Here is a 57,671-nt window from a genome sequence, read left to right as displayed (position 1 = left end):
AATTAAACATCGTCTGCTACATTTTTCATCATATCTTCTGAATATTTTTATTACGACGGCATTAGCTCAATGCTTGATAAGCGACACAATGGCGGTTATTATGCCCGCAATTTCAGCCACCTTACTTTTGGTGGCTTTTTCGTTATTAAGCGTATTCATTCAACAATGACAACGCTAATATTACATAGCAAACAGGTTATCCCATGTCTAAATTTTTCTTTAAAGGCCGCATCGAAAAAAAACCAAAACACAGCAGCTGTGGCTATAACACAAAGCGTGAAAATAAGCTTGGCACGGAAACCAACCCACTCACACTGATTGTGAACACAGAAGCACGCCAACAAGAACTAGAAGTAGAACTTGCAGAACAACAGCTTTTTGCATCATTTACAATCAATGCTGACGTTGAAGAAGATATTACAGAATTAACGGCAACATTAAACAAACCAATAACGACAATGTTTGACAAAACACCTAACCGTAATGACCTTTGTTCATGTGGCAGCGGCAAGAAATACAAAAAATGTTGCGGTAAGTAAAACCTCACATAAAAACAGGAGCCTCAGTTCCTGTTTTATTCTCCCCTAAATAATGGTACCTACTGCAAAAATATCGCATTTAGGTATACAATCCCGCCACAATTTCTAAAGTAGATGTACATATGAGCAAAAAAAGTCAGGGTTACTCTTGTGTAGGCCTTTTTAATCCCAAAACGCCTGAAAATGTCGGCTCTGTTATGCGAGCAGCGGGCTGTTATGGTGTCAACTCTGTCTTTTATACTGGCACTCGTTATGATCATGCAGCGCAATTTTGTACTGATACCAAAAATGCTGCGCTTGATATCCCTTTAATTGGTGTTGAAGATCTAAAAGCTATTATTCCTGTCGGCTGTGTACCGGTTGCCGTAGATTTAATTGATGATGCGAAGCCATTACCTGAATATAAACACCCAAAACGTGCGTTTTATATTTTTGGTCCTGAAGATGGCACATTAAAAAAAGAAATCACTGATTTTTGTCGTGAAACAATTTATGTTCCAACAAAAGGTTCAATGAATTTAGCAGCGGCGGTTAATGTGATCTTATATGATCGTATGGCAAAGGGTAGTAATTACTCGAATCATAAATAAGCCTCCGACATTCAAACCACTGCAACATCTATGTATATTGCAGTGGTTATATTACTACTGTTTAATACCCGTAGTTTCATAGAAATGATGTTTATCTTTATACATCGCTTTATCTGCAACTAAAAAAATCTGCTCTACTGAGTATTGATCAGTACTGGCATACCCAACAGCAAAATGAATTTCAACACGTTTTCCATCAGGCAAATAGGCATAATTAATTTGATTGCGTACTTTTTCTAACCGACGCCATAAAATGCTACAACTTTCAGAATCGCCTGCTTCTAAAATAATTGCAAACTCATCCCCACCAAGCCGATAAACTTTATCCGTCACTCGAGAAGTTTTAACTAATAGTTTACTTGTCTCAATTAATAATACATCACCCATACTATGACCATAACAATCATTTGCTCGTTTTAGGCCATTAACATCCAATATAAACACACCAAAATGTCGCTCTGGATAACGATTAAATAATTGAATATGCTCGTCTAAATCTAGATCAAAAGCCTTTCTATTCGCTAATCCTGTTAATGAATCAGTAACCGCTATTCGCGCCAGCTCTTCATTTAATAACCGGCCTTCTAATTCAATTGATAATTGGCGAATAAATAAAGAAATCACTTCAAAGTCATCATGTTCTAATGCCATATATTGCATTACTATTATACCTGTAATGTCATTCTGACTATTTTTAACTTTAAAACAATGCAAATATTCACCATTACTTGGCACACGATAATAATCGCTATAATGACTTTCAGGCTGTATATCTTTATTTTCTAAACGAGACTGAACTATATTTTCACAGGCCCATATACCTTTATTATCGGCATAATTTTTCATTGCCCAACCAGCCATGGGATATAAAGCTACCACTTGTGTCATTACCGTTTCAATAATATTCCCTGATTGAAGCTCATGGCTAAACGATAATAATGATTGCAACATCGAACGTCGATTTTTTTCTCGTAATAATGAACGACTAAGTGCTAATGTTTTCTCTTTAACTTTTTTTTCTAATTGATCATTAAAATTAACTAATTGTAAGTTCGCTTGTTCTTTTTCTAAATATGCAATATTTAATTCTTTATTTGTCGTGGCCAAATTTGCCATTTGAGCTTGAATCGTTTTTGCCATATTACGAATGAGTTGCTCAACCATTAAAAATTCAGCAAAACGTAATGTTTTATTGGCGCTTTTATATTCACCGTGGGAATAAGCTCGCACCACATCCATCAATCCACTTAATGGTCGAGCAATCCAACGATAGATCAACCCCGCACTAAAAAGTGACAGTAAAATAATAATTCCACCAAATAATGTTATATATTTCAATGAATTAATATACGGATTCTCTCCAATATATTTACCCATATACACTTTCATTATGTATTCAATAGGTTCTGAAATATACTTATTTTCTAATTTGATCTTTATTGTTTTATGTATTGTCGGTGTTTTATTATTTATAACACCTTGAGTAATAATGATATTATTTATATCATCAATATTATTCACACTTCCTCTGTCATTGTTGTGGAAAACTACTTGTTCTCCATCTTTCAAATAAGGCCGTAATACTTTAATAATATTTTCTATTGGTACAACAACAATTAAATATCCTAATGGTTCTCGTTTTAAACCATTTGTCATCGATTGAAAAATAGGTACTCCAACGACGATCCCTCGACGAGTGGGATTAAATTTAAATGGCATTAAATCTTCACCATTATAATAAAAAACCCATTGTCGTCCGTTATTATTTTGATGAGATAAACGATAACTAAGTATATCTTTTAATTTAAAAAAAGAAGATAAGCCACGAATACCATTATAACTTTCAATTTCAGCCCATTGATCATCAACTAAATAAGCAGCTTGAATTAATGGTGCATTTTTAACTAATGTACCTAAAGAAGTATTAACATGACCCGCAAGAAAAAAGTTATCAATAGCTTGAACAAATAGTCTATCACGTGATAGTACATCTAAACTTGTTGATAGTAATGAAAATCGATAATCAAATTCTTGCTCAATCGTTTTAGATAATCGGTCTAGCATATCAATACGATAATTCTCTTCCACATCTGATTGTTGTTTTAAAAGTAACCCACCAACAATCGCAGCAGGTACAACAGCAATAATTAACATTAATAATGCTAATGATGATTTTAAGCGTAATTTCATCAATTATGATCCAAAGATTGAAGCTGTTTTATCGCCATTTTTTGCATATGTTCCGCAGTATATTCAGCGGTTGCTCCAGCTTTATAATGTTGAAAACCAATCGCTATAGCCTGCCATGAAATAGCCATGTTCATCATTGATGGCATCGGTTTCGTTAATGCCATTTGATTAAACATAATTAAACTATCACCCTTTGCTCTTACTTTAAGTTGCTTATAATACGCCATAGATATAGGTAATAAATGCGCTTTTTCATACACTGCCTGCTGATTGCTTAATTTCTGAACAAACTTTGCAAAACTCTTAATTACTTTCTGCTTATCTTTTAAGCGAAGTGAACAACTAGGAATAGCCAAAACAAATGTACTTGCCATTGGATGCATTGTATTACCATTGACCTTAGGTAATACAGCAACGCCTAAGTCATCACCCAACATCACTTTTAAATCATGATATGCCCAATCACCATTAATAGAATAAGCACTTTTACCTTCAACAAAATCACGCTGGGAACAACGGTAATCACAATGTCGATCAATAATGCCTTGATCTGCCAATGAACGGTAATATTTTAAAGCTTTAACCATTGCTGGTGTATTAAGAGTGATTTTTCCATTAGCAATAGGCCAGCCATTAAATACCGATAAAAAGGGCATAAAATAATACATATCATTATAATTCCACCCTATTGGTATAATATTTTTAGCCAGCAATTGTTTTTTTATTTGAATAAGCTCTTTAAAATCTGTAATCGGTTGTGTCACATATTTTTTATTATAATATAAAAGTAAAAAATTACCTTGAATCAGAGGTATTCCCCAATACTTTCCGTCTAATTCTACAGAAGCTTTTACTCTTGAACTTAGTTCTTCTTTATACCAATCACCAGGAATAGACGATAAATTCATCATTTTATGCAATCCTAAAAAATCAGAAGGAATAACAATAAAATCAGGTAAACCACCATCTTGAGCACTTAATAAAATTTCTGCTTTTATCTCTGATGGATCAAGTTGTACAATTGAGATGTTAACATCATGTTTTTTTTCATATACCTTTGCCATTACTGTTAAGAAATCACGATTCTGATGTGAAGACCAAATAGTTAATGTCTGTGTTGCTAATACTGTTTTTGAAAATAAAAGTATGAAGAACAAAAAAGAAAACTGGAAAGTATTTAATAACTTATCAGACATTATTTTGATTATAACCAGATGCATATTATGATATGTTTTGTTTGACATATAAAAACTCGAAGTAAATAAATCTCATTTAGATAAATTGTTATATTAATAAAAATTATAATGCTTAATATCTATTGTAAGCTAAAAATAAACCTTTAGTATTAAACTACTCACACTTAATTAATATCAATACAGAAACAATAAATACCATGAATATATATTTTAAAGCCATATTACCTTTATCTTTATTGTTCGTCGTTGCTTGCGAGTCAAACGTAAATGCATCACCCCAAACAATCAAAGAAATAAGTATATTCCATAAAAAAAACATTCGCCAATCTACTGCAACCAAGACAACAGAAAATCATAAAATGATTTCTTTCGCAAAACAATATCTCGGAACACGTTATGTTTGGGGAGGAATTACACCGAAAGGGTTCGATTGTTCAGGATTTATTCAATACGTATATAAACATTTTGATATTTACATCCCCAGAACAACAGCTAGCTATACCCAACTATTTGATAAATCAACACCATTAAAAAAGGCAAAAGTCGGTGATCTTATTATTTTTACCGGTACAAATTTAAAAATAAGAAAACCCGGTCATGCAGGAATAATTACGGAAGTAAAACCAGGCAGACTTAAATTCATTCATAGCTCATCATCTAAAAAACACTTTGGTGTCACTGAAACAAGCTATTACCAAAGCGGCTACCCAAAACGTTTTTTAACCGTAATAAAAATGCCAAATCCATCAAAAAGGGAGTCTTAACACTCCCGTCATTGTTATCTTTAAGGTACAACACATTCAGTTAATAACCGTAAACAACCGTACTTTGTTAACCAATCATATTGCTGCTGATCTTTTACTAAAAAACATCCAGAGTAATTCAAAGCATTAGTAAAAATATCACCAATATGATTCGTTAGCCGAGGGATCACTAACATCCAATGCTGAGTTAATAAAATATTATAAGGTAAACATTCTATAGGCTCGTTAATATTTAACGTCACTTTTTTAGGTGTCAGTCCTAGATCATGCATTGCAGCCAAATAGCAAAAATAGGTCTTTTCACTGTTGATACGATCAAAAGTAAATAATTTATGCCTAAACGGTAGCTTGCCCGATAAAATCATATTCTCTAACGGCATTACGGTTTTTATTAACTGCATATGTCGATGACGTTGGCTCGCACCCGCCTCTGATGCTGAGTTAAAAAAACCAAGGACATTGGGATAAGTAACACCCTGAATCCAAGCTGAAAAATCATAAAGATCAAGTAAAGATGATTGCTTAACAAATTCTTTGCTACAAATCAGCAAATGAGGCTCACCAACTGGATACTTATTTAATAGACACACATGCTCATGACCTACAGTATCAACAAACATTTGTTCATCATAAGGCAAGAATGGATTACTTTGTGTCAGTCCTTGTTGCATTTTTTTAGTAAAATTATCATTCATGATCTTAATAAAAAAATCAATTCCCTGCTCAGAAACAACTGAGCTCATGGTCGCAATAGGCAGCAATACTTGTGCTTCTCTTGCATTTTTAGCAACTGTTAAAGCTTTATCCCATAGCATCTACAAATACCTGCAACCATTCTAATCATTAGAAAATAGAACAACACTAATCACTCACCTAATAAAAAAACAGTAAGATTAGATCCCAAGGATACCTTGTGTAATTTAAAGTTTACACTTTTAGAAAAAAAGCACTCTAACGAAAAATGGTTAGAGGATAGCCCTCATTGAGGAAAGTTTGTATTATCATTCCTACAAAGTTTATTCGTTACTTGCGATAATAATTCGTACTCCAAAGTAACCGATATACTTAAATGATTAAACTTTATACTGGTCATATAAAGGGCTTTAAAGGGCTTTAAAGGGTATTCCAGATCGGTCAATCGGCTACCCTACTCCTTTTTAAATAGGTTTAATCCTTTGTTTTAAAAACAAAAAACGCCCACAGATAAGATAATGAGCGTTTCATGTCTACTACTCACTTACTAAATAAGCTGAGCACCAACTAAAAAACAACCAAAGAATAAACTCATTAACATTGCCAATGATCCCCCTGCAACTTGATAATCAGTACTCGGTACTTTTTGAACTGATTTTCTTATGTTGTGAATCATCAACATCGGTATAAATACAGCAATAAATACTAAAATCAGACCAGCATAATTTAACACCGCTAAAAACTGATTTGCGGCAAATATAGCCCCAAGCAAAGGTAAGATAAACGTTAAAACATAGGTTACAACACGATTCTGTCTGAACAAATCAACATTCTGATCAAACAACGACATAGCCACACCTAAAAATGAAGTTAATAATGCTAAGCCAGTAAATACAGACAAAATGATATGTATACCAGAGAATCGAGCACTCAATGCATCAATCAATACAGAGACATTATCAAACTTAATCAATTGCTCTGCTGATAAACTCCCAACAACAGCATACAACCACAACAGATAGCAGCCTAATGGAATTAATGAGCCTAATAACACCATATTTCTTAATTGCTTATGGCTTGCTTTATCATTATATGAAACTAATGATGGAATAACAGGGAAGAAACCAAAACTGGTAAACAATACCGCACTGGTTTTAATTAAATCAATATTGCTATTATTACTGGCTTCAAAAAAGTGATTAAAACTCATACCGGGTATCAAAGCGCATAATGTAATAATTAATACGACAATCATGATTAAAAATAGAACACGATTAAGCTTATCAACCACCCCCGTACCAGCGGCAACAATACAACCGGCTAACACCGTAAAGATGATCTGACTTTGTATTAATGACAATTGCAGGCCAAAACCTGTGGTTAATTTTTGTAATAAATCACCAGCACCAATAATGTAAGCCATTAATAAACAAACAAGTAAAGCATAAAGTAATCCATTGGTAATTAATTGCCCGCCTTTACCTAACGTTTTTCGTGCGATGGTATTCATGCCTAAACCACCACCAACTTTAATACTTGCTTCTAGTAATAATAAAGCAGCATAAGTCGTGCCACTCCAAATAAGTAGCATCAATAAAGAGCCGGATAATAAACCAAATTGTGCTAATACCATAGGTATGGCAAGCATGCCTGCGCCTAACGCTGTGCCCGCAATAATCAGCGAACTTCCTAATAATTTAGTATTCATATTTTTCTCTTTTCTTATTGTTAGATATAACAATCCATATATCTGAAATCAGATACATTAGTAATATCATGTGATTTTTTAACGAATAAAAAAGTGCGGTTACAGAGAACCGTTACTAAATCGGAAGCTAAAATAAGAGACAGAAGAGAAAACCATTACAGTGCATCTCGCATCAGAAAAGAAACCATGCGATGCCAGTGATGAGGGGGATTGATAGTGTTTATATTGGTGCTGTTGCGTCATTATCGTACTCCTAAACGATGAAACTCAATTTATTAGCAATATTCGGTCAGAATATAAATACTGTTTCGGTCAAAACAGTTTAGTTAGCTAATAACATCATACTAAAGCACATTGTTCAGGAATGGAATGAATGATTCTATTTCTGTTTCTGTTTCTATTCAATAAAAAAACCCAATCCGAAGACTGGGTCATGTTCATTTAATTAAGATAGCAACGAATTTAAACGCTTAGTGTCGAATTATCATTCTGTTTTGGATTACGACCAAAACGGTTGCTGCCTTCGGTACTGTTTTGTACCATAAAATAAAGCAGCACTAAAATGCCAACAATTGGTATTAACATAATTAATGCCCACCAACCGGTACGATCTTGATCATGCAATCGACGAACGGTTACAGCAACGGTAGGAATAAAGGCAAAAGCTGCATATAACGCACCTAACACACCATAACCTTCCATTACAGTTGGTAACTGCAATGTTGTATCAACAAGACTACAAGCTAGACTTATACATGCGTTAATTAAAGTAAAAAACCAAAATTCTTTTCGACGTGAACGCCCTTGAAATTGGGCATATTTACGAATAACGGCAAAATACCAATTCATTCTATCTTCCTTGTGAATATTAACAACGCTTGATGCGGACAACTTTCATTATTTCAAATTCTAAACCTGCCACAATCATTGAATCAACATAATAGGTCATATTTACTTTTGCACCAGTAAGTGTCCTATATCTTGCTTTACGTTTAAACTTAAAAGGCACGTTATAGCCGTCAATCATCAATGAATGCTGTATCCACTCGCCATCATCTCGCTGCGTGTGTGAATATACTGTTAGCCCTTCACTATGAATCAATTGTTCATGTTTAGCTATGAGTTTATCACTGTCAGATTTCATTGATTATTTTCCCACTATCAGTACGTTATCTTCGAAACAAAAACAGAGAGCCAAGCTCTCTGTTTATTTTAATTTTATAATGGGAATATACTACTCTTAAACAGGAAGAAATAAACCTGCAAGTGTTGCACTCATTAAATTAGCGAGAGTTGCTGCGAAAATAGCCTTCATACCTAAACGTGCAATTTCAGGACGACGTTTCGGCACAATGCCACCTAATCCCCCCATCAACATTGCAATAGACGTTAAATTTGCAAAACCGCATAAGGCAAACGTTACAATAGCTTGTGAGTGCTCACTTAGTTTAGCTAACGTTTCAGGTTTCATTAATTCTGCAAATGCAATAAATTCATTTACAGCAATTTTAGTACCAATAAGACTGGCAGCCGTCGTTGCTTCTGACCAAGGCACACCAATTAGCCAAGCAACAGGCGCAAACAGGTAACCAAAAATCAAATTTAAACTAAGATCATTAATTCCAATCCAATGACCAATATGACCTAAGCCACCATTCACCATCGCAATTAAGCTAATAACAGCCAATAAACTTGCACCAACCGCCATCGCAATTTGTAAGCCACTTAATGCACCACGAGAAGCCGCATCAACTAAGTTAACAGGTTCATCTTCTTCGCCGTCATCTTCGTCTTCCATGCTGTGTACGCCTTCGGTTTGCGGCACAACCAGTTTTGCCATCATCAATCCTGCGGGAGCTGACATAAAGCTTGCTGCAATAAGATACTTTAATTGCACCCCTAGACCAGCGTAACCGACCATGGTACCACCAGCAACAGAGGCTAAGCCGCCAACCATTACGGCAAATAATTCAGAACGAGTCATTCGAGCAAGAAATGGGCGTACAACCAATGGTGCTTCTACAGAACCAACAAAGATATTCGCGGTTGCAGACATTGATTCAGTGCGTGTGGTACCTAATAAGCGCTGTAATAAGCCACCAATACCACGAATCACCCACTTCATTATGCCAACATAATATAATACAGAAATTAATGCAGAGAAGAAGACAATAGAAGGTAATACATTAACCGCAAAAATAAAGCCCAGTTTAAATTGAGCTAGCTGACCAAATAAGAACGACGTACCTTCATGGCCATATTCAATAACCCCAGATACTGCACCAGACACACTATTTAAGACTACGCGACCAACTGGCACATAAAGAATAAAAGCAGCAAATAAAACCTGAATGCAAAAAGCACCAAGCACACTGCGCCAGTTCACTGCAGATCGGTTTTCAGAAAATAAAAAACCCACCACAAAAATAACAAATATACCGAGTATGCCGATGAGATAATGCAAAATTATTCCCCAATGTTTGGTGTAGTAAACGATTGCGGAGAGAGTGTATTCATAAAAAAAAGTGTGACAAGGATCAAATTGTTACTGCAAATAACAGTAATCTAACAAAACACCATTAAATTGCATTATTTTCAACCTAAGCAAACGAAAATCGTCGCATTAGTTCCCCTGAGGGATACTATTACCTCTAATAATTACAATTTGAAACAATTTTTCATTCTTTTTAGCCAACCGTTTGCGTGAGATCGCTGTTTTTTACATCATTACCATTTACAGAGAATATTACCCATATCTATATGACGACGAATAAATGCAATAAACAGATTCACTTTATTGGGTAAAAATTTATGTCTTGGATAGACCGCATAGAGCGGCATATGTTGGGTTAATTGCCAATCTGGCATCAGTCGAATTAACTTACCTTGACGGATCTCATCAGTTAATAAATACGTTGCTAAATAGCCAATACCATTACCCGCAATCGTTGCATCACGAACAGCATCCGCAGAATCGACCCGATAATTACCTGTCACTTTAATATCCTGATTTTTATTTTGCTGACTAAAACTCCAAACATTATCTTTACGTTCACGACTAAAATAAATAATACAATTATGTTCCGTTAGGTCACTTGGTTGATAAGGCACACCATGGGTTGCTAAATATTCAGGACTTGCCACCAGCACAAAATCACAATTACTCAAATGACGAGCCACAAAGCCTTCTGGTGGTGAGTCCATAAATCCAATCCAAAGATCAAGCTGTTCCGCAATTAAATCAACCCGATGATCAAACAAACTCAATTCTAAATTGATTAATGGATGCTGGGCATGAAACTCATTGATATAAGGCGCAACATGATTAGAAGCAAAAGATTGTGCGATACCAACGCGTAGTAAACCTTGAGAGTTATCTTCACTCCCTAATAACTCACTTTCTGCTTCATTTATTTCTTCCGCTACTTTTTCACAGTGCTTAGCAAATAAACGCCCTGCCTCGGTTAATGCAAATGATCGCGTTGTGCGTTGCACCAATTGCACCCCCAATCGCTGTTCTAATTGTTGAATCAATTTACTTACTTGAGTGCGTGAAATATCAAGTAACTGCGCGGCTTTAGTAAAGCTTTGTTGTTTAGTAAGAGCATTGAAAACAATCATTTGCTGTGCTTTTTTTAACATCTACAACCTTTATATCTAATAAAAAATCATAATAACTCAAATACGTTAATACCGGTGTTACCGTAAATACTATTTCTAGTTGATAGTATATGTTATCTCGTTATTTACTGAATATTGATTCCTTCTTTTCATCAGAAATAACATACAACAACCAAACAACGTGTTACATACTTTTCCGTGTTTCATTACAACATTCATAGAGTGTTCAAACTTCTGAAACATTATTGTCATATAACTTTTTTAATCTTTGTCCTGTTCATTCAAACCTATTGGCGTTTTACCCAACAAGAAAGGATTAGGAAAATGAAAACAAAGATTATCAGCGCAATTGTTGTTGTCAGTTCATTTGCTGTTAGTTCTACGGCGTTTGCTGGCGAGACTATCTCTGTTGTAGGTTCTAGCTCCGTTTCGCCCCTCATGGAAGTATTGGGTGAGACGTATGCAAAATCTAACGATGTCACTGTAGAAGTTCAAGGGCCAGGATCATCAGCAGGTATTCGCGTTGCTCACGATGGCTCTGCTGATCTAGGCATGTCATCTCGCAGTTTAAAAACCGCAGAAGAATCACCACAAATAAAAGAAGTCGTTATTGCTCGTGATGGCATCGCCGTTGTGGTTAACAATAGCAACCCTATAACCGATTTAACTAAAGAACAAATTGCTGAAATCTACAAAGGTAACGTAACAAACTGGAATCAAGTCGGTGGTGAAGATAAGCCGATTGTTGTTGCTACCCGTGATACCGCTTCTGGCACGCGCGGTGCATTTGAAGACATCATGTCACTAAAGAAAAAAATTAACGATATTAAAGTCTCTGCAATTTCTCAAAAAGCACAAGTTGCTAGTGGTAATGGTCAGCTAAAAACCACGGTTGCTAATAACCCTTTTGCTATCGGCTATATTTCACTGGGTTCAGTTGATAATACCGTTAAGGCACTAACAATTGACGGGCATAAACCATCAATCGCTGCAATTAAAGCCGGTGACTACAGTGTTCAGCGTCCATTTATTGTGGTTTACAAAGAAGGTCGCCCCTCAAAAGAAGCATTGGATTTCTTGACATGGGTTCAATCACCAACCGCGCAAAAAATTGTTGCAGATAAAGGCTTCATCTCAATTAACTAATTTTTATTTTAGCGCTCAACGTGTGTGAGTTGAGCGTTTTTGACTTCTCAGAAATAGGCTACTCATTGGTATCCTTTCTGGAGTGTAGATTATGACCATCGCAAATATTGAAAAATCGACTCAGGATATGCCGCGGCTAAAGTCAAAAAAACGTATCGACTGGCGCGAAATGTTCTTTAAATACCTTTTTATGCTTAGTGCAGCAATCGGTATTTTATCCCTCGTTACTATTGGCTACTTTATTTTCCGTGAAGGTTATGCTGCTTTTGCTTACTCTGGCGTTACAGGCATTATACTAGGTACAGATTGGTTACCCCCCGCACTCTACGGTATTGCACCAATGATTGTTGCGTCACTTGTTTCAACAGCAGGCGCAGTTATGATCGGTGTACCCATTGGAGTACTGACAGCAATCTTTATTGCAGAAATTGCACCAAGACCACTAGCGAATTTAATTCGTCCAATGATTGAACTACTTGCGGGTATTCCATCGGTTGTTTATGGCTTTTTTGGATTGGTTATTATTGTACCGCTTATTCAAGACATCTTTAATGTACCCGCGGGTAACACTATTCTTGCAGGGATCATTGTACTTGCTGTAATGATCCTTCCAACCGTCATTACTATCTCTGAAACCTCAATCCGTGCCGTACCTCGTGCCTATAAAGAAGGGTCTTTAGCACTTGGGGCTTCATCAATATTTACTATTTTTAAACTGATCGTTCCGGCTGCTCGTTCCGGCATTATGACTGGGGTTATTTTAGGCGTAGCACGTGCACTTGGCGAAACGATGGCAATTATCATGGTAATGGGTAACTCCCCTGCTATGCCTGAAGGTTTACTCGAATCAGCACGAACACTAACCGCCAACATCGCGATTGAAATGTCTTACGCAACCGGTATTCACGCCAGCGCACTGTATGCGACAGGTATTGTGCTGTTAGTGTTTATTATGACCCTAAACGGTGCGCTTCTTTACCTAAACCGTGAGCGAGCGAGGTAATTCACAATGAATAATAGTCATACATTATCAACTCAAACGAGTCGATTAGAAAATGCGAATCCAGCAGCACAAAAACTAAAAGACCGCTTATCACTCGCTCTTATCTGGTTATCTGCGGGGGTTACGGTTGGCTTTTTATTATGGGTTATGTGGTACATCCTCAGTAATGGCCTCTCTCATGTCGATTGGTCTTTTATTAGCTCAAACTATACCACTATCGGTAAAGAATCTGGCATTTGGCCAATGATTGTTTCGACACTCTATATGGTACTCGCATCAATTTCTGTTGCGGCACCATTAGGGATCATGACCGCGATTTATCTTACTGAATATGCAAAAGTAGGTAGCCGTTTAGTTAAAGTTATTCGTTTTTGTACTGAATCTTTAGCGGGTATTCCCTCTATTATTTATGGCCTTTTCGGTATGACCTTTTTTGTGGTTATTCTTGGTTTCGGCTATTCAATTTTATCCGGTGCATTAACGTTAAGTATTTTGATTCTTCCTGTGATTATTCGTACCACTGAAGAAGCATTAATGGCCGTACCACAAACTTACCGTGAAGGTTCATACGGTTTGGGTGCATCTAAAATTTATACTATTTGGCGACTTATCCTTCCTAGTGCAATGCCAGGAATTGTAACCGCTATTATCCTCAGCGTCGGTCGTGTTATTGGTGAATCTGCACCGGTATTTATGACAGCAGGCATGGTGGCACGTATTCCAGAGAGTGTGTTTGACTCAGGACGTACGCTTACTGTTCACCTATACAAGCTAACGCAAGAACTCTACACCGTACACGAATGGAACCAAGCTTATGGTACCGCGACCGTGCTCATTATTGTTGTTCTTGTTATTAACCTAATTACTAAGCTTATCGCTAGCCGTTTTAATACTGCGACTTACTAAATTCTGAGGATATAAACATGAACAAATTTAATATTGAAAATCTGGATCTTTTTTACGGTCAAAACCAAGCATTAAAGAAAATCAATTTACCGATCCCTAACCGCCAAGTTACCGCGCTTATTGGACCATCAGGCTGTGGTAAATCAACCTTGTTACGTTGTCTAAATCGTATGAACGACTTAATTGAAGGCGTAACCATTAAAGGTTTATTAACCATTGATGATGAAAATGTCTATGGCAATATCGACGTCGCTCAATTACGCATTAAAGTGGGAATGGTATTTCAAAAACCCAATCCATTTCCGATGAGTATCTATGAAAATGTTGCTTATGGTTTACGAGCCCAAGGCGTAAAAGATAAAAAAACCTTAGACACTATCGTTGAGCAATCACTCCGTGGCGCAGCATTATGGGACGAAGTCAAAGATCGCTTAAAATCTCATGCCTTTGGTCTTTCTGGTGGTCAGCAGCAACGCTTATGTATTGCTCGTACTATTGCGATGAAACCTGAAGTGATATTAATGGATGAACCAACATCAGCCCTTGATCCGATTGCGACTAAAAAAATTGAAGATTTAATGGAAACCCTTAAAAAAGAATTTACGATTGTAATTGTTACCCACTCAATGCAACAAGCCCGCCGCATATCAGATCGCACCGCATTCTTCTTAATGGGTGAATTAGTTGAACATAATGAAACACAAAATATCTTTAATAACCCAACAGACGATCGTACTCGTGGTTATGTAAACGGTGATTTTGGTTAAAGCAAGATGCAACGAATAATAATAGCGATGGTACAACTTGCCTCTTCTTTATGAAGGGGCTTTTTTATTTAACACTAAAAATATTAGTTAAAAAACAAGCATTACCACAACAAAAATAAAACCATTGCAACCTCAATTATAAAGATGTATTTTATAGTCATGTTTTGTAAAGCTACTATCATAAATCAAAGGAAATTCTCATGACAGCCATTCCAAGTGATTATGTTAATTATAAATCCACACCTATTTTCACGCCTGAAAATATTCCAAAAATGTTTCTTCATCTGCATAACACCCGTGCAGGTGTCTATGGCAAAATATCTGTATTACAAGGTCAGTTAAAATTCTACGGTTTTAAAGATCGACGTGGTGATATTGAACAAGAAGTTATTATCAATGCTGGGGATTTTGCGATTAGTCCACCACAATATTGGCATAAAGTGGAATTCTTAACTGAAGATACGCAGTTCCAAGTCCGTTTTTATGCTCAAGATAACAGTCAAATCGTACGTGATAACATCAATGAACGACCATCTGAAGCATAATAATACTAATAGCACAGGCTTACGATTATCATCACTTAAATGTGAAATTAACCTTATAATGACAGTACCTTAAAAATTATAAGCTAATCTTATCTATACAGGCCAATCACTCATAAGTGATGTATATAATAAGGTGTAAGAATGTGCTATAAACAACCGATTAATCAAGTTACAACGTGGATAAATGTACTTACATCAACCAATGTTCCGATAAAATCAGTTGCGCTGTTAATTAATAATTCACCAGTGCAAAATTTATTTATTGAACAATTTAATCTACTTAATATTAAAACCTATCAATTAATAAAAAAGGCAGATCCAGACCTTTTTATCAATCAGATCCTTAATAGTGACTGTAATATCCTTCTCGTCGATAAGTCTAGCTATCCGCTATTACGACAATTAATACCCTCTTATGCGCAACACAATATTTTTATTATTCTGATACAAGAACCTTGGATGCCAGATTGGACATGGACTTTCACTCAATGTCATTTTTTATGCCAATCAGACCTTCCATCAATGATCGCCTAAATCTATTTAGTAATGATAAAGACATTTTTCTATATATATTTGAATATCTATAGCCGTAAGCGTCGATTTAGCTATAATCTGCAGACATTTGTCTAATGACAATAAATAACTTGTTATCAATAATGCAATATATATTGGTAATATCATGTTTCCTTATCACCAGCAGGAGTTTACCGCAACATGCGCTTACTGGTATTAATGCTTATCTTCGTTTCTACGCTAAGTTTTGCTAACACAAAACCACAGCCGACACCCCCTCAAGAAATTAATGTTGAATATCAACAGCTTCAAAAACTCAATCTTGAACTAAACACATTAGCAAAAGAAGCAACATCAACAACTGGTTCATCACTTGATGTAGTGCGTTTACAATTACTCAATAAAAACAAAGAATTAAGACAAACACTAACTGATTTAATTGACGATAAACAAGCGGATAAAAAGCTACTACTAAAACAAGTAGAACAACAAATAAAGTTTGCAGCCGAAGCTGAAAAATTTTTACAAACTAAAGTTGAACGGGATCAAAAAGATCTCGATAAAGCAAAAGATACGGATAAATTAGTCGCATTAAAAGCCCTAACTGAAAGCCGTGATTTTATCATTCTCGTTCTTAATGATGAATGGGAAAATTACCAATGGATGGAGCATTTAGGTAAACCACAACCTAATTCGGTTAAAGCACTCAAAAAGAATATTGAACATCGTCTTGATTTCATGTCTGCATCATTAACTTTTGGTAGCCAAGCACTAGAGTTAAACGATAAACAAATAAAATCAGCGACGGGTGATGAATTAAAAACATTACAAGTTACCCAAATTTTATCGCAGCGCCAAGTCAGTAGTGACACTAAAAATTTAACAGATTTAGTTAAACTTGCTGACGGCATGGGACTGGATACAGCCGAATACAAACGGTTGTTATTTGAACAAACAGGTAATGTCACTGATGACTTACTAAATAGTAAAGTTATGTGGTCAATCGTTACATCATGGACAACTGATTTTAGTTCATGGTTGTTTGAAAATTTACCGCAAATGATATTTAAAGTTATTATTTTTGTTTTTATTATCTTTGTATTCAAAACATTAAAGAATATTATTCGTAAAATGGTAACACGTGCAGTATCGACAAAAAATTTAAAAATGTCGATATTAATGCAAGAATTCTTTATTTCAATGTCGGGTAAAATTGTATTTGCGATTGGTATTTTAATCGCACTATCACAAGTAGGTTTAAACCTCGCACCAATCCTTACTGGTTTTGGTGTTGCCGGTATTATCGTTGGTTTCGCATTACAAGATACATTATCTAATTTTGCATCAGGAATGATGCTATTGATCTACCGTCCATTTGATGTCGGTGATTTAGTAGAAGCAGGTAGTATCACAGGTAAAGTGAGCCACATGAGTTTAGTAAATACCACAATCAAAACATTCAGTAACGAAATTATTATCGTACCCAACAGCAAAATTTGGGGTGATATAATTAAAAACGTAACACATGAAAAAGTACGTCGTATCGATATGATTTTCGGTATTGGTTACAGTGATGATATCGAAAAAACAGAGCGTGTTTTGCAAGATATCGTTGAATCTCATCCTTCTGTTTTACGTAGCCCTGAACCAACCATCAAGCTACATACATTAAATTCATCGTCCGTGGATTTCATTGTTCGTCCTTGGGTTAAGACTGACGATTATTGGGATGTATATTGGGACATTACTCGCGAAGTAAAAATGCGATTTGATCGTGAAGGCATCTCGATTCCGTTCCCACAACAAGATGTGCATTTGCATATGGTTGAAAAAGCCATTGAATCAAAAATAGCGTCATAATAAACAAGGCTATATCTCTCAAAGGGTAAGTCTCACTTACCCTTTTATTTTTTTCAAAAAACGAATAAAACACGCCCTTTGCTTATTCACCCATTTTTCACATAGATGTCACTAAACATGTCACAAATATACCTTTAGTAACAAATAAACCCGCGAGATTACCTAATAAATAGGTATAATCCTTATGAGCAAGTATTGAAGTAAACTCATTTTTTATTCAATATTCCCATAATTAGCATGGACGTTAACGAACATGCCTTAAAAAGAAATGACAGTTATTTTGTCAAGCAAACCGCCACATATTGTGTTTGCTCTTTTGCTCACTCATCAACATTACTGTTCAGGAATAACTATAATGAAAAAGCGTCTATTAGCTGCACTGGTACTCCCTATGATGTTAGCTGCATGCTCTACAACAGGTATTATAAAAACACCACAACCAGTAACAAGCAATGAGCTTGCTAATGGTAACTGGTCTTTAGTGCAGATTGATAATCAGGATCTTACTCAACCGGAAGCCGCTCAAGCACCCACTTTAACACTAGCTGCAGATCTTGCTGCTAATGGCCATGCTGGTTGTAACCGTTACTTTGGTCAGGCTGAAGTAAAAGACGGTCAATTCCGTATTGAAAAAATGGGAATGACGATGATGTTATGCCCAGACAGTGAAATGAAAGTTGAACAAACGTTTACACAATCACTTTCTGATTGGAGTAAAGTTAACATTTCAGGTGATACTATGACGATGACTAACGCAAAGCATACATTAACGTTTGCTCGTGATGTTGCAGCAACAACAGCAAAATAATCGCCTCTCAATAAAAATAAGAGCTGTTTACACACTTTCGATAATAAAGAAATCTGTGTAAACGGCTTTTTTATTATTCACAGATTATGCAGCACTGACCTTGTGATATTTTTCACGCAGAATATGTGCCGCAGTCACCATATTGGTTAAGGCGGCTTCAGTTTCCGTCCAATTCCGCGTTTTTAAACCACAATCAGGATTGATCCATAAACGCTCAATCGGAATTAATGTCGTGGCTTTATCAATTAATGCCGTTATCGTATCGACGTCTGGAATATTAGGCGAATGAATATCATACACGCCAGGACCAATTTCATTAGGGTAAGCAAACGCTTCAAACGCCTTGAGTAAGTCCATATCTGAACGTGATGTTTCAATCGTTATCACATCAGCATCTAACGCTGCAACAGACGCAATAATCTGGTTAAACTCGCTATAACACATATGAGTATGAATTTGTGTTTGTGGTGCAGCCCCTGCGGCTGAGATCTTAAACGCCTTGACTGCCCAATCGAGATACTCTTGCCATTGACTTTGTTTTAACGGTAACCCTTCTCTTATTGCTGGCTCATCAATTTGAATAATTTTAATTCCAGCGGCCTGTAAATCAGTAACTTCATCCCGTAACGCTAAAGCAATTTGATTTGCTATCGCCTCTCGTGATAAATCTTCACGCGCAAACGTCCAACCTAATATCGTTACAGGGCCAGTTAGCATACCTTTCACCAGTTGAGTCGTTAATGATTGGGCATAGCGGATCCATTCAACGGTCATTGGCTGGGCGCGATAAATATCCGACACAATAATTGCAGGTTTTACACAACGCGAGCCATAGCTTTGCACCCATCCATATTGCGTCACTACAAAGCCCTCTAGTTGCTCTGCAAAATACTCCACCATATCATTGCGTTCTGCTTCACCATGAACAAGAACATCAAGCCCTAAACGATGCTGGCGAGTAATTGCCTCTTGAATATGTGTTTGTAACGCTTGATTATAATCAGACTCAGTGAGACGCCCTGCTTTAAAATCACTACGTTGACTACGAATCGTCGTTGTTTGCGGAAATGAACCGATGGTAGTAGTCGGTAATAATGGTAACTGTAACGCGTGTTGCTGTTGAATCGCCCGTTCAGAATAAGGAAGATCGCGTTCAGCCCATTGAGGCGTAATTGCCGCTGTCCGTTGTTGTACTTGCAGATTATTCACTCGCTCACAGCTCAGACGATCTTTTATGCTAGCGCTATAAGCTGCACATTCGGCAACCGCATTCTGATCACCATCAAGCGCTTGGGCTAATAACGTAATTTCACCACATTTTTGTTTCGCAAAAGCGAGCCATTGACGAACATCGGCATCGAGATCTGTTTCACTATCGACATCTAGCGGGCTATGTAATAACGAGCAAGAGCTTGCCAGCCATAAATTCGCTCCCAATTGTTGTTTAATTGGTTGTAAACAGGTTAGCCATTCAGCTAGATCAGCTCGCCACACATTACGCCCATTGATCACTCCAGCAGATAATACCCAATGATCAGGAATCGCCTCAGTTACAGCGGCTAATTGTGCAGGTGCTGCTGATAAATCGATATGCAAACCATCAACACTGAGCTGCGAAATTACAGCTAATTGGTGACTAATATCATCAAAATACGTGGTCAATAATAACTTAGGCCCACCATGTAACACTTGATAAGCCAATTTAAAACTCGCGGCCCACTCTCGCGGCAATTCAAGGGCGAGTGCTGGTTCGTCAATCTGTACCCACTCGACACCTAATGCCGCTAATTTAGTCAATATTTGCTGATAGGCCGTCAACAATCGTGGCAGTAATGTTAAGCGATCGAACCCTTGTTGTTTTTCTTTTCCTAACCATAAATAAAACACAGGGCCTAATAATACGGGTTTGACATTATAACCCGCTTTTTTTGCCTCAGCGACTTCTTCAAACAACTGTTGCCAACTGACATTAAAGCTATCTTCCGCCGTAAATTCAGGCACGATATAATGATAGTTAGTATTAAACCATTTCGTCATATCAGCGGCAGCACAGGTGCATCCTGTTGGTGCTTTACCACGTGCAACACTGAACAACGTATCTAAATCAGGAAAACCTTGTTGATGGCGTGTTGGAATATGTCCAAGCAACATGCTGGTTCCTAATACATGGTCATACCAAGCAAAATCCCCAACCGCAACATAATCAAGTCCGGCTTTAATTTGATCATTCCAATGACGATGACGTAAGTCTTTTCCAACCTGTTTCAGTTGTGCTTGATCACTCTCACCACGCCAATAACGCTCTTGAGCAAACTTTAATTCACGTTGACTTCCAACCCGTGGATAACCAAGTATATGAGTAACTGTTTTTGCTGCTGTGGTCGTTTCATTTGATGCTATTGTCATTGTTATATCCCTATAATTCAATATTTTACCAACCATAAAACCATATAAAAACAATGGCTAAGATGACGTCGATTGATTAATCACAGTGACGGACAACAACACTGACAACAAGGTAATTTATCTCATAATGATCATGAATTTATTTCACGTTGGAATACTGGTAATTCATCTAATCAACCATTAAAATGGACATTTAGACGTCTAGATGTTTACAACTACCAATTAACAGCGTAGATTAAAAAACAATCAATTTATGTCGCAAAGATCCAAGGATGGAACATGATTGAACTTAAGCATCTAAAAACATTAACAGTATTAAGAACAACGGGCTCACTCACCGCAACAGCCAATAATTTATGCCTAACGCAATCAGCGCTCTCTCATCAATTAAAAGATCTGGAACAACGTTTAGGTAATCCGCTTTTTTTACGCAAAACACGCCCAGTACGCTTTACAGCAGAAGGAAAAGTACTATTGGCTTTAGCGGATAACGTTTTACCTACAATACAAACAGCAGAACAAGAATTAGTTAGCTGTAGACACCAAACAGCCGGTCGATTACAGATAGCAATTGAGTGCCATTCTTGTTTTCAATGGCTAATGCCAGCATTAAAACAGTACCAAGTCTTGTGGCCAGATGTGGATATTGATTTTTCATCAGGGTTTAGTTTTGAGCCAATCCCAGCCCTTGCAAAAGGCGAATTAGATTTAGTCATCACATCCGATATTCAACCTCGCCATGAAATTCATTATGAGCCACTGTTTGATTTTGAAATGTGTTTAATCGTTGCGCCACAATCACCATTAGCTTTTAAATCACATATTGTGGCGGCTGATCTTGCAGATCAAACCCTACTCAGTTATCCCATTCAGCGTAACCGACTAGATATAGTTAAACACTTTCTACAACCCGCAGGCATTGAGCCATTAGCATGGAAACAAGCAGATAATAGTTTAATGTTAATTCAGATGGTGTCAGCAGGAATGGGAGTCGCGGCGTTACCGAATTGGGCGGTTGATAATTTTGTGCATCAAGGATTAATTGTTAGTAAACCATTAGGTAAGGGATTATGGCGGCGTTTATTTGCAGGGGTACGGGCTTCAGAACAAAAACATCATTATTTAGAAGCTTTTTTTGCAACGGCGAAACAACAATGTCAGCAACATTTACAAGGCATTAAAACGGTTTAACACCTTGTATAATGCCATCGCTATTTACTTAAACTGATTATTCAACGGATCATAGTGATAACCCTGTTGGGCCATTTTTTCAGAAAGCTCGGCCTCACTTAATTCATAACGAGATGCTAATTCTGCCATTGAATGACACTCTAATCGTAAACGCTCATTAACTATACCAATCACAATATGGGTATCCATACCAAGTAAATTATTGATTTCCATTCTTCCCCCTTACCGCTTTATTGTGGCTTAATGATCACAACTCACATTGCACCTATTTATTAAGGATAGACGATATGTGATCCTTTCTTCTTTTCGTAAAAAATAAATATAAAAAAAGCCCTTATCTCTACCAAGATAAAGGCTCATAACACTGATAATTTAAGTATTAGAATAACGTTAATTGCATTACCGCAGAAAATGTAAGTAGCGCAGCCGCCACTAATAACTGCCATTTATTGATCGTTTTATTTAATAATATATGCCCAGTCCACACCAGCATCGCTACCACTAAACACAATAATGAAATAACAATTTCAACGGTATAAGGTGCTGTTGCAGCCTCTCCCATAAAAATCACTTTCAAAACTAAAAGTAATACCGAAACAATAGCACTGATAAAACCAACAAACGGCAATATACGGTGGAAAGCCTGTAAACGCGTACGTGAGAACGTCAATAAAACATGAGCCAGTAAACTGCCATATAAAGCTATCGCCACTAAACTCAGCAATACTTCAGGCATATCCATCATCGGAAATAATAAAATCCAACTAATAAATCCCAGTAAATTAGATCCATAAAGTACTTTTAATGGTCCTGAATCTCGCGTTTTACTGGTTTTTACTTTGACGGTAAAGAACAACAAACTCAATAAAGGCAATACAGCCCATGCTTGGCTAATAGCAGCGAGTAGCCAACCAACAAGCAATACTGGCAACATTTTATGCACTCGCCCTCGTTGGCCAGGGCAGATCTCCCCTTTGGTGAGTACTAACGTAAGAATACATTGCGCACCAAGCAGTGCTGGAATTAAAAATGCGAGATAGCCGATCATAATAAGCATCAATTAAAAATAAAAGGAGCACAATTATACTCAAGTCACAGCAAGATGCGAATGAGGGACTTCTATTAACAATTATCCACAATTCATTGACAGCCATTGGCTTTATATTATCCAAACAACACTTCAATGAACAAAAAGGAACGCGAAAAATGTTCGTTCGCTCATTTGTGTGCGATCGCTCACCAAACGTTATGTAATTTAGTGGCATATTATCCCTATTAAAATAGTGGGCGTTATCAACGCTAACAATATATTCAATAACGATAAGCGAAGCGAACATGACGACTTGGTTAGAAACAGAGGTTGTGATCATCGGTGGTGGCGCAACAGGAACAGGAATTATGCGTGACTGCGCCTTGCGCGGTATCAAATGTATCTTAATTGAGAAGGACGATTTAGCCTCTGGTACAACGGGTCGTAATCATGGCTTACTTCATTCAGGTGCTCGCTATGCGGTTACTGATCCAGAATCAGCCAAAGAGTGCATCATTGAAAACCGTATTCTTAAAAATATTGCCCGCCATTGTGTAGAAGATACACAGGGATTATTTATTTCCCTCCCCGATGACGATCTGCAATTTCAACAACAATTTATCAGTGCCTGTCAAAGTGCCGATATTGACGTTGAACAATTAACACCACAACAGGCATTACGATTAGAGCCTAACTGTAATCCACAGCTTATTGGTGCGGTAAAGGTCCCCGACGGTACAATTGACCCTTTTCGCCTTGCTTCTTCCAATGCGCTTGATGCGATTGAACACGGTGCACAACTTTTTAATCACACTTTTGTCACCGCGCTTATTCAACAAAATGGCGTCGTTAAAGGGGTTAAATGTTTAAATTTAAAAACCAATACCCACTTTGAAATTAGAGCTCAACAAGTTATCAATGCCGCTGGGATCTGGGGACAACAAATCTGTGAGTATGGCGATCTTAATATCACGATGTTCCCAGCCAAAGGATCATTATTGATCTTAGATTATCGAATTAACAACTTAGTGATCAACCGTTGTCGTAAACCTTCTGATGCCGATATTTTAGTCCCTGGTGATACCATCTCATTAATTGGTACAACATCTGAACGTATTGATTATAAAGATATTGATGATTTACATGTCACTAGCAGAGAAATTGATATTCTCTTAAAAGAAGGGGCCAAACTAGCACCTATCATGGCTAATACTCGGGTATTACGAGCTTATGCGGGCGTGCGACCATTAGTTGCTGTTGATGGCGATACTAGTGGACGTAATATTAGCCGTGGGATCGTGCTATTAGATCATGCTGAACGCGATAGCATGGACGGTTTTATTACTATCACGGGTGGTAAGTTAATGACTTACCGCATGATGGCTGAGTGGACAACCGATCTTATCGCTAAAAAGTTGGGTAACACCACCCCTTGCACCACTCATCAACAACCATTACCCGGTTCTGAACAACCAAAAGCCATTAGGCATACCGCTAGTTTAGCCAAACCTGTCTATCAATCTGCCTATTACCGTCATGGTGAACGTGCTGAGCAATTTTTAACTGACAGCAAAAAAAGCCAAGCCATTATTTGTGAATGTGAAATGGTGACCTGTGGTGAAGTTGAATATGCCATCAAGCAACTGGATGTGCATAATTTAGTCGATTTACGCCGCCGTACCCGTGTCGGGATGGGGCCTTGCCAAGGTGAATTATGTTCTTATCGTGCTGCTGGTTTATTTGCTGAATATGGTAATACTGATGGCAACCACGCCAGCCATATTCTCAGTGATTTTCTTGAAGAACGCTGGAAAGGTATTAAACCTGTTTTTTGGGGTGATGCTCTGCGCGAAGGTGAGTTCTCTTATTGGATCTATGAGGGTTTATTTGGTGTGAGTGATATTCCACCAGCATCTACATCTACATCTACATCTACATCTACCAGCACTATCAATCCAAGCTGCGAGGAAAAATAATGAAATTTGATAATATAATTATTGGTGGTGGTGTTGCTGGCTTAACCTGCGCTATTCGTTGTGCTCAAGCTGGACTCAAAACCGCTGTTATTGCCGCAGGTCAAAGTGCGCTGCATTTTTCTTCAGGCTCAATTGATGTATTAAGTCGTTTGCCTAATGGGACTGTAACCCACTATCCTTTTGATGAATTTGAAACCTTAGCCAATCAATCCCCGCTACATCCTTACAGTAAATTAGGGGGCGATGTTACTCGCCAAGCCATTGATTGGTATCAGCAAACAATGGAAAATATTGGTATTAAACTGCACCATCAAGCAGATGATTGTAACCATTTACGCATTACACCAATGGGGACATTTAAAGCAACGTGGTTATCACAATCAACAGTGCACCCTTTTCCGATGTTTGAGCCCGCTAAGTCATTGCGTAAATTAGCATTAGTTACAATTGATGGTTTCCGTGATTTTCAACCCCAATTAGCGGCTGATAATTTACGTCTACTGCCCCACTTTGCTAACGTGGAAATTACCACTGCCGCCATTGCATTGCCTGACGCTGAATTAATGCAACGTAATCCGTGTGAATATCGTTCAATTGATATTTCTCGTGTCTTAGCTGACGACAATAAACTACAACGTTTTGCCTTAGCGATGAAAAATACTATTGGTGAGGCTGATTTAGTGATTCTTCCTGCCGTGTTTGGTAATGGGACAGGTCTTAAAGTTATTAGCAAACTTGAACAATTAACTGGTTACACATTATGTGAAATTCCAACGATGCCGCCATCATTACTGGGTATACGTTTGGAAGATGCAATGAAAGGTTATTATAAATCATTAGGTGGATTGATCCTTGCAGGTGATGAAGTCACTCATGGCGAATTTGAAAATAACCAACTCCAACGTATTTTTACGCGTCATCACGGTGATATGCCGTTAGTCGCTAATCATTATTTATTAGCCAGTGGTAGCTTCTTTAGCCGTGGTTTACACGCTGAACGTCATCATATTGAAGAAGCTATTTTTGGGTTAGACATTGCGCCATTAGCATCAACTAACCACCAGCACTGGTATCAACCACAATTTTTCAGTGACCAACCGCATCCGTTTTTAGGAATGGGTGTTGAAACGAATCAACAATTACAACCAAGCCTTAATGGCAATGTGATTACTAACCTTTACTGTGCAGGCGCTATTTTAGCCCATTACAACCCTGTTTTTGAAGGTAGTGGCAGTGGTGTTGCTATCAGCACGGGTTTTCATGCTGCACAATCAATGATCGCCTTACATGACAAACACACATCCACAGCAATTTTTCCATCATTAGCAGAGGGCAATATCTAATGCTCAAGCAAGATACCAGTTTTGACCAATGCATTAAATGCACCGTATGTACCGTTTATTGCCCTGTTGCTAAAGCAAATCCTAATTACCCCGGCCCTAAACAATGTGGTCCAGATGGTGAACGATTAAGGATTAAAAGTGCTGAATTTTATGATGATATGCTTAAGCTGTGCACCAACTGTAAACGCTGTGAAACCGCTTGCCCTTCTGGTGTAAAAATCGGTGACATGATTGCGGTTGCACGCAGTAAACATGCGAAACACGCACTTCATATTAAAACAATCCGTGATTTTGTATTAAGTCATACCGATTTAATGGGTACTGTTGCGACACCGTTCGCTCCTATCATTAATGCAATTACAGGCCTAAAACCCGTTAAAAAAATCATGCATAAAACCATAGGCGTTCATGATCATAAAACACTACCTAAATATTCTCATGGCACATTCCGCCAATGGTATAAAAAGCACTGTACGGATCAAACCCATTATCCGCAACAAGTGCATTATTTCCACGGTTGTTACGTAAATTATAATAATCCACTGTTAGGCCAAGATTTCATTAAAGTCATGAATGCCATGAATATTGGAGTGCAATTATTGGATAAAGAAAAATGCTGCGGCGTACCATTAATTGCAAATGGCTTCTTTGATAAAGCCAAGAAAAATGCATTACTTAACACCCAAAGTTTTGAAGCAGTTATTGAAAAATATAATTCAACCATTGTTTCAACTTCTTCAACCTGTGCCTTTACTTTACGTGAAGAATATCCGCATGTATTAAAGATTGATAACGCAAAAGTTGCCGATCGGATTGAATATGTCACCCGGTTTTTACTCAAAGCGTTTATGAATGGTAATACTCCTAAACTAAAACCCGTTAATAAAAAAGTGGTTTATCACACGCCATGTCACCTTGAACGTACTGGCGGTAGTTTATATACCATTGAATTACTTAAAATGATCCCTGGGCTAGAGCTTGAAGTATTAGATAGTCAATGCTGTGGTTTAGCGGGTACTTATGGTTTTAAAACTGAAAATTATGATACATCTATGAAAATTGGTGAGGATTTATTTCAAAAAATACGCAGTGCTAACGCTGACTATGCCATTACTGATTGTGAAACTTGTAAATGGCAAATTGAAGAAAACACTGATTTAACAACAATTCACCCGATCAGTTTGCTCGCAATGGCACTCGCTGATTAAACATTACTTTACCAATCTTCTATTTTTGATAATACTCATCATATACGCAGTATTTTTCCCCGATTAAATACTGCGTACTTTTCACTCGTTCAATAGCTAATACGAGATTAGTTCATCAAATATTTAAGAAACCATATTATGTTATACATCAAAGAATTAGGATTACTTTTTACCGCACTCATTTTAAGCAGTTGTTCATTTATGGCCATTGCTGCTGATAGTCATGAAACAATCCACTTTAAAACAGGTACCAATAGCGGTGAATATATAACAACAACGACCAATTATGATGTGAATAACTATATTTTTTATGCTAAAAAAGGCCAGCATTTAAACATTACGCTTGATACTAAAAGCTCGAAATTATGGGTAATACTCTTAGACGAAAAACTTAAGAGAATTGCTGATTTAACCCCCTTTTCAGCTGACCTAAATGATAATGGTGAATACATATTACCTTACAGCGGTAAATACAGTGTTCATATTGGCCAATACCGTGCTTTTGCTCGTCGAGGTGAAAGCAGTCATTATAAATTAATCATCACAATTGATTGATCGTTATAAATAACGTTAATTGAGCTGTAACGGTAAAACAGACTGTTGTTTCGCTTTAATTAATAATCCACAAAAAACAAACATCACCATGTATAACAATGTTCCACCAATAACAACAGTATTCCAACCGCCATGCAACCAACAATATATCAAGAAGAAACCACCTAAACTGCTCCCAACATAATAATGAACCAAATATAATGCCGTTGCGGTAGCCTTTGCCACTTTGGCATGTTGGCTCACCCAAGCATAGGCTAATGAATGAGTGAAGAATGCACCAGAGCTTAATAATAGTAAGCTAATCAATATGGTGACGCGTGATTCAATTAAGCCTAACCACAGACCACTTAGGCTTAAAACACCCCCTAAAATCATGCCTGATAACGGACTATATCGGCTTGCCCAACGACCACTCAATCGTGATGTTATGGTGCCACTGAGATAACAAAGAAAAATTAATGACGCCCAACTTAAAGGCAAATTAAACGGTGCGGCAACCAATCTAAATCCAGTTACTGAATAAAGATTAACAAACAGAGCAAAATTCACACCACCAATCAGCATTGCTAGCCATAATATCGGTTGTTTAATATGCGCGATCACTTGATAAGCATGGATACGAAGACGGCGGTGGTGATGAATAAAGTGTTGCTGTGATGGCAATAATCTAATCACGACGACCGCACCAATAAAGCTCATAACAGCCATGCCTAACACCGCCCAATGCCAGCCTAGTTGTTCGCCAATTATTCCGCCATATAATCTTCCTGCAATTCCGCCTAATGAATTAGCACTAATATAGCCCCCCACCGCTAATACTAGCGCTTTCGGACTAAACTCTTCCGCCATATAAGCAACAGCAACGGCAATATAACCAGCAACTGAAATACCCATGACCCCTCGAGCTAAAGTAAGCGCAAATAAATCATGAGCAAAAACCATTACTACGCCGACAATTGGCATCAGCAATAAACTGATCACCATAATCATGCGCCGACCCACGATTTCAGAGGCAATAGCCCATGGAATAAGGCATACCGCTAACATTAATGTTGCCGCGGCTAAGACCCAATTGATTTGTGTTGCCGAGACGGAAAATTCAGTCGCCATTAATGGCAACATCGGCTGGAACAAATACAAATTACAAAAAACGATAAAAGAGCCTAATGCCAACGCAAAACTGGTTTTCTTATAGGCCAATGTATTTGTTTCTATCATAATTTCACCATTAAAAAATCCATTTGAGTGCGCTATATCATTAAAATAACAATGCCAACAATAGCCCAATTAATGTAAAACCGCATTCTACCTTGCTAAATTTAACAGATAAAAAACAGTTATCCGTCAATTCAACCTTAAAAATAAAACCAAAAAATTAACATTACCAATAAAAATATGGATGAGATCATATATTGATTGCTTAACAGTCGTTCATAAGCTTTTTTTTAGCTACATTACTCACGTAATTTATGAAAATATGCAAAAAAACATCATAAATACATATTTTTTTAGTTTTAAGGAGAGGAGTTTCCATGACGGAATTGTTAATTGGTTTGGTGATCACCATTGCTGTTGGCTATTACATAGTAAAAGGATATAAAGCAGCAGGTGTACTTCTTGTTGCGGGTATTCTTCTATTAATTCTAGCTGGATTTTTAGGACACACGGTCTTGCCAAAAGGCATTACATCAACAGGGAATTTACTAACAGACTCACTTGAGTATGTTAAATATATGCTCCAATACCGCAACGGTGGTCTTGGCTTACAAATTATGTTGTTATGTGGTTTCGCAACATATATGACCCATATTGGTGCTAACAATGTTGTTGTAAAACAATTTTCAAAACCTCTTTCTTTTATTAAGTCACCTTATGTTTTATTAGTTGCGGCTTATATTGTTGCCTGTCTAATGTCATTAGCAGTAAGCTCTGCAACGGGTCTTGGGGTGCTATTAATGGCAACCTTATTCCCAATGATGACCGCAATGGGTATTTCTCGTCCAGCAGCCGCTGCTGTATGTGCCTCACCTGCCGCAATCATTCTTTCACCAACCTCTGGTGATGTAATTGTGGCCGCAGAAAAATCAGGCTTACCTTTACATGTTTTCGCAGTAGAAACTGTATTACCCGTTTCTATCTGTGCCATTATCGTGATGTCAGTCGCTGCATTTTTCTGGAACAAATACCTTGATAAGAAAAATAATACGCCAATGGAAAAGCTAGATATTTCTGAAATAGAAGTCAAAGCACCTGCTTATTATGCGATTTTACCTTTCTTACCTATTTTTGGTGTTTTCCTATTCAACGGTGAAACTATTCCAGGTCTAACTCTTGATATTTATACTATTGTAGTACTTTCTATTGTCATTGGTGCCGTAGTTGATTTCTTTACTAATCGTTTCAATGGTAAAGAAACCCTTGAAAACCTTGAAGCTTGTTACGCTGGTATGGGCGATGCTTTTAAAGGCGTTGTGATGTTATTGGTCGCAGCAGGTGTATTTGCGCAAGGCTTAATGTCAATTGGGGCAATTGATAACCTACTCGCTCTTGCTGACAAAGCAGGTGCTGGCGGCGTGGCACTCATGCTCTTACTAACAGCGTTAACTGTTGCTGCTGCAATTGCAACAGGTTCAGGTAATGCACCTTTCTATGCTTTTGTTGAGTTAGCACCACAGTTGGCGGTTAAGCTTGGTTTAAGCCCTGCATTCTTGATTATTCCAATGCTACAAGCGTCAAACCTAGGTCGTACTATTTCACCGGTATCAGGTGTTATTGTTGCAACATCGGGTATGGCACAAATCAGTCCATTTGAAGTCGTTAAACGTACTGTGGTTCCGGTGCTTTGTGGTTTAGTTACCGTCATTATCGGTACGATGGTATTAGTACCTATGTACGCTTAATTATTATCACACCATAATTTAACGAACTAAGCCCACTGATAATATATTCTCAGTGGGCTTTTTTATGGCGTCATTCACAATCTACACTAACGATCACAACGACTAAAACACCTTATTATATGACTTATCGTTTATTACACGCCTTAGCAGATAAAGGCTGTTTATAATCCAAATGGCGTAAACTTTAATTGATATAAAGACTGTTTCATCACTTGCTCAGTAACATTCTCAAGAGACCCCATTAAGAGTAAAAGAGATGTGATTAATTGGTAAATTTTATCCATTTCATCTGGAGTAAGTTGACCATAAAATGATGGTAATTTATCTTTGTAGTCTGTTAACTTATTCTGTAATACGACTAACTTAGAAGCATGTGTTGTAGCAACATTTTCACAGATCATCGTAACCCCAGTGATCGCAATAAGCTCCTGAACACACCCAACAATAAACGTATTAATGCTTTGATTGTATTGCGTTGCTTGCCATTGTTCATAGTTATCGGTAAATGAACGGTAATAAAAACAAGAGCGATAACCTAAGTTAAGTAATGTTGTTACTTGCGTTTGATCGATCTGCTCATAGTTCGCCCAGCTAATTTTTGTACTCGCCATTTCTGCAAGTGATACCGCTTGTACTGGTGTTGAAAAACTCAATGAAAGGAGTTTATTCGCATTTTCATTAACCAGTTTTTTTAATCCGAAATGTAATCGAATTCGAAATTGACTAAGCTGACGTAAAAACACATATTCAGGCTGACTTGAATAAATGCCATTATAAACCCAGAAAATAACCAACAAACTGATAGATAGCAGCGTAATCGTTAACAGTGACGTACCTACGCTATAGGTCGGTGTGAGTTGAATCGCACTGGTTGTCATTAACATCAAATTTTGACAACCCAATAAGCGATGAAATACCTGTTGCGGTTGATTAAAATAAAACCAAAGTACAAAGACATTGATAAAATAAAATAACCCTAATTGCCAAAGTTGACTTAAGTGAGGCAGAATAAAAATATATTGGAATAGTGCTAATACAGACCAAACGATCATATGCATTAATATATAACGCGGGCTTACAAAGGGTAACGATAAAGCAACACTACCAAAGACAAGGCTTAACAGCACGATCATTACTCCCCCTTGCATGGGAATAAAAAGCCACAAGCCAACGCTGATCCAAAAAATCACTAAGATCTTAAAAACATTAATAAGTCGTTCGGAATCTAAAGATATATTAAACAAAGCAGATGATGGTTTCTTTTTTAGCGTTATCTCTGATGGACTTTCACTCAAAATCGCTTGAGTCAAATGTTGGTATATCGACGCTTGCAACGCATCCATCTTAGCTAAGTTTTGTGCCAACATCATTAAAGCACCATGATGTAATTCTTTACAATTAAGTAATGAATCCAATGAAAATGGAGCCACAAATAAAATGTGATCAACCATATGCTGACGAATGCAGTGATTCGTCGCCTGTGGATTTTCAACGACATAACTCAATAAGGTGATTGAATTTATATATCTATTTTTGAGCGCTGTTAATACCGCGATTAACGCTTGTTTTTGTTCCGTCGTAAACTTTTCGTCAATAAGATTAATGGCTTCAGACAAATGTCCACCCAGTAGAACCCATTGGTTTTGCTCATTTCTTATTGTCTCCCAAATGGGAAACTCACTGTTGATTTGATAACTATCTGTTTTCGCTGCTTGCAGTAAATCATCGATACGGGCTAAATATTTTAAACTATCGCTCCATGAAACATTACGGCTTAACATTTCATTCGATTGAATATCAATAATCGCTTGTTCTATCTTTTCTTGCTTAGTTTTAGCGTTACTTAGTAACGTATTAAGTAACACAATACGACTAGATACAGGGCTAAAAACACTAAAAACAAAGCTAAAACAAATAACGCCAAGAATGGTTTCTTGTAATCTAAGTGCAGCAATAGTAAAGGTTTGTTCTGCTGATAATTTCCCCATCACAATAATGACGCATGACACCATCAACCCGATAGTCCACGCATAACCATTTTTAGGATTTGTCTGTTGATAGATGCACACAGCAATAATCAAAGAATAAACCAACAGAAAAGCTAAAGGTTGTTGACCAAATAAATCAATTAAAACGAAAGCAATAATAACACCAGCAAACGTACCAATGATTCGATGACGACCTTTTTTTAAAGAATGACCATTAGTTTCTGTTGCAGCCATTACAATCACAGCAAAAGCAGCCCAATAAGGCTTATTCCACCCCAAAGCTAAAGCAATGACGATGGATAGCGTTAAAGCTGTAGCAACTTTTAATGGCATTACCCAGCGTCTTGTACTCATAGCATACCCTTAACCATTTCGATTAAGCTCTGATTTTGTTGGTTTTTATGAATAACAATAGAAGCAGAAGAACCAATACGAAATTGAATACCATCAGGAATATGATCTAAACGAATTTGAACGGGAATACGTTGAGCTAAACGGATCCACTGAAATGTTGGATTCACATTTGGTAATAAAGAAAGCCCTGTACTGCCATTTTTATGGGAAATACCATAACCAATACTCTCAACAGAGCCTTGTAATGGTTGATCGCCATACGCCATTAAGGTCACCGTCGCTTTATCACCTGAAGCCACATCTTTAATATCTGTTTCTTTAAAAAATCCTTCAATCCAAAAACTATGCTTATCAATAAGAGCAACTACGGGTTGATTAGCGACAACTTGAGTGCCGATATTTACATTTAAGTTAGTAATATAACCATCAACAGGAGCGGTCACTTTAGTAAAACTTAAATCTAATTTACTTTGATCATATACCGCTTGAGCCGCTTCAACGCCCGCTTGAGCTAATCTCACTGATATTTTTTGCTGCACTAATGTCATTTGAGAAATAGCACCAGGTTGGCGGTGTATTAATTCACGCTCTCGTGTTGCTTCATCTTGTGCTCGCTGCAATTGTGCTTTTGCTTGATCTCGATTTCCCTTCGCTTTTTCTACTGCTATTTCATAAGGTCGAGGATCAACAACAAAAAGAACTTGGCCTGTTTTTACTTCACTATTATTTTTTATATTCAATGCAATAATAGGCCCAGTAACCCGTGGTGTAATTTGGACAATTTGAGCGCGAACTAAACCATCTCGCGTCCAAGGATTAATAATATATTGTTGGTATTTCCAGCCAATTGCAGCAAGCGCAATAATGACAAAACTACTAGTAATAAATAAGCGTTTAAACATGGTTATCTCTATTATATTCAAATTACTACAGAGTATTAGAACGATCTCTTAACATAGTTTGAAATCATTATGACGGAAAAATAAACGTACTAATGAGCACGGTATAAATAACTGCAATCGATAACTCAACTAACGGTGGGTTTGATACATATCGATACCATTTAACCGTATTAAAAAGACGGACAGTTAAAGAGGTACAAATAATTGCGATAAAACCTGAAATCAGAAGAGGCGGAAAGTAAATTTCTCCGATAGCAATCTCTTTAGGTACGAGATTTAGCATGGTTGTTGTCCGCTACTGTGAGTTTATATAAGTAATAAAAAATTTATTTACAATAAAGTGTAATCATAGTCATATTATTAACTTAAATAAAGATACGAATATGGAATACAATCACAACTATGAGTTTCTAATGATAGAAATTATCACAATTTTTTGTTAGGAATTGCCAAAATGGATCGTATAACAAGCATTGAAATCTTTGTAAGAGCGGTTGAATTAGGTTCATTTGCGGCAGTCGCAGAAGAACGTGATATCAGTGCACAAATGGTAGGCAAGCACATTCACGGATTAGAATCGTCATTAGGTGTTAAATTACTCGCTAAATCAACACGTTTTCAAGCGCTAACCACCGCTGGCGAACAATTTCATCGACGGTGCCTTAACATTTTATCGGAAATGAAAGCCGCCCAAGAAGACATTTATCTGGATCTCAATGAGCCAGTGGGTAAGTTGAAGATATATTGCGGTGTAAATTTAGGTATTAGCCTACTCTCCCCTTTATTAGGTCAATTTATTCAACAATATCCACAATTAGAAATCAATTTAACATTAGATAATAATCCACCAGATATTCATCGAAATGGCTACGATCTTATTTTTCATGATCGTATTGAAGGTTATGAGTTTTTAGTCGGACACCAAATTTGCAGCTTCGAGATGATTGCTTGTGCTACGCCAGAATATTTACAACAACACGGTGTTCCACGAGAACCAAAAGCATTAGAGCATCATCAATGTTTGAGACACACAACAGCCTATAATGCCTATTGTTGGTGCTTTAAAAATCAAGCTGGCGATCATTTTTCACCGCGTATTTCATCGCGATTTACAATCAATAGTGGACAAGCGATGCTCGCAGCGGCGATGGAAGGTGCGGGAATAACAATACAACCTAACTTTCAAGTTCAAGCAGCATTAGATTCGGGAATATTAGTCCAAATATTAGCGGATTATCAATTACCCAAAATTGATCTATTTATGCTTTATAAACCGTCATTACGACAAACGTCTCGACTAACGTTATTAAATGATTTTCTACAACGTGCAATAAAGAACCAACTAAATATTAAATAGTGCTCTACGTTAATAATAAATAGCTCAATTGCAAATCATTCCGCTAACGCAGAGATTAATTTGTAACTGAGCAATAAATATTCCAATGGTTTATTAACCTGCGCGAAGTGCAAGTAAAGCAGGTAAATCATAAGGCGGTTGATATAAACAGAAATCAACGACTTTTGTATCAACCGCTAAAATTGACATCCGATCAGCAAGTTCATTACCTTCAATACCGACATGACCATTGACATGGTGAATCATAAGTTGTGATTTTAATGCTTGGTAACGAGTGAACATTTGTTGAATTAACGCGAGGTTTTTTATCTCACCGCCAGCCTTTTTCCAACCATTTTTTTGCCATGTTATCGCCCATTGGGTAATACATTGTATCGAATATTTTGAATCACAAAAAACCGCCACGGCAGACCCTTGAGCCAATACCTTTTCGGCTAAGATCAGCGCTTGATGAAGTGCATTTAACTCGGCCGTATTATTGGTGCCCATCGGCTCATATAAGCCATACCATAGCTCACTTAGCTGGTTATTACGGTATAACGCCAATCCAGATCCCGCTTTACCGGGGTTAGGATCACAGCCACCATCCGTGAAAATTTTAACGTCAGCCGTTAACGCATGGACTTGTTCACTGGTTAATGAACCTTTACTTGCTGTGGTACGTTTTGCTGATGTTTTTTTAAATTGTGGTGATGAACCAGAAATTTGCGCTGGTTTTCCAAAAGCTGTGACCGCTTCAGCTTGGGTTGGAAATGATTTATATCGTGCCCCTGCAAATTTATCTACTTGCTGCTTACAACTTGCCCAGTCACTGTAAATACCCGGTTCACGACCACTCCAAACAACATAATATTTTTTGGCCACCTGTTTCTCCACACTCTCTTTAATATCGTACTGATTGCTCAAACGAACATACAGACTTAGTATTCTAAGATTCTACCACTAATGTACCTTTCTGATTATGCTAAGATAAACACCACTATAAAAAAATACTCGTATTCATTATCAATGTGTTCTCAAACCAATGACAATATCGAGCAACTTACATTTTTATTTACAGGTGAGTTTGGAGTTCAGTTTTGAGCCATAAAATACGCTTAGACATTGCTAATGGCATGTCACAGCTTGGGATTAATGTTCAACCACAAGATAGTATTTCAACCGCTGTCTTTATAATACTTTGTTGTGTAGTCGCTTTCTTAGTTTATGTCTTTGTTCGCTGGGGATTGCTCGCGATATTGCGCTCCGCTATTAAACGTTCCCAAGCAACATGGGGACACGTCATGGTACGGCATAAAGTCTTTGAAAAGCTCTCATTAACCATCCCTGCAATGGTGCTCAATCTTGTTATACCACTTGTATTAGATAAACATGCACTCCTCAGTAGCTTTATTGATCGCACATTAAGCTTATGGTTGATTATTGTATTAGTAAGAAGTACTTATGCCTTCCTTGATGCCACTAATGATATGGCCGATATTAATCAAATCAGCCGTAATTTGCCGGTAAAAAGTTTTGTTCAATTATCAAAACTTATTATCTTTTTTATTGGGTTTATTATTGCTATTTCAGTGCTTGCTAACCGCTCACCAATTTACTTTTTAAGTGGCCTAGGCGTTGCAACAGGTTTAGTATTATTAGTCTTCCGCGATACTATTTTAGGCTTTGTCGCAGGTATTCAACTGTCAGCTAACCAAATGGTTAAAGTGGGTGATTGGATCCAAATGGATAAATATGGTGCTAATGGCAGTATTGATGAAGTTTCTTTAACAACAGTTAAAGTAAAAAACTGGGATAATACCGTTACCAATATTCCCGCTTATGCATTAGTACAAGACTCGTTTATTAACTGGCGTCAAATGCAAGAATCTGGTGGTCGACGCATTAAACGTTCAGTGCTAATTGATATTGAAACTATTAAATTTATCGATGAACAGCAACAACAAAAATTATCGCAAATCCCTTATGTGGCGGACTTTATAACCAAGAGAAATGCTGAAATCACGACAAGTAACGCACATGCACTTCAATTAACTAACATAACGGTATTTCGCGCCTACTTAGAAGCTTACCTAAAACAAAACAGTAAAATTCGCCAAGACATGACTTTTCTTGTACGCGAGTTAGAACCAAGTGCTCAGGGATTACCCGTTCAAATTTATGTGTTTGTTAATGATACACGCTGGGCTTTTTATGAAGCGGTTCAGTCAGATATTTTTGATCATGTGTTAGCCATTTTGCCTCAATTTGGGCTTGCCGTGTATCAAAGCCCTGATGGCTCAGATGTACGTAGTTTACAAGCTAGTGTTGCGGCATCCTAACACTGCTGTTTTCGACGTATTGGATGATTATTTTTAACATTCAATACGTCTGTTATTACAAAAAAATCATTCATATTAGCGCTTCATATCACACAATAAATAGCGATAGTTACAACTCCAATGCCAATTTATTAAAAACTTTGTTTAACATCAATATTTATAATCACTAGCCAGCCTTTTTATGAGCCGCTATAATTCCCGCCTCAAAATACAGAGGTCAAAACATGCACACTAAAGTAACTCCTATTGATAGCTATCCTAAGTATTGGGCTGAATGCTATGGCACCTCCCCATTCTTACCAACATCTAGAAAAGAAATGGATGCACTTGGTTGGGACAGCTGTGACATTATCATTGTTACTGGTGATGCCTATGTTGACCATCCTAGTTTTGGTATGGCGGTCATTGGTCGCTTACTAGAATCTCAAGGATTTCGCGTTGGTATTATTGCCCAACCTAAATGGGACAATAAAGATGACTTCATGGCGTTAGGTCAACCCAATCTTTATTTTGGTATAACATCTGGTAACATGGATTCAATGATCAACCGCTATACCGCTGATCGCAAACTACGTAAAGATGATGCTTACACGCCTAATAATGAAGGTGGTAAACGTCCAGACCGCGCCGTCTTAGTTTATTCTCAACGCTGTCGAGAAGCATATAAAGAAGCGCCTATTGTTTTAGGTGGTATTGAATCTAGTTTACGTCGCCTCGCTCACTACGATTACTGGTCAGACAAAGTCCGTCGTTCAGTATTGATGGATGCGAAAGCAGATATTTTATTATTTGGTAACGCTGAACGGGCGCTAGTTGAAGTATCACACCGTATTGCCAATGGCGAAGATATTAAGTCATTAACTAACATTGCAGGCACTGCGGTAATGATCAAAGATATTCCTGAGCGTTATCAGGAAATTGATTCATCACGCATTGAAAAACCTGGTCGTCCAATGGTGATGCAAAATCCATATGCCACCGAAGAGACATGCGCTTCTAATAAAGAAGAAAAAGAAAAACAACCACAAGTTATTCACGTTCGTCCATCTCGTCATGATGCTGAAAATACAGTCGTACGCTTGCCATCATATGAAAAGTTGGCAAATGACCGTATTTTATATGCGCACGCTAGCCGAGTAATGCACTTAGAAACTAACCCTTATTCTGGACGTGCATTAATTCAAAAACACGCTGATCGTGAATTGTGGATCAACCGTGCACCGATTCCATTGTCTACCGAAGAAATGGACTTTGTATTTGGATTACCTTTTGCTCGCGTACCTCACCCAAGCTACGGTAAAGCAAAAATTCCAGCTTATGACATGATTAAAACCTCGGTTAACATCATGCGTGGCTGTTTTGGTGGTTGTTCTTTCTGTTCTATTACTGAACACGAAGGCCGTATTATTCAAAACCGCTCGCAAGAATCAATTCTTCATGAACTAGAAGATATTCGCGATAAAGTTCCAGGTTTTACCGGTACTATTTCTGATTTGGGTGGCCCAACAGCAAACATGTATCGTTTAGGCTGTTCTGATCCACGCGCTGAAGCAAACTGTCGTCGTCCATCATGTATCTTCCCTAAGATCTGTGAAAAACTGAACACTGACCATCAGCATCTGATTGATTTATACCGCAGTGCTCGTGGCGTTAAAGGCATTAAAAAGATCCTGATCGCATCAGGCGTTCGTTATGATTTAGCCGTAGAATCACCTGAATATGTCCGTGAACTTGTGACTCACCATGTGGGTGGCTACTTAAAAATTGCACCTGAGCACACAGAGAAAGGCACTCTTGATCTGATGATGAAGCCGGGTATGGGCACTTATGATCGCTTTAAATCGATGTTTGAGCAGTACAGCCAAGAAGCAGGGAAAAAACAATACCTTATTCCTTACTTTATTTCAGCGCACCCAGGTTCAACGGATGAAGACATGTTGAACTTAGCATTATGGCTTAAACAAAACGATTATCAGTGTGATCAGGTCCAAAACTTCTACCCATCACCAATGTGTAATGCAACGGCAATGTATCACTCAGAAACAAACCCGTTGAAGAAAGTGAAGTACAAAGGCCGTGAAGATTTATTTGTCGCTAAAGGTGAACGTCAACGCCGCCTTCATAAAGCGCTCTTACGTTACCACGATCCACTAAACTGGCCTCTTATCCGTGATGCGTTAATTACCATGGGTAAAAAGTATCTCATCGGTAATCGTCCTAACTGTTTAGTGCCAGAAGCTGGCAGTGAAGCAGAAATGACGCCAGCCGAGCGTCGTGGTTCAGGTCGTCATGGTTCTAAACGTTTTGCGACCAAGAACCCAAATCAACCTGATATTCGCACTGATGGTAAACGCCCTCAGAGTAACCGCAATGGTAAGCCGGCTAGTAATGGCAAACCTCAAGCAAGCGGCTCTCGTAATGGCGGAACTGCACAAACGAGCACAAACAGCAATCGTGGTGGCAGCAATAATAACACGACCAATACGAGTAATAATCGTAATGGTAAACCAGCTCAAGCAAGTGGCAGTGGCCACCCAGCGAATCGTAATGGCAAACCTAGTGGTCAACGACCAAATGGAAAGCCAACGCGCAGTCGTACTGGTGCATAATTAGCACTGAATATAAAAAACTAATGATTTAATAATAAACGCCGTCTTTTTTAAGACGGCGTTTTTTTTTACAAATACTCAACTTAATGTTATTCATTTGAATGATTAATTAGGTACACTAATCGTAATATAAAAGACACAATTCATTAGCAACGTCTTATTTTCAATTTTTTAGGGATAACTGATCATTGTGAGATGTATTTATACGGTTTGCTTTACTTCTTCATTATTCATTGCAAGTACTGCCATTGCTAGCACATCTCCAGATTATGATACTTGCCTACTCAATGCAGTAAAAACACAAAATGGCATGCTAACATTGAATGACATTCGCTCGCGCTGCTCTGAGAGTATTGCTAAAACCGCACCTATCACTGTTGTTCCGCCGTCACAGCCATCTCTTATGTCTCAACGTTTACAAGATGAACGTAACAACGCATTAAATCCTTTTGTTATCACGCCTCATCGTATGAATTATTTATTACCAATCGTAATGACTGACAGCATTAACAACTCTGCTTATAAGGACAGTCAATGGGGCGGTAAAATGAAGAATGCTGAAGCAGAATTTCAAATCAGTTTTAAAACACCATTAAATTATGACGATTTATTTATTCACAATGATGGTTTATTTGCAGCGTTTACATTGAAATCATATTGGCAACTGTATGCTGAGGATATCTCACGTCCATTTAGAGAAACCAACTATCGCCCTGAACTATTTTACCTCGCACCAACCCCTTGGACACCTTTTGAAGCCAATACGTGGATAACGTTAGGCATAGAACATCAATCAAATGGCCGTACTCAAGGATTATCTCGTAGCTGGAACCGGGTCTATACTGATTTGATTGTTGAAAAAGGGAATTTCGTATTATCACTACGCCCTTGGTGGCGAATTCCTGAAGATAAAAAAGACAATCCAGCATCTCCCAAAGGAGACGATAACCCAGATGTCATTGATTTTATGGGACATTATGAAGTTAATGCTGTTTATAAGTGGCAAGATTACGAATTTAGTTTTACTGGTCGTCAAAATTTTTCGACGAACAAAGGCTATGGTGAACTTGGTATGACCTTCCCTTTATGGGGTAAGTTGCGAGGATATACTAAATATTCAACGGGTTATGGTGAGAACCTAATTGATTACAATCACAAACAACAACGACTGGGTATCGGTGTTGCATTAACGGATTTGCTCTAACAATCCTTATCATTAATAAACAAAAGCCAACGCATATTTGCATTGGCTTTTAGTTATCTTTATTGCGCTAATTGACAGAATATTTGATCGTCTCGACAATCAGCATGACTTTGAACAAATTTATAGGTCTCTGGTTTCCAAATATAAAGTATTTCTTCAATATTATTTTCTAAAGGAGTTAAATACCCTTCATCATATTGTGTAAAATAATCTTTTTTATATATCCGAAGTTTTGATGTTTCACCATTACTATCTTTAGCTAGTGATACATAGTTTTTAGTTATTGAATTAGGTGGTAAACGTTTTATCAATGCATTAATTTCATTATTTTCATCACTAGGATTAGCGCCTGTATATGGCTGATCTTGTCCAAAAATAATAGTTGCTTGAGCTTTATCACCAAGAGCATAAGCGGCTTTAATTACTGCTTCTTTCATGATGAAATGATCAATATGATTACCGTTAGCAATAGGAACAAGAACAAATGATTTATCATTAATTAGCATGGGTTTAATAATTTCTACAGCATGATTAAATTCAGCAATTTCTTCTAAACGAAAATCTTTAAATGTACCAGATGAGCCGCCACCAGCAGTAACACCACCTTCATAACCTCGTAATGGTGCATCCCAAAGACCTTGTATTTTATAACGAAATTTATCCCATCCACCTAAAAGTTCAGATAAACCAGTAAGATCTTCTGAATAACGATTTTGAGCGATATGCATAATACGGTGCTCAGAAATAACGTTATGCCAATTAGTTGAATAATTAGATAAACCAATCATGACATTTATTTCAGTTCTAACGGAATCAAGTTTACCCGCATTTTTTAAGAACTGAAGATATCCACCAAAAGTGAGTAAAGCATCATCCTGATGAGGACTAATAATGATTAAATTTTCTTTCCCTTCAAGATTATAAATATCAGCAGTAGCATTTTGTGCACCTAGACTAAGCATAATAGGCAATATAAATTTAAATAACATCCTGTTCATGGTATTCCTTATTTACTTATTAAATAATAATTTACAGATTCTTACTATATTCGGTTTAAATAATTTCAATTTAATATACTTTTGATCTCAATATTATAAAACTCTACCCTCATTAAAGTGCACTAAGTACTGTCGCCATTTCAGTTTTTATATTGTCAGACTGGGTACCAAATATAGCCTGTAAGTTATTTCCAACAATAACGACATCAATTGCACCTAATTGCTTAATTCGAGGAATATCTGCATTGTTAATATCTTTAAGTTCAACGCGTAAACGGGTAATACAAGCGTCAATACTGATAATATTCTCTTTTCTTCCCATGGCTACCACTAAATTACTTGCTAATTCTTGACCTGCAAATTCAACTATTTCAGATTCCATATCATTTTCTCGCCCAGGAGTTTTAATATCAAAACGAGTAATCGCAAAACGGAACAAGACGTAATAAAGTACCGACCAAAGTGGTCCTATAATGAAATAGTAAACTGCATTTTCTGATAAACCCCAATAAAGAAAGAACTGCAGAGCACCGTGTGCGAAATCAGTACCATGTAGGATTGCAAAAGAATTAGTGATAGCAAAAGCAACCCCTGTGAGAATACAATGTATGAAATAAAGCATTGGAGCGACGAAAAGGAAGGTAAACTCAATCGGTTCTGTAATACCCGTTAACCAAGAAGTAAATGCCGCAGAAGCCATAAGACCACCAACCATAACTTTACGCTTTGGTTTTGCACAATGATATATAGCCAAAGCAGCAGCAGGAAGCGCCCACATAGTGTACATAAAACCGCCACTCAAACCTGTGGCACTTTTATCACCAGCAAAGAAACGTGAAAGCTCACCACGAACTATATCTCCCGCTTCATTAACATAACTGCCGACTTCAAAAAACCATACTGCATTCCATACATGATGTAGACCTAACGGAATAAGTGCACGCTCAACAAAACCATAAATACCAAATGCCAGAGGTTGACCTAAGCTACTAATTCCATCAATACCACTATAAATGGCTTGACTTATAAATGGCCAAATATACGCAAAAAGAATACCAATAAAAAGAGAAGTAAAAGCAGTAATGATAGGAACAAATCGCTTACCTGCAAAAAATGCAAGGTAATCTGGTAACTTGATCGTGTGGTATCGATTAAAGAAATAAGCGGCAAGTATACCGATCAACAATGAACCAAATATACCTGTATTTAAACTACTTATACCCATAACTTGAGTTAAGTAACTCTGATGTACCTCAATACCTCTTAATACAACAGTGCGTCCCATTGAGGCATTAAATGCAATCCAGCCAGCCACTGCCGCTAGTGCTGCAGTACCATCATTATTTTTAGCCAACCCAATCGAAACACCAATAACAAACAGCAACGTAATATTACTGAAAATCATATCAGCCGATTGCATCATAATAGACCAGAAAGCATCTGGAAATAATAAATGCTGTGATAAACCAAAGTTACCTAAACCTAGCATTAAACCGGCAGCAGGCAATACAGCAACAGGTAGCATTAATGAGCGACCTATTTTTTGGGCATATCCAAATAATGAATTCAACATAACACGTCCTTGTAAATAAAAAGTTAATACATCTTGGGTGTGTTTCACTTTCTATCTTATCTATAAAATCCATTGCTTAGGTATCATTTGGAAATCGTTTTGTATCCATTCAGTTACATAAGGGAGGAAACATAAATATTGACGTGATAACAGTCACAAATACTACTGTACCGTCTCCTGAATAGTTTGGGATAGTGCACTATCTAGTATGGAACACATTCACAAGGACAGTAACATATGGTTTGCCAAAAAAGAGTACTTATCGTTGATGATAGTGAAGATTTAAGAGATGCATTAAGCGCATATCTAACTAAGTCAGGATTTAAAGTCACTACCGCAAGTGATGGCGAAGAGATGAATAAAATCCTCGCTATAAGTGAACCTCATCTTATTATTTTAGATATTATGTTACCTGGCGATGACGGATTTATTTTATGCAATAGAATTCGAAAAACATCAAATGTTCCCATTATTATGTTAACTGCTGTGACAGATGAGATAGATAGGGTAACAGGACTTGAGTTAGGTGCTGATGACTATATAACTAAAACATTCAGCCCTCGTGAATTACTCGCACGAATTAAAGCCTTGTTACGTCGTTCACAATTTAGTCAAGGATTAGAACATTCACGTTATATATGCTTTTCAGAATGGAAGCTTGATATGTTAATGCGAGTATTAATAGCTCCAGATGGCGTAGAAAGAAAGCTCTCTGGTGCAGATTTTAGTCTGTTAACTCTTTTTCTTCGTCACCCGAATAAGCCATTAAGCCGAAGCATAATATCTGAAACAATTAGAGGCCGTGAAGCTATGCCTTTAGAAAGAGGTATTGATATTCAAGTTAGTCGATTAAGAACAAAATTAGATGATACCAACCACTCAGTGATCCGTACTCTACGAAATGAAGGCTACATGCTCAATACGGATACTATCCATGAGTCTTAATATACACACATCCACACGCATAAATAATTGGTCATTTAACCGTTTCTATCATAAAGTTTTCCCTTTAGGATTAGCCAGTAGATTCATCATCATGCTTTCTTTGGTGATTCTCTCGTCGCAAATTATTACAAGTGCGGTTTGGTATAGCAATATATATCTGAAAGAAAAAGAAGGCTTAGAGGTTGCGTTAGAAAACATAGCCTCAATGGCCGCCTACACTGTGTCATATTATCAAAAACTTCCTAAAGCCAGTCGTCATTTAGTTTTAGAGCAAAATAGAAGTATGGGCGGAACTCGATTTTTCATTTCTCTCAATAGTAAGTCGATCCCAATATCAGGACTACCAGAAACAGAATTAAAACAAGCTTTAACGACAAAGATCACACACAATCTTATTGATTTTCTAGATGAAAAAATAGATATCAATGTTGATTTCACAAGGCGGGATCAACTTAGGGCTTATGATGCAGAAGTACCATTGGATGATATTCCTCGAGCATTTGCTCGATATACCATTGAAAAAGCAAAACATGATCCACCAGTGTTGGTCATGCAATTTCGACTTCCAACAGAAAAGCAAAGTAACGTCGATACCCATGAACAATGGTTATATTTAGCGACAAATCTTCCTGCTCCATATATTGATCTCGAAATTCAATTTTTAGACTCTCGTCAATTCAATTTTATTTTACTCACATCTATAAGCATTCTTCTTTGTACTTGGTTTTTAGTTCGTCACGAAATACGTCCAATTAATAAATTAGCTCAAGCAGCAAAAATGATGGGAAATAAAATGGATGCACACATTATCAAAGAAGAAGGAAGTGGTGAACTTGTCGCGGCAGTACATGCATTTAATACCATGAATAGAAGTATACGAGCATATATTCGCGATAGAGATCTACTTTTTGGTACTATTTCACACGATCTTAAAACCCCTATTGCATGTCTTAAGTTACGTATAGAAATGCTAGAAAATGAAGCAGAGAAAGAAAAATTTAAACGTTCACTTAATGAATTAGAGTTTATGGTAGAAGGCGCTCTACATTACATAAAAAATACAGATATAAAAGAACAACTCGTACAAGTCGATATAGAAGTCATATTAAAAGAACTCAGCCAAATCTATAATGCAGACAAACCTCGAGTTTTTCTTCACGGAATACTTAATGCTCCCCTATTGGGTAAGCCAGTAGCTTTCAAACGCATGCTCAACAACTTAATGGAAAATGCGGTTAAATACGGTAATAGTGTAGATATCTCACTCAGCGATCATAATGATCAGGTTACTATTCAATTTCGAGATTACGGTAAAGGTATTCCAGATGAACTAAGAGAAAAAGTATTTGAACCTTACTTTCGTGTCGCACATGAAAAACAAGAAGGTACAGGATTAGGTTTAAGTATCGTTCGTAATATCGTACTCAGCCACCATGGAAAATTAATACTTAAAAATCATCAAGATGGTGGTTTAATTGTTGTTTTATCCCTTCCGAGGGAAGACTAATGTTTTGTCGTATTTTAGGGTTATTCTTTGTCTGTATATCATCATTAAACAGCCAAGCAAACCAAATAGAAGTATTACATTGGTGGAGTTCAGACAGTGAGCAATTAGCATTGAATGAACTTCGATACGAACTTGAGCGACAAGATATAATATTGCATGACGCCGTCGTTCCTGGTAGTGGTGGTGATACAGCTACGACAGTACTCCAAGCTCGTGCTATCGCAGGTAATCCACCAGAAATGGCTCAAATTAATGGCCCAGAGATTAAATCGTGGGCAAAACTTGGTTTTCTAGCAGATCTTAATAATATTGCTAAAAAACATAAGTGGCGAGAACGATTACCAAAAATCGCAATAGATATAAATACTTATCAAGGTTATTTTGTCAGTGCTCCCATTAATATTCACCGAGTAAATTGGTTATGGAGTAATAAGACAGTCTTTGACCAATATAATTTAACCCCACCAGAAACATGGGATGCTTTTTTTAGTGTTGCTAGTACATTAAAATCACAAGGAGTAACTGCCTTAGCCGTTGGTAATGATCCTTGGCAATTAGCGATTATCTTTGAAGTCATGGCGCTTGGTCTACATGGCTCTGAATATTATCGTCAATTATTAATAGATTTTGATATCGATATCATTATGAGTGAACAAACCCGTACACTCTTCTCTACGTTTAGAAAACTTAAACCATATATTAATGTGAAAAAATCATCAGCATGGAATGCTATTACGCCATCAATAATATCTGGTGAAGCCGCAATGCAATTACAAGGAGATTGGGTAAAAGGAGAATTAACAGCCAAAGGTTTAAAGCCAAATAAAGATTATTTTTGTACTGCGGCGCCAGGAACTACAAACACCTTTATCTACAATATGGATAGCCTAGTCTTATTCAAATTACGTTCAAATAAATCAGATAAAATAGTGACACAACTTGCTACAACACTCGTCTCATCTGACTTTCAATCTAAATTTAATCAAAAAAAAGGATCTATTCCAGTCTTAAGAGATATCGATATGTCATCATTTGATGATTGCTCAAACATATCAAATCAACAGTTTAACTATGCGGAACAACACAATACATTATTACCAAGCATGTCAGATTCAATGGCAGTATCTATACCACTTCAAGAAGCAATGTTAGATTTAATCATGCTCTATTTTAATGATGATACAATAACGGAAGAACAAGCAATCAATCAATTAGTTAAAATTGCTCGAAGCAAAATATTTGAAAAATAATATAACGGCAATACATATTTCTTCTATTTTAGATAAACAAAAAAGCAATTCAAATTCTATTTTTATCACTATTTTCGTAAATAAATACGATTAACGAAACAGTTCAAAGCCAATAAAAATGATCGCAGCAGAGCCTAATACGGCCACTAATCCCGTTACAATCTGGTTTTGCTGCGATTTTGATAAATAACGAATAACCCAATAAGCAAAAGCTAGTAATCCAAAAATAACCAATAACTTAAACATTCTGCACTCCTTTGACTTTAACTAGTAAAAATATATAGATAGCCAACGACCCTTACACTGCAACCTCCTCTATCAAGTGTAGGTGTTAATACTAATAAAAATAGCACCTAATAGTGCTATTTTTAATAGTGTCTTATATTGAACAATAATTACATTTTAAACATAGGTATATTTTGTAACTGTGGAATTATTTGTTGAAGTTGTTGTTCTTGCTTTGCTAACCCTTCAATTGAACCGCACAAATCATTGGCTTTCACTTTCATTTCACCACTATGCTGAGTCACGGTATCGGTAATTTGGGTCTTTAGCTGTGAAAATTTCGTCTGCATCTGACTAAAATCTACATCGCCATTTTTCATTTCATCAGCCAGTGCTGCTAATACACTTGAGATCGATTCGACGGTCACTTGTTGCATTGCATTTTCAAATTCAGTTTTCCACGTCGTATCCATGCTACTAAATACATCAGCAGGCATTACAAACTCACCCTGTTGATTATGAAATTTTTGTTGGGCTTGCTTACTCAATTGATTAACGAGTGTCTGTACTTTTGCAAAAGCCGCTTGTGAATCAAAGCTACTGGATACATCTTTCAATACAGCTAAAGCTAAGCCTGTCCCTTGTTGGGCTAACGCTGCCATCTGCGGCAAATAGGTTTGCATATTATCACTGTATGCTGTTAACGCTTTTTGTTGCATCGCATTAAGATCAACCTGTTGACCATTAATAAATAAATTATTGTTATCATCAATCAATAACTTAGGCTTTCCTGCTTCATAAACAGACACACTGCCTTTATCAATATGAATAGGGTTAGGCACATCAACAGGACAACTTTGTGCATACACAGTACTTGAACTTAATAACAGTAAACCGCCAATTAACCCTTTTATCATCACTATTTTCTCTTTAATTTGATCAAAAAAAGCAGCTCGTTAAAGCTGCTTCTCTCAGTTTAATTAATGTTAGTGGTTATTATCAACTTGAAATGCATTATGGTTAAACAAAGATGACACAATATCTGCAGAAGATACGCCATCAGCTAAACCTAACTCATGATGTGGATTGATATTAATATCGATATTTTGAGTATGCCCATTATCACTATCAACCGTAAGGTTTACATTACCTTTACTATCAACATCTGCACTAACATGCTTTAATAAATCATCTATATCTGACTTATCATCATTAGCTAATAATTCACGAATATCGATCTTATCCTTACCTAACTCAAAATCAGTAATAGTATCAGTTTTAGTAGAAAGCGACGTTTCATGCCATGTAAATACATCATCACCACTACCGCCAGTTAAAATATCATTACCTTGTCCAGCAACTAGAATATGATTACTATCAAAACCAAATAATGATTTGCCTTGGTTATCAGCAATTAATGTATTGTCCTGTTGATTACCAAAATTATCGCTCAACTCTAGGTTACCACTATTAAGTAACGAACCTAATTTATCTTCGTTAGTCATACTGGCAGTATTGTCACCAAAGAGATCATTCTGACTAACACCATTCAAAATGATATTTTGCACCACTTGATGTTGGTCATCAAAAATCTGAATTTCGGTATTACCTTGTTGCTCAACAATATTCAAATGATTATTGAGATAATCCAAAGATTGAATCTTTTGACTATCGAGCGCATCACCAAGATTAATCGTATCAATACCGACTTCAAAATCCATGATAGTGTCAGTTGCTGGCGCATTAGCAGTACCAAAATCACTGTCAGACCATAGGAAGGTATCTTTAACACCATCACCATTGCCATCGAGATCACCACCCCATAAGATATCATCGCCTCGACCGCCAACTAAAATATCAGACGCTAACCCACCGACCAAAATATCATTTCCATCACCACCCAATAACGTTGCTTGTGCTGTACTATCAATCACCAAGTTAGCTTGGTCGGAAGCACTATTCTGACCAATCACATTATTAGTAGCACTAAGGTCATCAACAACCACATTGATGTTTACTGGTGGCGATATAGCTTGGGAACCATCAGATTCCGTTGATACCGCTTCAACACGAATGGTATGGCTACCTTGATCAAGATCTTTAATATAAACGTCACTTAAATCCTGAGCTGTAATCTGCCACTCGCCATTGCCTAAATAAATACCAATAACATTACCCGCTTTATCAACAATCGATGCTGAGCCTAAGTCACTAATTTTTATAGTAAGTGTCTCAGATGCATCAGCCGATGCCGCAACAATTAAGCCAATCAACGGTAACATTGTTCCTAATGAACTTTGAATCGCAGCAGTTTGAAGATGATCGGTACTTAAACTCAATGATGGCGCATCTGCTTTGGGCGTAACATTGATATTAATAGTATTAGTAACGCTTATTGGATTACCCGCACCAGAGTTACCATTATCATCAGTGACCATTGTAAGCGTATCAACACCGCTAAAATTCGACTTACCAAGATAAGTAACACCCTCAGCCAATGCTTTATTGATAGTATTAATATTACCATTAATGACCATATTATGGTCTTTGTCATAGCTAATATTAAGTCCATGTGTATCAACATTATCAGCAAAAGACACATGACCATCTTTAACTTTTAAAGTTACTGTCATGTTCATCTTGGCATTGTCATCATGGCTATCTACATCAGAAATACTCAGCCCTTTAATCAGTAATGGCTTATCTTCATCAACCGTTAGTGGATCTGATGGTATATGATTCACTGGCGCATCGTTGACAGCATTAACATCCACATGAATTGTTTTCTCAACCGTTGTACCTACAACACCATTATCAACAGCATGAATATCAATGCTGAGTTTACCATTCCAATTATTCTTATTCGCATCACCTGGATGGAAAATCAGCGTATCAAGATGAGAGCCTATGCCTTTAATTACCCATGAACCATCAACTTGCTTTTCAGCACTTCCGGCAACACCTTCAGGAAGCGTAAATGAACTTGAATCTGGCACATTAGTAATGGTGACCTGTAATGATTCAGCACCATTCTCATGCACATTTGTTCCTGGATCATTAATGGTTTTTTGATCATCAAAAGCTTTAATACCTAAATCTAAGATGATCGGACTATTTTCATTGCCTGAAATATTAGTGTTGATATTAGTATCAACACCATCGGAGACAGGCTTTACATCGATTGTTATCGGTTTTGAATACACATTTTCATGAGGTAAAGCAGTACCTTCCTCCTGATTATAAACAACAACTTGTATATCAGCTTTTCCACTAAAATTACCTGATGGTGTAATGCTGATATTATTTAAATTGAACGACTTGCTATCTTTTGGCACTGCAATAGTCCACACGCCATCACTATTATTTACCGCACCATGAACAATAAAACCATCAGGAACATGTTCTAACTTAATAGAAGAAATCGATTCAGCGGCATCAACAACCTTTCCTGAAATACCGCTTAACGTAATGTCTGAATCTTCAGATCCATAAATTGTTGTGTCTTTAACATCCCATTGAATATCATCATTAATTGGCTCAATGTTAACGCTCGTTGAGTATTTTTTGTTACCACTTACACTTATTACCTTGCCATCACCAGTATCAACAATATCAACGACCCCGCTAATTTTCACTTCACCACTGAAATGCTTAACAGAAGGCTTAAATTTAATATTATTGAGCTCAGATTCATTAACTATGATCGTCTGAACATACTTACCATGATCAATAAAGTAACCTTGCTTGCTATCCGCTAGTGTTAGTGTCACTGTTTTTACTGTTTCAGAACTATCGGTAAGCGGCACATGTACATGTAATATTACCTCATTACTATCTTCTTTATCAGTAGTGGTAATAGTTACATCTTTAAGCTCATCAACAACAGGAGCAATTATAACAGGCACTTTAACATCACCAGTTTGAATTATCTCTCCCGTATTAGGGTTTGTATTCACAACATCGACAGATAAATCAAATTTACCTGCATAGTCTGTCGGAGTGGTAAGAGTTAAGCCAGATAACACTGTTGTTATATTATTTGCATTCGCAGTCACTATATATTCATGCAAGCTAGAATTGTATTCTACATGTATTTTTTCTGAGCCCTCTATGACACTTCCTTTCGGTAGGCTATTAGCTTTAATAATAAAGGTTAACTGACCTTCCTGTGGTTGAGAATCGGTCGATGTTATTTCTAAATGTTTAACCAGCTGCTTACCTAATAAAGTCGGTGTATCTTCCGACCCCGATATACTTGGATGCACTAACTCAATATGACTAATATTATCGACCTGATCTTTGTCGCCACTACTACCAGATTGTGACTCACCGGAGAAATCGATATAAATTTTTTCACTCGTTATATCTTTGCTGTCTTGATCACTCGTGTCATTTATTTGCTCATCACTCTTATCAAGAATGTCAGCATTCACGGTAACAGTTGCGATCCCCTTATAACCATTTACCGCCTGGATATTAAGGTGTGCTAATCCAGACTCAGGGACTAACCATTGGTTATGACCCAGACTTATTGCTGCCTTAGTTTGATCACCTTGACCATATTCAACAATAAAATCTGCTTTATCGTTTTTATTTAATGTCATAGACATGACAGTGATCACTGCATTCTTAATAGACTCAGAGCCATCGTTAGCTGTACCATCCAAATCCCATGCAACAGATAGATCAACTTTACCCTGTTCATCACTTTTAACAGGATTGGATACTTGTTCACCATAATGATCATGAGCAAACTTGCCATCATCGACAACAACTTGACTTTTATCACCTGGCAAAATTTGTTTAATATCTAAACCACCTTCTTCAACAGCCGCTTTTATATCAACATTAACTGTCTCTGTTATATGCTTTTCGGTAGTTTCCTTATTTCCACAATCCACAGCGACCGTAAAATCTAACGTTAGCGCTGTATCTTTATCTGAATTATGGGGTGCTGTTAACGTTAACGCCTCAGGATTACTTAATAAAAATTTAAATTGGTCACTACTTAACACAGCGATGCCGTTGATTATCTGCAATGCGGTACCATCAATGGATACCGAGTAACCACCTTCTATGCCGTTAATCGTTAATCCACCTAATGTCTCACCAATAGGTAAGACAATAGGTTTACCATCATCTGCTTTTGGCTCCCAATCAATGACGGTTGAAATATCTTCAGTACCTATCGATATTAATGGTGCTAATTGCGGAACAATATGGATGTAAATCTCTTGAGTAATGGGAGAATTACTACTCTTACCATCGTCCTCTGTGACAATCGTTGTCATCGTCATCTTGATCGTATCTGTACTATTTTTCGGTGCGACAATCGTCAGATTTTTTAAGGTATCTTTGATCGATTCGCCATCACTCGCCGATAGTTTTAACTGATAAGTTATCTGACCATTCACTAACCCTGCGTAGACTAATGGTAAGTCTTGACCAGCCGCTGTTTCAAAGGTAACACCTTCAGGGATATCACTTAATACCACACTTAATGTTTCTGATTTATCAGGAGCATGCCCATTATAATCTTCACCTGAACTAACGTTTATATTTAGTGACGTTTTACCATTTTCATTAATAACGGTACAAATACCTTTACCTTTATCTACTGATTCCCACCCACCGATTGTATCAGGAACAATGACTGGAGTATCAGGATCACCTTTAATATTAATGTCTAATGATTTTTTTCCAAACTCAATTGAATCTGTTTTTTCTTCAGTCTTACCGTCCACGGTAATATGAGCTATATCTTTAATAATCCCAGTCACTGTGATTTTAAAATCGCCACTAATATCATCCTTTGGTGATAGTTGTAGACGATCTAACTGATCATAAGCAATCTCATATTTCCCGTTATCCATTGCTACAACATGACCATCTAGCAACAATTTAAAACCTTTAGGTAAATCAGACAGTTGAACAAAAAGATGCTCAGATTTATCCTGATCAACAGATTCAAATAAATGAATTCCATCAACTAATCTTATTACTTGATCTTCAATACTTTCAATATGACTAGTTGATAAAGATCCTTCATCAGCATCTGGAAGTACATTAATAGTCAAGTTTTTAATATCTGAAAATGCACTCGCTTTACCATCAACTACTTGAGGTGAGTCATAGTTGAGAGCTTGTACATTAACTTTAATATCGCCACTAAAATTAGCTTTAGGGATAATATGTACATTCATTATCTCAGAGGCTGAAGCATAACTACCATTATTTATATATTTCTCAATAACACCATTTTTTATTATGGCAATATCACCATAAACTTTGCCATGCTCATCAGAAGGTAAGCTAATACGATACCAGTCGACATGTTCTGAACCATCCTTATCTGTTGGCTCAGCAAGAATATTTAAATTCGCGCCATTTGGTGAATCTTCATTAATCGTATAATGATCAACTGTTTTACTTGACCAAACGGGTTTATCCGCGATTCCTAATACAGTAATGTTTAAAGGTTGAGATAATAATATATCTGTAGTCTTTGTATGAACACTAACATCCATATCAAATGTTAATGGTTTACGATCGTTACTAAAAGTTGAAAAATCATGATCAGGTACAAATATCAGACCAGATAACTGAAATTCAGCATTATTACCAACAGATGTAAACTCACTACCCGAAATCTCGATTTTTCCATCATGAACATCTAATACACTGCCATTATATTTAAATATACCATGTGATTTATCACCGACATTAATAGTCAATTTTTCGATTTTTTCACCTTGGTCAATATCAAATAAATCAACAGTGATCGGATCAATAACTATTCCTTTGGAATCTTCATTACCAATAACAGACTCAGGAGCTAAAACAGCAGTACCATCTTGAACATTTATTTCAACATTAAATGCTTTACTATGATCGTTATCAGCATCAATAGCATAAACAGGTATTCCAAACTTTATCTTATCCGTTCCCGTTTGATCTAATTCACCTACCATTGTAAATACATAATGTCCAGTTGATACTAATGTATATTTGAAAATAACTTCATCGCCCACTTTTCCTTCATACAATCCATTACTTGTTTGGACTAGTTGTACAAGTTGATCATGAGAGGTAATGTGAACATTTTTATTAAACGATTCAATGTCAACTTTATAGTCAATAACATTATCAGAACCAACTTGAACGGTAAGATCACCTTTTGCTGAGTCCAATTTTTCATTATGTTCTTGTACAGTAATACTTGAGGCATTAGTTATAACAGGATCACGACCATCTTCAATCTTGATACTGATAGCACTGCTTGTGCTGTCATTATCAAAGTCTGTCGCTTTAATACCTAAATCAAGCTGTATATCGTCCGCTTTATTGTTTTGCTCTAGCGCCTGATGCTGCGTCACCGTGTACTTACCATCCTTTTCAATGGTAATGGTTAATACATCGGTTGCTGGTGATGATACCTTGCCCGTAAAGACATGAATAACATTCCCATCAACAGTATATTCCGTTTCCTGAGTATTCGATGTTAATCCCGCTAACGTGGCTTTTGCTGTATCACTTAACTCAAAGTTCAAGCTCTTAATCGTGTCTGAGCCTAACGTTAACTCAATATGACTTCCATTCGTTTGAGTCTGATGCCCCGCTTCTTGGTAATCTAACGTAGCATCAGTACCAAAGGCAGGCAATGCACCATCTTTGATAGTCACGTTAACATCAATTGGTTTCGCTAATAGATCACCATCAATATTTCCCAATTGAACAGGTACTGAAATATTTAATGGTTCACCTTCCCGAGTAACATTAACATAAGTTCCTGACTGACTAAGATGATCTAACGGTTGATATTCTGTTAATGTCATACTTACGGTAACATCACCTTGTTGATCCGCACTAGGCGTCAAGGTTAATGAAACAACCTTGTCATCCTTTGCGGTATAACCTGTCAGAGTGATCACACCCTGTTCATTTGTGGTTGGCTTAAAAGTAAGGGCATCCCCACCAGAAGTTAATTGATTTAACTCACTAATAAGTACAGATTCGGTATCTTTAGCTAACGATAACGATGATGCAATTAAATCTTTATTTATCACCTTCACCGTAAAATCATGGTGACTTTGAGCTAAATAATCAGGATTAATTCGAGGTTCTAAATCACCTTCAACAAGTTTTATCGTAGCCTGACTATAATCTTCAATCGATGAAGCGGTATTATTATGATCACCATAATGGGTCGTAGTCACTGACGCACTGACTTCACTGTGACTGGTTATTTGTGCACTGTCCACGCTCACTGACCATGTCAGGTCCGAGTTCACCGTGGTGTCATAGTGTTGCTTATCAATGGTCACAACCACCTTGTCACCACTTTGTGCATCACCCGCCACCGTACCAGTGACCACAATCTGCTTCGCTTCACCTTCGTGCTCAGTCACCACGTCATCACCCGTAATCGGGTTGATATCGATGGTTGGATGAACATTTACGGTATAATCATGCTCAGCGGTCACGGTTTTGCTGTTACCTGCGGTATCTTTGCTCGTTACCGTAGCACTAACATGATCCGTATTCGCATCTAACAAGACCTTGCCATCAACGGACAAACTCCATGATTTATCCGCTTGTACTTTTGCGGTCCCTAACGTTTTACCATCAAGGGTAACGGTAACTATATCGTTAACTTTAACATCGCCGCCAACCGTACCAATAATCGCTTGGGACTGTTCAGAATCAGGTCCTGTCACATTATTATCGGTTGCAATCGAGGTAATAGTAATCGCTGCCGCAATGTCAGTATCAACACCGTAAGGATCGACATTCGTCGCCGTGGCACTGTTGCCTGCATCATCCGTGGTGGTGACGGTTGCCGTCACACTATCAGCCTTCGCACCGGCTAAGGCGCTGCCCTCTACCTCTGCCGTCCACGTTAACTTACCGTCATGCTCCACAACTTTCGTGGTACCCACCGCGTGTCCGTCAACCGTAATCGTAACGGTATCGCCGACTT

At 37.2% G+C, this 57,671-nt stretch carries 45 protein-coding genes; 24 read left to right on the top strand and 21 right to left on the bottom strand.

Features of this window, described 5'->3' with window-relative positions; genetic code table 11:
- The first annotated feature begins 203 nt into the window (after positions 1 to 203).
- The gene (locus CIK00_RS16880) at positions 204 to 539 is read left to right on the top strand and encodes a PBPRA1643 family SWIM/SEC-C metal-binding motif protein (RefSeq protein WP_101769819.1); all 336 of its coding nucleotides are present in this window, start codon (positions 204 to 206) and stop codon (positions 537 to 539) included.
- Between the two features lie 122 nt (positions 540 to 661).
- Positions 662 to 1,129 (top strand): RNA methyltransferase, encoded by a 468-nt coding sequence (locus tag CIK00_RS16875; protein WP_101769818.1) that lies wholly within the window; start codon positions 662 to 664, stop codon positions 1,127 to 1,129.
- 54 nt (positions 1,130 to 1,183) lie between these two features.
- On the opposite strand, the gene CIK00_RS16870 is transcribed toward CIK00_RS16875, so the two are convergent.
- The gene (locus CIK00_RS16870) at positions 1,184 to 3,319 is read right to left on the bottom strand and encodes a diguanylate cyclase domain-containing protein (RefSeq protein WP_233426574.1); all 2,136 of its coding nucleotides are present in this window, start codon (positions 3,317 to 3,319) and stop codon (positions 1,184 to 1,186) included.
- Positions 3,319 to 4,515, bottom strand: a complete 1,197-nt coding sequence (locus tag CIK00_RS16865) for a sugar ABC transporter substrate-binding protein (protein ID WP_101769834.1) — start codon at positions 4,513 to 4,515, stop codon at positions 3,319 to 3,321. The genes CIK00_RS16870 and CIK00_RS16865 overlap by 1 nt, the downstream gene beginning before the upstream one ends.
- A 197-nt stretch (positions 4,516 to 4,712) precedes the next feature.
- On the opposite strand from CIK00_RS16865, the gene CIK00_RS16860 reads away from it, so the two are divergent.
- On the top strand, positions 4,713 to 5,279 hold the full coding sequence (locus tag CIK00_RS16860) for a C40 family peptidase (RefSeq protein WP_101769817.1): 567 nt from the start codon (positions 4,713 to 4,715) through the stop codon (positions 5,277 to 5,279).
- Between the two features lie 20 nt (positions 5,280 to 5,299).
- Here CIK00_RS16860 and CIK00_RS16855 read toward each other — a convergent pair whose 3' ends face one another.
- The 6 genes from CIK00_RS16855 to CIK00_RS16830 form a co-directional block, all read right to left on the bottom strand.
- A complete protein-coding gene (locus tag CIK00_RS16855; protein WP_101769816.1) occupies positions 5,300 to 6,094 on the bottom strand; it encodes an ATP adenylyltransferase family protein in 795 nt (264 codons plus the stop codon).
- A 425-nt stretch (positions 6,095 to 6,519) separates the two neighbouring features.
- On the bottom strand, positions 6,520 to 7,680 hold the full coding sequence (locus CIK00_RS16850; protein ID WP_101769815.1) for an amino acid permease: 1,161 nt from the start codon (positions 7,678 to 7,680) through the stop codon (positions 6,520 to 6,522).
- Between the two features lie 462 nt (positions 7,681 to 8,142).
- Entirely contained in the window at positions 8,143 to 8,529 is a 387-nt protein-coding gene (locus tag CIK00_RS16845) for a DUF805 domain-containing protein (protein WP_101769814.1), read from the bottom strand.
- A gap of 19 nt (positions 8,530 to 8,548) precedes the next feature.
- Positions 8,549 to 8,824 (bottom strand): hypothetical protein, encoded by a 276-nt coding sequence (locus tag CIK00_RS16840; RefSeq protein ID WP_101769813.1) that lies wholly within the window; start codon positions 8,822 to 8,824, stop codon positions 8,549 to 8,551.
- Between the two features lie 96 nt (positions 8,825 to 8,920).
- Complete coding sequence (locus CIK00_RS16835; RefSeq protein ID WP_101769812.1) at positions 8,921 to 10,144, bottom strand: NupC/NupG family nucleoside CNT transporter; 1,224 nt, start codon at positions 10,142 to 10,144, stop codon at positions 8,921 to 8,923.
- Positions 10,145 to 10,407: 263 nt separating this feature from the next.
- Positions 10,408 to 11,322, bottom strand: coding sequence for a LysR family transcriptional regulator (locus tag CIK00_RS16830; protein WP_101769811.1), 915 nt, complete (start codon positions 11,320 to 11,322; stop codon positions 10,408 to 10,410).
- Positions 11,323 to 11,625: 303 nt separating this feature from the next.
- Between CIK00_RS16830 and CIK00_RS16825 the strand changes: the two genes are divergently transcribed.
- The 8 genes from CIK00_RS16825 (at position 11,626) to CIK00_RS16790 (ending at position 18,849) form a co-directional block, all read left to right on the top strand.
- A complete protein-coding gene (locus tag CIK00_RS16825; protein ID WP_101769810.1) occupies positions 11,626 to 12,447 on the top strand; it encodes a phosphate ABC transporter substrate-binding protein in 822 nt (273 codons plus the stop codon).
- Between the two features lie 91 nt (positions 12,448 to 12,538).
- A complete protein-coding gene (pstC, locus tag CIK00_RS16820) occupies positions 12,539 to 13,450 on the top strand; it encodes a phosphate ABC transporter permease subunit PstC (RefSeq protein WP_101769809.1) in 912 nt (303 codons plus the stop codon).
- A gap of 6 nt (positions 13,451 to 13,456) precedes the next feature.
- Positions 13,457 to 14,356 carry a phosphate ABC transporter permease PstA gene (gene pstA, locus CIK00_RS16815; protein ID WP_045040667.1) on the top strand — a complete coding sequence of 300 codons (900 nt, stop codon included), beginning with the start codon at positions 13,457 to 13,459 and terminating at the stop codon, positions 14,354 to 14,356.
- Positions 14,357 to 14,373: 17 nt separating this feature from the next.
- A complete protein-coding gene (gene pstB, locus CIK00_RS16810; RefSeq protein ID WP_101769808.1) occupies positions 14,374 to 15,123 on the top strand; it encodes a phosphate ABC transporter ATP-binding protein PstB in 750 nt (249 codons plus the stop codon).
- Between the two features lie 200 nt (positions 15,124 to 15,323).
- A complete protein-coding gene (locus CIK00_RS16805; RefSeq protein ID WP_101769807.1) occupies positions 15,324 to 15,668 on the top strand; it encodes a DUF1971 domain-containing protein in 345 nt (114 codons plus the stop codon).
- Between the two features lie 141 nt (positions 15,669 to 15,809).
- The gene (locus CIK00_RS16800) at positions 15,810 to 16,202 is read left to right on the top strand and encodes a hypothetical protein (RefSeq protein WP_101769806.1); all 393 of its coding nucleotides are present in this window, start codon (positions 15,810 to 15,812) and stop codon (positions 16,200 to 16,202) included.
- A gap of 180 nt (positions 16,203 to 16,382) precedes the next feature.
- Positions 16,383 to 18,041 carry a mechanosensitive ion channel family protein gene (locus CIK00_RS16795; RefSeq protein WP_101769805.1) on the top strand — a complete coding sequence of 553 codons (1,659 nt, stop codon included), beginning with the start codon at positions 16,383 to 16,385 and terminating at the stop codon, positions 18,039 to 18,041.
- 355 nt (positions 18,042 to 18,396) lie between these two features.
- The gene (locus CIK00_RS16790) at positions 18,397 to 18,849 is read left to right on the top strand and encodes an META domain-containing protein (protein ID WP_101769804.1); all 453 of its coding nucleotides are present in this window, start codon (positions 18,397 to 18,399) and stop codon (positions 18,847 to 18,849) included.
- Between the two features lie 84 nt (positions 18,850 to 18,933).
- Here CIK00_RS16790 and metE read toward each other — a convergent pair whose 3' ends face one another.
- On the bottom strand, positions 18,934 to 21,255 hold the full coding sequence (gene metE, locus CIK00_RS16785; protein WP_101769803.1) for a 5-methyltetrahydropteroyltriglutamate--homocysteine S-methyltransferase: 2,322 nt from the start codon (positions 21,253 to 21,255) through the stop codon (positions 18,934 to 18,936).
- A gap of 279 nt (positions 21,256 to 21,534) precedes the next feature.
- Between metE and metR the strand changes: the two genes are divergently transcribed.
- Positions 21,535 to 22,446 carry an HTH-type transcriptional regulator MetR gene (gene metR, locus CIK00_RS16780; protein WP_101769802.1) on the top strand — a complete coding sequence of 304 codons (912 nt, stop codon included), beginning with the start codon at positions 21,535 to 21,537 and terminating at the stop codon, positions 22,444 to 22,446.
- Between the two features lie 24 nt (positions 22,447 to 22,470).
- On the opposite strand, the gene CIK00_RS16775 is transcribed toward metR, so the two are convergent.
- Both CIK00_RS16775 and CIK00_RS16770 read right to left on the bottom strand, forming a co-directional pair.
- Complete coding sequence (locus CIK00_RS16775) at positions 22,471 to 22,659, bottom strand: DUF4250 domain-containing protein (protein WP_045040673.1); 189 nt, start codon at positions 22,657 to 22,659, stop codon at positions 22,471 to 22,473.
- 166 nt (positions 22,660 to 22,825) lie between these two features.
- Complete coding sequence (locus CIK00_RS16770) at positions 22,826 to 23,494, bottom strand: hypothetical protein (RefSeq protein ID WP_101769801.1); 669 nt, start codon at positions 23,492 to 23,494, stop codon at positions 22,826 to 22,828.
- A gap of 287 nt (positions 23,495 to 23,781) precedes the next feature.
- On the opposite strand from CIK00_RS16770, the gene glpA reads away from it, so the two are divergent.
- From glpA to CIK00_RS16750, 4 genes are all read left to right on the top strand, one after another.
- Positions 23,782 to 25,452 (top strand): anaerobic glycerol-3-phosphate dehydrogenase subunit A, encoded by a 1,671-nt coding sequence (gene glpA / locus CIK00_RS16765; protein WP_101769800.1) that lies wholly within the window; start codon positions 23,782 to 23,784, stop codon positions 25,450 to 25,452.
- Complete coding sequence (gene glpB / locus CIK00_RS16760) at positions 25,452 to 26,795, top strand: glycerol-3-phosphate dehydrogenase subunit GlpB (RefSeq protein WP_101769799.1); 1,344 nt, start codon at positions 25,452 to 25,454, stop codon at positions 26,793 to 26,795. Before glpA ends, glpB begins: the two co-directional genes overlap by 1 nt.
- Positions 26,795 to 28,003: an anaerobic glycerol-3-phosphate dehydrogenase subunit GlpC gene (gene glpC, locus CIK00_RS16755; protein ID WP_101769798.1), complete on the top strand. Its 1,209-nt coding sequence runs from the start codon at positions 26,795 to 26,797 to the stop codon at positions 28,001 to 28,003. The genes glpB and glpC overlap by 1 nt, the downstream gene beginning before the upstream one ends.
- A 138-nt stretch (positions 28,004 to 28,141) precedes the next feature.
- Positions 28,142 to 28,558, top strand: a complete 417-nt coding sequence (locus tag CIK00_RS16750; RefSeq protein WP_101769797.1) for a hypothetical protein — start codon at positions 28,142 to 28,144, stop codon at positions 28,556 to 28,558.
- A 15-nt stretch (positions 28,559 to 28,573) separates the two neighbouring features.
- On the opposite strand, the gene CIK00_RS16745 is transcribed toward CIK00_RS16750, so the two are convergent.
- Complete coding sequence (locus tag CIK00_RS16745; protein ID WP_101769796.1) at positions 28,574 to 29,776, bottom strand: MFS transporter; 1,203 nt, start codon at positions 29,774 to 29,776, stop codon at positions 28,574 to 28,576.
- Between the two features lie 314 nt (positions 29,777 to 30,090).
- Here CIK00_RS16745 and dcuC point away from each other — a divergent pair, with 314 nt between their 5' ends.
- The gene (gene dcuC / locus CIK00_RS16740; RefSeq protein WP_045037933.1) at positions 30,091 to 31,458 is read left to right on the top strand and encodes an anaerobic C4-dicarboxylate transporter DcuC; all 1,368 of its coding nucleotides are present in this window, start codon (positions 30,091 to 30,093) and stop codon (positions 31,456 to 31,458) included.
- 161 nt (positions 31,459 to 31,619) lie between these two features.
- On the opposite strand, the gene CIK00_RS16735 is transcribed toward dcuC, so the two are convergent.
- The 3 genes from CIK00_RS16735 to CIK00_RS16725 form a co-directional block, all read right to left on the bottom strand.
- Positions 31,620 to 33,800 carry an FUSC family protein gene (locus tag CIK00_RS16735; RefSeq protein ID WP_101769795.1) on the bottom strand — a complete coding sequence of 727 codons (2,181 nt, stop codon included), beginning with the start codon at positions 33,798 to 33,800 and terminating at the stop codon, positions 31,620 to 31,622.
- Positions 33,797 to 34,702 (bottom strand): HlyD family secretion protein, encoded by a 906-nt coding sequence (locus CIK00_RS16730; protein ID WP_101769794.1) that lies wholly within the window; start codon positions 34,700 to 34,702, stop codon positions 33,797 to 33,799. Before CIK00_RS16730 ends, CIK00_RS16735 begins: the two co-directional genes overlap by 4 nt.
- Before the next feature lie 67 nt (positions 34,703 to 34,769).
- The gene (locus CIK00_RS16725) at positions 34,770 to 34,985 is read right to left on the bottom strand and encodes a DUF1656 domain-containing protein (RefSeq protein WP_080159154.1); all 216 of its coding nucleotides are present in this window, start codon (positions 34,983 to 34,985) and stop codon (positions 34,770 to 34,772) included.
- A 171-nt stretch (positions 34,986 to 35,156) separates the two neighbouring features.
- On the opposite strand from CIK00_RS16725, the gene CIK00_RS16720 reads away from it, so the two are divergent.
- On the top strand, positions 35,157 to 36,059 hold the full coding sequence (locus CIK00_RS16720; RefSeq protein ID WP_101769793.1) for a LysR family transcriptional regulator: 903 nt from the start codon (positions 35,157 to 35,159) through the stop codon (positions 36,057 to 36,059).
- 93 nt (positions 36,060 to 36,152) lie between these two features.
- On the opposite strand, the gene CIK00_RS16715 is transcribed toward CIK00_RS16720, so the two are convergent.
- Positions 36,153 to 36,923, bottom strand: coding sequence for a ribonuclease H family protein (locus CIK00_RS16715; RefSeq protein ID WP_101769792.1), 771 nt, complete (start codon positions 36,921 to 36,923; stop codon positions 36,153 to 36,155).
- A gap of 215 nt (positions 36,924 to 37,138) precedes the next feature.
- Between CIK00_RS16715 and CIK00_RS16710 the strand changes: the two genes are divergently transcribed.
- The 3 genes from CIK00_RS16710 (at position 37,139) to CIK00_RS16700 (ending at position 42,193) form a co-directional block, all read left to right on the top strand.
- The gene (locus CIK00_RS16710; RefSeq protein WP_101769791.1) at positions 37,139 to 38,380 is read left to right on the top strand and encodes a mechanosensitive ion channel family protein; all 1,242 of its coding nucleotides are present in this window, start codon (positions 37,139 to 37,141) and stop codon (positions 38,378 to 38,380) included.
- A 224-nt stretch (positions 38,381 to 38,604) separates the two neighbouring features.
- A complete protein-coding gene (locus CIK00_RS16705) occupies positions 38,605 to 40,989 on the top strand; it encodes a YgiQ family radical SAM protein (protein ID WP_101769790.1) in 2,385 nt (794 codons plus the stop codon).
- A gap of 190 nt (positions 40,990 to 41,179) precedes the next feature.
- A complete protein-coding gene (locus tag CIK00_RS16700; protein WP_167388573.1) occupies positions 41,180 to 42,193 on the top strand; it encodes a phospholipase A in 1,014 nt (337 codons plus the stop codon).
- 59 nt (positions 42,194 to 42,252) lie between these two features.
- Here the strand turns inward: CIK00_RS16700 and CIK00_RS16695 are convergent, their stop codons facing one another.
- The gene (locus tag CIK00_RS16695; RefSeq protein WP_144043179.1) at positions 42,253 to 43,191 is read right to left on the bottom strand and encodes a PIG-L family deacetylase; all 939 of its coding nucleotides are present in this window, start codon (positions 43,189 to 43,191) and stop codon (positions 42,253 to 42,255) included.
- A gap of 112 nt (positions 43,192 to 43,303) precedes the next feature.
- Positions 43,304 to 44,764, bottom strand: a complete 1,461-nt coding sequence (gene ptsG / locus CIK00_RS16690; protein WP_101769832.1) for a glucose-specific PTS transporter subunit IIBC — start codon at positions 44,762 to 44,764, stop codon at positions 43,304 to 43,306.
- A gap of 237 nt (positions 44,765 to 45,001) precedes the next feature.
- On the opposite strand from ptsG, the gene CIK00_RS16685 reads away from it, so the two are divergent.
- From CIK00_RS16685 to CIK00_RS16675, 3 genes are read left to right on the top strand one after another with little or no spacing between them, the layout of a single operon-like run.
- The gene (locus tag CIK00_RS16685) at positions 45,002 to 45,709 is read left to right on the top strand and encodes a response regulator (RefSeq protein WP_101769788.1); all 708 of its coding nucleotides are present in this window, start codon (positions 45,002 to 45,004) and stop codon (positions 45,707 to 45,709) included.
- Positions 45,699 to 47,216, top strand: a complete 1,518-nt coding sequence (locus CIK00_RS16680) for an ATP-binding protein (RefSeq protein ID WP_167388572.1) — start codon at positions 45,699 to 45,701, stop codon at positions 47,214 to 47,216. Before CIK00_RS16685 ends, CIK00_RS16680 begins: the two co-directional genes overlap by 11 nt.
- On the top strand, positions 47,216 to 48,466 hold the full coding sequence (locus CIK00_RS16675; RefSeq protein WP_101769786.1) for an ABC transporter substrate-binding protein: 1,251 nt from the start codon (positions 47,216 to 47,218) through the stop codon (positions 48,464 to 48,466). Before CIK00_RS16680 ends, CIK00_RS16675 begins: the two co-directional genes overlap by 1 nt.
- A gap of 90 nt (positions 48,467 to 48,556) precedes the next feature.
- On the opposite strand, the gene CIK00_RS21355 is transcribed toward CIK00_RS16675, so the two are convergent.
- From CIK00_RS21355 to CIK00_RS16665, 3 genes are all read right to left on the bottom strand, one after another.
- Positions 48,557 to 48,712, bottom strand: coding sequence for a hypothetical protein (locus CIK00_RS21355; protein WP_162841613.1), 156 nt, complete (start codon positions 48,710 to 48,712; stop codon positions 48,557 to 48,559).
- 149 nt (positions 48,713 to 48,861) lie between these two features.
- Positions 48,862 to 49,608 (bottom strand): DUF2884 family protein, encoded by a 747-nt coding sequence (locus CIK00_RS16670; RefSeq protein WP_101769785.1) that lies wholly within the window; start codon positions 49,606 to 49,608, stop codon positions 48,862 to 48,864.
- A gap of 69 nt (positions 49,609 to 49,677) precedes the next feature.
- A complete protein-coding gene (locus CIK00_RS16665; RefSeq protein WP_233426573.1) occupies positions 49,678 to 57,630 on the bottom strand; it encodes an Ig-like domain-containing protein in 7,953 nt (2,650 codons plus the stop codon).
- Positions 57,631 to 57,671 lie beyond the last annotated feature (41 nt).

The sequence above is a fragment of the Photobacterium carnosum genome, assembly GCF_002849605.1.
Lineage (GTDB): Bacteria > Pseudomonadota > Gammaproteobacteria > Enterobacterales > Vibrionaceae > Photobacterium > Photobacterium carnosum.
This window is presented reverse-complemented; position numbering and strand designations above follow the sequence as displayed.

What these genes read in the sequence shown, in the direction of transcription:
- CIK00_RS16685 (WP_101769788.1), top strand. Translation starts at nt 45,002, where the DNA reads ATGGTTTGCCAAAAAAGAGTACTTATCGTTGATGATAGTGAAGATTTA.
- CIK00_RS16680 (WP_167388572.1), top strand. Translation starts at nt 45,699, where the DNA reads ATGAGTCTTAATATACACACATCCACACGCATAAATAATTGGTCATTT.
- CIK00_RS16695 (WP_144043179.1), bottom strand. Translation starts at nt 43,191, where the DNA reads ATGAACAGGATGTTATTTAAATTTATATTGCCTATTATGCTTAGTCTA.
- CIK00_RS16840 (WP_101769813.1), bottom strand. Translation starts at nt 8,824, where the DNA reads ATGAAATCTGACAGTGATAAACTCATAGCTAAACATGAACAATTGATT.
- CIK00_RS16855 (WP_101769816.1), bottom strand. Translation starts at nt 6,094, where the DNA reads ATGCTATGGGATAAAGCTTTAACAGTTGCTAAAAATGCAAGAGAAGCA.
- CIK00_RS16670 (WP_101769785.1), bottom strand. Translation starts at nt 49,608, where the DNA reads ATGATAAAAGGGTTAATTGGCGGTTTACTGTTATTAAGTTCAAGTACT.
- metE (WP_101769803.1), bottom strand. Translation starts at nt 21,255, where the DNA reads ATGACAATAGCATCAAATGAAACGACCACAGCAGCAAAAACAGTTACT.
- CIK00_RS16720 (WP_101769793.1), top strand. Translation starts at nt 35,157, where the DNA reads ATGGATCGTATAACAAGCATTGAAATCTTTGTAAGAGCGGTTGAATTA.
- metR (WP_101769802.1), top strand. Translation starts at nt 21,535, where the DNA reads ATGATTGAACTTAAGCATCTAAAAACATTAACAGTATTAAGAACAACG.
- CIK00_RS16850 (WP_101769815.1), bottom strand. Translation starts at nt 7,680, where the DNA reads ATGAATACTAAATTATTAGGAAGTTCGCTGATTATTGCGGGCACAGCG.
- pstC (WP_101769809.1), top strand. Translation starts at nt 12,539, where the DNA reads ATGACCATCGCAAATATTGAAAAATCGACTCAGGATATGCCGCGGCTA.
- pstB (WP_101769808.1), top strand. Translation starts at nt 14,374, where the DNA reads ATGAACAAATTTAATATTGAAAATCTGGATCTTTTTTACGGTCAAAAC.
- pstA (WP_045040667.1), top strand. Translation starts at nt 13,457, where the DNA reads ATGAATAATAGTCATACATTATCAACTCAAACGAGTCGATTAGAAAAT.
- CIK00_RS16860 (WP_101769817.1), top strand. Translation starts at nt 4,713, where the DNA reads ATGAATATATATTTTAAAGCCATATTACCTTTATCTTTATTGTTCGTC.
- CIK00_RS16705 (WP_101769790.1), top strand. Translation starts at nt 38,605, where the DNA reads ATGCACACTAAAGTAACTCCTATTGATAGCTATCCTAAGTATTGGGCT.
- CIK00_RS16880 (WP_101769819.1), top strand. Translation starts at nt 204, where the DNA reads ATGTCTAAATTTTTCTTTAAAGGCCGCATCGAAAAAAAACCAAAACAC.
- CIK00_RS16725 (WP_080159154.1), bottom strand. Translation starts at nt 34,985, where the DNA reads ATGCTAAATCTCGTACCTAAAGAGATTGCTATCGGAGAAATTTACTTT.
- CIK00_RS16675 (WP_101769786.1), top strand. Translation starts at nt 47,216, where the DNA reads ATGTTTTGTCGTATTTTAGGGTTATTCTTTGTCTGTATATCATCATTA.
- ptsG (WP_101769832.1), bottom strand. Translation starts at nt 44,764, where the DNA reads ATGTTGAATTCATTATTTGGATATGCCCAAAAAATAGGTCGCTCATTA.
- glpB (WP_101769799.1), top strand. Translation starts at nt 25,452, where the DNA reads ATGAAATTTGATAATATAATTATTGGTGGTGGTGTTGCTGGCTTAACC.
- CIK00_RS16845 (WP_101769814.1), bottom strand. Translation starts at nt 8,529, where the DNA reads ATGAATTGGTATTTTGCCGTTATTCGTAAATATGCCCAATTTCAAGGG.
- glpC (WP_101769798.1), top strand. Translation starts at nt 26,795, where the DNA reads ATGCTCAAGCAAGATACCAGTTTTGACCAATGCATTAAATGCACCGTA.
- CIK00_RS16870 (WP_233426574.1), bottom strand. Translation starts at nt 3,319, where the DNA reads ATGAAATTACGCTTAAAATCATCATTAGCATTATTAATGTTAATTATT.
- CIK00_RS16795 (WP_101769805.1), top strand. Translation starts at nt 16,383, where the DNA reads ATGCGCTTACTGGTATTAATGCTTATCTTCGTTTCTACGCTAAGTTTT.
- CIK00_RS16730 (WP_101769794.1), bottom strand. Translation starts at nt 34,702, where the DNA reads ATGTTTAAACGCTTATTTATTACTAGTAGTTTTGTCATTATTGCGCTT.
- CIK00_RS16750 (WP_101769797.1), top strand. Translation starts at nt 28,142, where the DNA reads ATGTTATACATCAAAGAATTAGGATTACTTTTTACCGCACTCATTTTA.
- CIK00_RS16735 (WP_101769795.1), bottom strand. Translation starts at nt 33,800, where the DNA reads ATGAGTACAAGACGCTGGGTAATGCCATTAAAAGTTGCTACAGCTTTA.
- CIK00_RS16790 (WP_101769804.1), top strand. Translation starts at nt 18,397, where the DNA reads ATGAAAAAGCGTCTATTAGCTGCACTGGTACTCCCTATGATGTTAGCT.
- CIK00_RS16875 (WP_101769818.1), top strand. Translation starts at nt 662, where the DNA reads ATGAGCAAAAAAAGTCAGGGTTACTCTTGTGTAGGCCTTTTTAATCCC.
- CIK00_RS16745 (WP_101769796.1), bottom strand. Translation starts at nt 29,776, where the DNA reads ATGATAGAAACAAATACATTGGCCTATAAGAAAACCAGTTTTGCGTTG.
- CIK00_RS16865 (WP_101769834.1), bottom strand. Translation starts at nt 4,515, where the DNA reads ATGTCTGATAAGTTATTAAATACTTTCCAGTTTTCTTTTTTGTTCTTC.
- glpA (WP_101769800.1), top strand. Translation starts at nt 23,782, where the DNA reads ATGACGACTTGGTTAGAAACAGAGGTTGTGATCATCGGTGGTGGCGCA.
- CIK00_RS16825 (WP_101769810.1), top strand. Translation starts at nt 11,626, where the DNA reads ATGAAAACAAAGATTATCAGCGCAATTGTTGTTGTCAGTTCATTTGCT.
- CIK00_RS16775 (WP_045040673.1), bottom strand. Translation starts at nt 22,659, where the DNA reads ATGGAAATCAATAATTTACTTGGTATGGATACCCATATTGTGATTGGT.
- CIK00_RS16805 (WP_101769807.1), top strand. Translation starts at nt 15,324, where the DNA reads ATGACAGCCATTCCAAGTGATTATGTTAATTATAAATCCACACCTATT.
- CIK00_RS16830 (WP_101769811.1), bottom strand. Translation starts at nt 11,322, where the DNA reads ATGTTAAAAAAAGCACAGCAAATGATTGTTTTCAATGCTCTTACTAAA.
- CIK00_RS16800 (WP_101769806.1), top strand. Translation starts at nt 15,810, where the DNA reads ATGTGCTATAAACAACCGATTAATCAAGTTACAACGTGGATAAATGTA.
- CIK00_RS21355 (WP_162841613.1), bottom strand. Translation starts at nt 48,712, where the DNA reads ATGTTTAAGTTATTGGTTATTTTTGGATTACTAGCTTTTGCTTATTGG.
- dcuC (WP_045037933.1), top strand. Translation starts at nt 30,091, where the DNA reads ATGACGGAATTGTTAATTGGTTTGGTGATCACCATTGCTGTTGGCTAT.
- CIK00_RS16770 (WP_101769801.1), bottom strand. Translation starts at nt 23,494, where the DNA reads ATGATCGGCTATCTCGCATTTTTAATTCCAGCACTGCTTGGTGCGCAA.